Source organism: Hyphomicrobium sp. 01T421, assembly GCF_056398805.1.
Genome location: NZ_JBFTQC010000001.1, coordinates 2,264,778 through 2,322,448, shown reverse-complemented (window position 1 = coordinate 2,322,448; position 57,671 = coordinate 2,264,778). Strand labels below are relative to the sequence as shown.

Below are 57,671 nucleotides of genomic sequence, written 5' to 3'. Positions count from 1 at the left end.
AACGGCTCGTGCGTCCCACCTCGCGTTGAGGTAGAAGCGTAACGAATATCAGCGGCTCCGCTCTGCGGGGCCGCTTTTTTATGACGTCGACGGATAGCTGAAATTCATGCCGATCGATGGCATGATGAAAAGCCAACAAAGGTAGGGAATCATGGACATCAGGTCGGTCATCATCGGAGTGCTCGCCGGAACCGTGATCGTACTCGGCTATCTCCTCTGGGACTCCCAGCAGACCAAAGTGAAGGTCGATCTTCCCGGGATCAAGATCGAAGGAAGGTAGTCGTCCAACTGACGAACGTCATTCCCGCGCAGGCGGGGATCACCCCAAGTCGCCGACGGGGTCGAATTCCAAAACAGGCTCATCCGCCGAGCCGAAAGCAATTTCGCCAGTCGCCGGATCGAATAAATTCCGCCATTCCGGATTCATTTGTTCGATGAGGCGATACTTCCATTCGCGGCGCCATCGCTTTAATCGCTTTTCACGCAAAATCGCACCATCCATAGCGTCGTGCATCTCGTAATAGACGAGCGTTTTGATGCTGTATTTTTTCGTGAAGCCCTCGATCAGACCTTGATCATGCTGCGCTATTCGACGAGCAAGTTCGCTCGTCACGCCGATGTAGAGCGTCCCGTAAGGCTTACTGGCGAGAATGTAGGCGCACGGACGCTTCATGACATGCAAGCTTAGAGGTGTCTTTTCTCGCTGTCATGCCTACCCCAGAGCGTCATCCCCGCGTAGGCGGGGATCTGTCCAACCGTCCGTTCATCGCAAGTATCCAGCCTGGATAGATCCCGGCCTTCGCCGGGATGACGGAGACGGGAGCCAGACGAAGGTCAAAGTCGACCTGCCGGGCATTAGGATGAAGGGGATAGTCGCCCCAACCCTCAAATGTCATCCCCGCGTAGGCGGGGATCTGTCCAACCGTCCGTTCATCGCAAGTATCCTGCCTGGATGGATCCCGGCCTTCGCCGGGATGACGGAGATGGATCAATCGCTGTCATCTCACTTTCCCAACCCCCTCGCCTCTTCCTTCACCCGCACATCGGCGATGATGCGATCGAGCAGCAGGCACGTGCGCTTGAATAAATCCGAGCCCTTGCGGTAATCAGCGCCCGCGTAAAAATCGCAGCGGCCAGCCTTGAAGAGCTCGACGCATTTCGCTTCGCTCTCGCCTGGATCGTGCACGGCAATCGCGTGGCCGCCGTTCTTCTTCAAGAGCGCCATCGACGGCACGTCGGTATCGCCATCGCCGAAATAAATGAAGTTCGAAAACGGGATCGGCCGCTCATCCTCGGGCATGTGCGCGTTGATGTTCTCGCCGAGATCCTCGATGCCCTTGTTGATCCGGAATAGGAACTGCGTCTTGCCCGTATCTGAGATGACCCGCTTCGGAAACGGCAGATCGTAAGCGTCGAACCAATATTCGCTCGCAAACACATTGGCGAAGTGCGGGTAGATCTTCGTTCCCTCGATGATTTCCGTCAGCCCCGACGACACGAGGTAATGCTTCACCGTGATACCAGCATCGCCCGCACGCTTCTTCACGTAGGCGTGCATCTGCTCGAACCAGGCTTCGACGCCGGGATAAAGCTCCACCGTCTTCCCCTGTGCGACGAGATCGGCGCGATCGATGCGGACGCCTTTCTCCTTCGCCTTCTTGTAGAGGAGATGCATGTACGTGATCAGCGCGTCGGCGCGCTCGGCCTTCGACACGCGCGTACACTCGGCCCAGAACTCTTTCGGCTCGATGCCGAGCTTGGGAAGAAACGCGTATTCCTGCATCGGACGCGGCGACAGCGTGCCGTCAAAATCATAGACGAGCGCGATGGTCTTCTTGCTCTGCGCAACCGGGAGGCCTCGTGAAGAGGCGCCGCCATGATCGGACGGCCGCGCAGACCGCCGGCGCGAACTCGCGGCCTCGGCCTCGCCCGCTTGCGCTTTCGTCCCTCGTCCGCCTGCTCGCTCGACCATGAGCTTTCTCCGCTATCGACTTGTAGAGCGGAGAAAAGCGTGATTCGGGTGGCGCCAGAAAGTCGGGCGTCAGCGATCTGGACGTTCTGCGTAAATTTCTTCGCGCACCTGCGCGTAGCTCAGGAGCGAAAAGAGGACCGTGCCGCCGAAAACGTTGCCCGCGAGCGTCGGCAGGAAAAACCCGAAAAATCCCTTCTCCAGCGTGATCAAGCCCGTAAGTACCCCGTAGATCGCTTCAGCGCTCCCGGCGACGATGTGGGTAAATCCAAAAAATGCGATCAGGTAGGTGAGCAGCATTATGACGAGAAACTCGACGCCTTCCGTCGACGCGATGATCCAGACAAGCGCCGCGATCAACCAGCCCGCGCCGATACCCTTGGCGAACATCTCCGTTGGCGTGTTGCTCATCACGCTGGTGACGATATTCGCCAGCGATGGTCCGAGATCGGGCGAAATGATCGGCAGCCGAACGATGGCAAACGCGAAAATAAAACAACCGGCGATGTTCGCCGCGAGGACGATGCCCCAGAGGCGAAGCATCTTGATGAACCAATGGAATTTCTTGCGCGCCATGACCGGCAGCACCGCGGTCAAGACGTTCTCGGTGAAAAGCTGCTGATGACCGAGGATGACGATCAGAAAGCCGACTGCGTAGCCGAGCTTGGCGACAATAGGTGTCCATTCCGACGCGGGAAGATGCGCTGCAAGGGCCGCTTCCGTCAGGAAGGAGAATCCGATTGAAATGCCGGCGGCGATGCCCGACCACCAAAGCGCGGAAACGGGTCGGCGCAACTCCGCCTCGCCTTGCACGCGAATGATCTCATATATGACGGCCGGTCGTGGCTTGACCGACTCGCGAACCTGCGCGCGCTCCTTGCGGCTGAGCCCCGACCCCGGCGGTGGACCCTGCTCATCCTCCGTCTTCGCGTCGGTCTCTGTTCGCTTTTCAGCCATTAGTGTTTGCAGTCAGGCCCGTGAACGTGCCCGGGCTCGCCGTGCGCATGATCGTGTGCGTGATCATGCCCATGATCATGCCCGTGCCCATGATCGTGACTGTGATCGTGGCCGCAGCCGCATTGATCGCCATGATCGTGATGATGCGCCTCGGGATCGACGAGCGCCGCTGCAAGCTTGCGCTCCAGCGCAATCGACATTTCGCGCGGGCTGTCTTTGTCCTCGATCAGCAACGCCATCACTTCCGCGCCGAGCCGGAAATCGTCGACCGCGCCGAGATAGTGCCGCCGCAACCGCCCCTGACGATCGAAGATCAAGAGCGCCGGTGTGCCCTGCAGCTCGTAAGCCTTCATCGTCTCCGGAACACCTTCAGCACTCGGCTTATCGAGCGCGATAGGAATGGTGATGCCATTTTCCTTCAGGAAGGCTTCGACCTTCTCGGGCGTCTGCTCGTCGAACTTCTCGAATGCCATGTGAAGGCCGAGCACCGCCACCTCGTCCTCGTTGAAGCTCCCGCGAAGGCGCATGGCCTGCGGCAGGCCGAACTTCTGCGAACCCGGACATGCGAGCTGCCAGATCGCGATAACGACGACCTTGCCTTTCTCGGCCTTCAGCGTGCGCTTCGTGTCAGAGTTGAGCCAGCGCTGCGCGATGATCTCGGGCGGGCGTTCGGGGTTGAACATCTCAAAACAATCCTTGCGCTATTTTCGTCTCATATAGCATCCCGGCGCCCCAACCGGCAGTGGTCAGAAAGGGACGATTCCAAGGCCAGTCCCACGGTCAGTCGCAGTCGCCTGATTTCTCGGGGCCTGTCTTCGGCGTATTTTCGGGGCACGCGAACTCGCTGGGAATGGTGCACGGCTCTGACGGATTTGGCGAATAGATCCGGAAATGCAATGGGCAGCCGCGCATCACATTATAGGCCGAGACGCAGCCGACAGGCGGCGGGAGGGGCGCGAGCGACTTCGATTGGAGCGTCCAGTTCGTTCGCTTCTTCCACCGGTCCTCGACGATCGTAAGCGTCGGATTTTTGGCCTCCATGCTCTCCGCGAGAGCTTCCGGCAACTGCCGGTCGGGAGGAATGCCAAGCACGAACCGGCCGGATGGTTCGCGGAAGCCGATGAGGGCCGCATCCTTCGTGGGACAGGCCGCAATCGCTTTTGCAAGCTGCTGCGCGGGCCAGATCTTGTCGATACTGGGCAGAACCACGCCGAGCAGCGTGATGGCGAAAAGACCGAGCGCGGCAACACCGACCGCGGCCCAGCGCCGAAGCTGTCCTTCTCGGCCGAGGCGCCCGCTCCAGATGAAGAGCAACGCGATTGCCGCGATGAGCAAAGCGGGAATGACGCCCGGAATTTCGCCCGCGAAAAGATAGACGCCCGCAAAAATCGCAAGCGGCAGCACGGCGAACGTCAAGGGCCAAGTCGAGAAGCCGCTCCATTCCGGACGCTTTCCTGTGCCGCTCTCGCTCGTCACGACAATCGCAACGCCGAGCGCGAGAGCTGGGAACATCGTCTGCACCATGTAGGTGCCGGGCTTCGACGACAGCGCTTCGAGATAGACGAGGTATCCGATCACCCACGCCAGCAGAAACCGCGAAAGCGCCTGGTCCCGGCTTCCCCAGAAACGCTTGAACGCTGAGCCGATCAGCACCGTCCCCGGAAGAAAGCCGAGGACTAGAGCGAGCACGAATGTGCCCGGAAAAGCGCGAAGCTTCATATCTTGCGCACCGCCGAGTGCGGCGAGAAACGCGCGCCAGCCCATCCCGGCAAAAGGCGTTCCGTCCTGGTGTGCACGGATGATCAGCCACGACGCGCCGATAGCGAGCGCGATCGGAACGCCGATGAGCGGCCGCAAACGCTTCAACCACGTCAGATCCCGATCCATCACATAAAGCGCGATCAGCGTCGCGAGGACGAGGATAGGCACGAGCAGAGCATTGATCAGAACGCCGAAACCGAGAGCAACCCAGAAGAGGAGAGCCATCGGATAGCGTTCATCGGGCTTGGTATAGATCCGCGCCAACGCGACCATTGCGACGGTCGCAGGCAAGAGCGATAGCCCCTCCGCGATGGCGAGTTGCGAAACGAGCACCGTCAGCGGCGCGACTGCGAACAGCGCCGACGCGATCAGCGCCGTCTCCGCACCGACCAGCCCGCGCCCCAGCCAGAATAACGCCAGCACCGCAAGCATGACCGCCAGCAATGACGGGATCCGGTAGATGGTGATGTCGCGCGCGAGCGAGTCCCCGGCGAGCCATCCCGCCGCGCCTTGCGCCCAGAACGTGCCTATCGGCCGGTACTGATGGACAACGTTGCCATAACGCGGGTCCGTCCAATCGCCCCGCGCCACCATATCTCGCGTCGTGTCAGCGTAAATGATCTCGGTCCGGTCGACCGCCGGCAGCCGCACGACGCCCGGCAAATAGACGGCGAGGCATAACCCCAGAAGGGCAAGCGATGGTGCCCACGGCCGCGCTGCGATCGTTGCCCACCAGTTCCACATTGCGCGTTGGCGCTCCACCACAATATGCCCTTCGAAACTTGACATGCCTCCGGAACTCGGCTGTTTGCGCATCGAACGCAGAAAACGCAAGGGCTCAACTACCGCATGCCAGTAAAATCGGCTGATCGCACAGCTCGCCGCGCCCGGCTCATCGAGATCATCAAAGAGCGGTCTTTTCAGGAAGGCCCCGCGTTCAAGCTCGCGTCCGGCAAAACGTCGACTTTTTACTTTAACATGAAGCCGACGATGCTCGACAGCGAGGGCGCTTACCTGATCGCGTCACTGATCCTCGATCAGCTCGAAAACGTCGAAGCCGATTTGATCGGCGGCCTCGAAATGGGCGCGGTGCCCATCGCATCGGGCGTAGCCGCCGTTTCTTACACGCAAGGACGAAAGTTGCCCGCGTTCTTCGTTCGCAAACAGGCGAAAGAACACGGCACGCAGGCACTCGTCGAAGGTCTGGCCAAGGGCGAGAGCATGGCTGGCAAGAAGGTCGTTGTCGTCGAAGACGTGACGACGACCGGTGGGTCTGCCTTGAAGGCAGCCGATGCTCTCCGCGCCGCCGGCGCCGAGATCGTCAGCGTCATCACCGTCGTCGACCGCCTCGACGGCGCGGCGGAAACGTTTGCAGCTGCGGGACTGAAGTTCGAACCGCTTCTAACGCTCGCGGATTTCCGGAGCTAAGAATCCCTCCATCGTTCTGCATATCCATCTCCGTCATCCCGGCGAAGGCCGGGATCCATTCAGGCTGGATACTTGCGATGAACGGACCCTTGGACAGATCCCCGCCTACGCGGGGATGACGGTCGGAGGGTGGGTACTGCCTCTGGATTCCCGGCAGGCCGACCGTCAAGTTCGTCTGCTTCCCCTTTCGTCATCTCGGCCAGCACATTCGCGCCTGCGGTCCGCCCGGAGCGAACAGCCTCAGTCGTTTCAGTTGAAGCTTGTCTGTCTGCCGACCTCCGTCGGCAAGACGGCGGTGAGGCGGCTTGCGCGCGCCGGAGCGTAACCAAGCCTACGCTCCGTCATCCCGGCGAAGGCCGGGATCCAGGCAAAGTGCAACGCATTCGCGCTTGCGGTCCGCCCGGACCGAACAGCCTCTGCCGTTTCCTGTTGAAGCTTGTCTGGCTGCCGACCTCCGTCGACATGAAGAGTCGTGCTTTCTGATGGAAAGCGGCTCAGCCTAAATTTTCCATCAGGAATTCACTCGTCCGCTCCCAAGCGAGTTCGGCGCAGTGACGATCGTGCACGGAACGTTGCTCGTTCATGAACGCGTGGTTCGCGTCGTAGCGGTAAAACGCACCCGGCTTGCCCGCCTCTTTCAAGTCCGTCTCGAACGCATCGACCATCGCAGGCGTAATGAAATCGTCGCTGTTGGCGAAATGCCCCTGGAAGGGCACTTTCACGTCAGCTGGCTTCGCGACTGTTGCGGGCGGCAGGCCGTAGAACGAGACGACCGCAGAAAATTCCGGCACGCGGCAAGCGGCGAGCACGGCAACGGCGCCACCCATGCAGAAACCCGATACTGCGACCTTCGGGCTTGCCCGCAATAGAAATTGCCCCGCGCCCCGCACGTTCTGATCCGCTGCATCGAGGAAATTCAGCGAATTCATCTCGGCGTTCGCCGCATCCGCATCGTGATAGGGAATGACGACGCCGTTGTAGAGATCGGGTGCCAGCGCATCATAACCCAAGAGCGCAAACCGGTCGCACAGACCTTTGATCTGATCCTGCAAACCCCACCATTCCTGAATGACGACAACTCCGGGCGCGTTCGCCTTCCCGGCGAGCGACAGATAACCTTCCGCGGTCTTGCCGTCCGGACGGGCGAATGGAATGCGGGTACCCATTTGATGCAGCCTCGTAAGTTCGAGCCGATTGATTGCGCGGCACTTGTTTATGCGCCGCGGCGCAGGTGAGCAATGGCCCCGAGCGACCCAACGCGCACGGCAGACCTTCGCAATTGCCGGCTCAAGGAGATCACAAGCGGAGCGCGCCCTGTCTACGCCGCGCCTCTACTCCGCCGCGACGCTCGGGTGTCCCACGGGGCTCGCTTTCAACACATCGGAATCGACGTATGGCGCGAACTTCGCGAAATTGTCGTGGAACATCTGCGCGAGCTTCGCTGTCATCGCGTCGTAAGCTTGCGGATCGGCCCACGTTTCACGCGGGGTCAACAATTTCGGATCGACCCCTGCGACCGCGACGGGTACCGCGAAGCCGAAAACGGGATCAATCCGCATCGGCTGATCCTTGAGATCACCGGAAAGAGCCGCCTCGAGAAGCGCGCGTGTAACCTTGATCGGAATGCGCGTCCCCTCGCCATACTTGCCGCCCGTCCAACCCGTGTTGACGAGCCAGCAATCGACGCCATGCTGCGCAATGAGGTTGCGCAAGAGATTGCCGTAAACTCTGGGATGACGCGGCATGAACGGCGCGCCGAAGCAGGTCGAAAATGTCGGCTGCGGTTCAGGCCCCATTCCCTTCTCCGTTCCAGCGACTTTCGCCGTGAAACCCGACAGGAAATGGTACATCGCCTGGCTCGGCGTCAGCTTCGCAATCGGCGGCAGCACTCCGAAAGCGTCCGCCGTCAGCATCACGATGTTTTTGGGATGACCTGCGGTGCCGGTCGGACTCGCATTGGCAATCGCGTCGAGCGGATAGGCGGATCGCGCATTCTCCGCGAGCCGATTGTCGTCGAAGTTTGGAACGCGCGTAGCGGGATCGATGACGACGTTCTCGAGCACCGTCGCGAAACGGTTCGAGGCGGCCCAGATCTGCGGCTCAGCGGATTTCGACAGCCGGATCGTCTTCGCGTAGCACCCGCCCTCGAAATTGAAGATGCCATTGTCGGACCAGCCGTGCTCGTCGTCGCCCAGTAGTTCGCGCGAAGAATCGGCCGAAAGCGTCGTCTTGCCGGTTCCCGAAAGACCGAAAAAGACAGCTGAGCTCCCGTCCTGGCCGACATTCGCCGAGCAGTGCATGGGCATGACGTTCTTGCCCGGCAGAATATAGTTCAGGAACGAGAACACGCTTTTCTTGATCTCGCCCGCATAGCTCGTGCCGCCGATGAGGACGATGCGCTTCGTGAAGTTGCACGCGATAACCGTCTCGGAGCGCGTACCGTGATAGAGCGGCGCAGCGCGGAAGCTCGGCAGATCGACGACGGTGAATTCGGGAAGGAAGCCCTCCAGTTCGCTTGGCTCAGGCCGGCGAAGAAGATTGCGAATGAAGAGCGACTGCCAAGCATACTCGGTCACGATACGCGTGTTGAGCTGGTGGTCCTTTTCCGCGCCCGCAAAAAGGTCCTGAACGAAAAGCTCCTTGTGCCGCGCAAAGCTGATGAAGTCGGCGAGCAGACGGTCGAACTCCTCTTCCGTCATGCCGCGTGCGTTGTCCCACCAGATCGCGCCTTCGGTCTCCGCGTCACGAACGATGTATTTGTCTTGGACCGAACGGCCGGTGTGCTGACCCGTCTCGATGACGACCGCGCCACTCGCGGCAAGCTTTCCTTCGCCCCGGCGGACAACGTACTCGACGAGTTCTGCCTCCGAGAGGTTACGGCGAACGCGCTGCGAAGTTAACGTCGGGAACAATTCAGCCATCGATGTCAGCCCCATAAAACAGACGCTGCGGCGCATCTAAGTCTCTGCACCTGCAAAGCAACGCCCGATCGAGTCATTTTGTGCCGCACGAAAGAGGGTCATTGGGCCCAAATGACGCTGGTGGCGAAGGACCTACCATAAACTGGGGCCAATTGGAGGCAGCACGCTAATGTCACACGAAAAAACCGGTAACATAATGTTACCGTTTGAATATTCTGAGATTCGTCTTCATGCAGAGGATGAGTGCAAGAAACGCGGCAAACAAGCGAAATTTGGAAGTTGTGACCACACAAATCCCCCAGTTCGCTTGCTGTTGAGGGCGCGGTCGCCTATTCAGGGGCCATTCAGCCTCCGGCGTCCATTGGACGGGGCGCCACAATTGGTACACCATGCCGCCATAAGCGCCTAATGCTGGCGCGGTGCACATCCGCTGCGGCCGAGGGGCACAAGAGGAACAGATGAAGGAAAAGAGCACCATAGCGCTCGTCGATGACGAGCGGAACATCCTGACCTCCCTGCGGATGGCCCTGGAGGCCGAGGGCTACAAGGTCCGAACCTACGGGGACGGGGTCTCGGCACTCGAAGCGCTGACTGAAGAGCCGGCGGATCTCGGGATATTCGACATCAAGATGCCGCGCATGGACGGAATGGAGCTTCTCCGCCGCGTCCGTCAGCAGTCCGCGATGCCGGTCATCTTTCTGACCTCGAAGGATGAGGAAATCGACGAGCTTTTCGGCCTCAAAATGGGTGCCGACGATTATATCGCCAAGCCGTTTTCGCAGCGGCTCATCGTCGAACGCGTCAAGGCTGTTTTGCGCCGTGTGGCCCCCAAAGACGGCACGACGACGGAAGACGAAGCCAAGCGCGTGCTCGAAAGAGGCAAGTTGAAACTCGATCCTGAGCGTCACACATGCCACTGGGATAACCGGGGCGTCACGTTGACGGTGACCGAGTTCCTGATCTTGCAGGCGCTGGCAACACGACCGGGCGTCGTCAAGACGCGCGACGCCCTGATGGATGCAGCCTACGACGATCAGGTCTATGTGGATGACCGCACGATCGACAGCCACATCAAGCGTTTGCGCAAGAAGTTTAAGCAGGTCGATGACGATTTCGACGTGATCGAAACACTTTATGGCGTCGGCTATCGCTTCAAAGAGTAGGCGGCCGATCAGCCACCGGGGACGGGATGGCGCTCGACAGCAATGACATTGCGGCGGCCGCGACGCTGAGAAGCGCTGCGGACGTTTCCGCGCCTTCGGTAGGCGTGAAGAAACCGAAAATTGATTTCCGTGCCGCGGCCGCGAGAGCGAGCGCTGCGACCGGCCGCTGGCTGTCGCAAAGTTTCATCGGCCGCGTCATCGGAAAAAACCTCAGGCGGCGCATTCTTCTGGCGAACGTCTTGGGGCTCGCTGGCCTCCTGTTCGCGATGCTCTATCTCAGCCTCCATCACGGCTGGCTGCTAGACGCGAAAGTTGACGTCGTAAAAACGGTGTCGCGCATCACGTCGGAGGCGATCGCGTATCGGGCGGTCAATGAGCGCGCGATTTTCGATCCGAACCGAATTCCTGAGAAAACAATGGCAAGAGCCCAGCGCGACGATGCGTTCGCCGCGCTCGAATTACCTATCGATCCGCATCAGGCAGCGATCATTCTGAAAAAGCTTGTGGGCCCGGCGAACCTCAAAGCGCGTATCTATTCCGCGAAGGGCACGTTGATCCTCAACGGCGAGACGCTCTTTTCGAACGACGACGACCCAAAGGCGGAGGCGGTCGCCGCCGATGAACCCGCCCCTCGCCTCAAGAATTTTTGGACCCGGCTCCACTATTGGGTGATCAACAAGGAACTCAAGGTCTATCGCGAGCTCGGAACCGCCAACGGGTTTCTCTATCCGGAGGTGCAGCGCGCCGCGCAGAATGGCGTCGAAACCCCCATTTTGCTGCTCAACCGGCACGGCCAGCAAATCGTGTCGATGGCCGAGCCCATCAAACGCGGCAATAAAATTCTGGGCGTCCTCCTCCTGTCTACAAATCCCGGCGACATCGACGATGTCCTTTGGGACGAGCGTTGGCTGATCTTGCAGATCGCGGCGATGGCGCTGCTGGTCGCGATCGGCAGCTCGCTTGTTCTCGAGAGAACGGTTGCAGGGCCGATGCGTCGCCTCTCGGAAGCAGCCAACCGCGTGACGCAGAATATTTCCGCCCGCGAACAGCTGCCGGATCTCACCGAACGCCGCGACGAGGTCGGGCAGACGGGCCGTGCATTCGTCGCGATGACGAACGCACTTTACCGGCGCATCGAAGCCAGCGAGAAATTCGCGGCCGACGTCGCCCATGAATTGAAAAATCCTCTTGCGGCTGCACGGTCGACCGCCGAAGCCCTCGCCTACGCGCGATCCGACGCCGACCGCACCGAGCTCGTGCAGGAGATTCAGACCGAGTTGAAGCGGCTCAACCGGCTGATCAACGACATTTCGAGCACATCGCGTCTCGATGCCGAACTCGCCCGGCAGGAAATGCAGGCCGTCGATGTCCGCACGGTGCTGGAGAGCGTCAACAGTCTATTCACGGAGATGCTTGCTGACGACACGCGCAGCATCCGCCTGATCGTCGAGCCTGGAACGGCCGCAGCCTACACGGTGCGCGGCAACGACGGGCGCCTCGGCCAGGTCTTCACAAATCTCATCGACAACGCCTTGTCGTTCTCACCGGAAGGTGGAACCGTCACGGTTCGCGCCAAGCTGAACGACAGAAAGATCGAAATATCGGTCGAGGACGAAGGGCCAGGCATCCCGCCGGATAAGCTCGCCCAGATCTTCGATAGGTTTTACAGCGACCGCCCACAGACCGATGCCAAGCGCGGAAAGAACTCAGGCCTGGGCCTGTCGATTTCCCGCGAAATCGTCGTCAGCCATAACGGCGAGATTTTCGCAGAGAACCGTGGATCAGACAGCGTGCAGGCGCCAAGGGGCGCTCGCTTTACCGTCCGTCTGCCGCTGGCGACAGTAGGACCGGGACTTGTCTGGAGAAGTTGAGCGCGTCCACGCGACCGCCATCGCCATTGGCGGCCGTGTGGCTTTGATCCGCGGAGCATCAGGCTCCGGCAAGTCCGATCTTGCATTCCGGTGCCTGGGTCTACCCCCCTCAACGATCGTTCGAGACAAGGTCCTGCTGGTCTCGGACGACCAAGTTGTATTGAAGAAGGAAGGCTCCTTCCTGCACGCAAGCGCCCCAGCTCAGTTGCGCGGCAAGCTTGAAGTGCGGGGCATTGGCATCCTTGAGGTTGACGCCGTCGGCGAAGGGAACGTCGTTCTCGTTGTCGATCTCGTCCGCGACGGCGCAATCGAAAGGTTTCCAGACCCCTGGCAGTTTGCCCATATCCTAGGATTGGACGTACCTGTTATCCGGTTATCGCCCTTTGAGAGCTCAAGCCCGTTGAAACTTGTAGCAGCCATCGACATGGCCCCCCAGCCACGTGTGCAACCAAAGGCCTGAATGAGGACCAGAAACTTCTTGCGCCCGCTCCAAACACTTGCCAATTTCCGCGCCATACGGCGGCGAAACACGAATTTGCCGCACGAGAATGAAATGGCCCGTCGCTCATGATCGGACTTGTCATCGTCACGCATGGCGGGCTTGCGCAAGAATTTCGCAACGCGCTCGAGCACGTCGTCGGCAAACAGCAGTCGCTGGAAACGATCGCCATCGGCCCGGACGACGATATGGAAGCGAGGCGCATGGAAATTTTAAGCGCGGTCCAGCGAGTGGATAACGGCAAAGGCGTGATCGTTTTGACGGACATGTTCGGCGGAACACCTTCCAACCTTGCCATCTCGGTTATGGACGAGACGAAAGCGGAAGTGATTGCCGGCATCAGTCTTCCCATTCTGGTGAAGCTTGCCAGCATTCGCGGCGACACGCCGCTCGACCAAGCTGTCATCATGGCGCGCGACGCCGGCAAGAAATATATCAAGGTCGCGAGCCAAGAGCTTTCCGGCRGCTGAGAACAAACAATGCCTGAACTGGTCAACAGTCTGAAACCGGAAGCCGTCGTCATCATCCGCAACGTCAAAGGCCTGCACGCACGGGCCTCGGCGAAGTTCGTCAAATGCGCGGAAAGCTACGAGGCGCACGTCACGGTCACGCACCACGGCAATTCCGTCGGCGGAACATCGATCATGGGGCTGATGATGCTCGCCGCAGGTCCTGGATCCGAACTCCACATCGTAGCCGAAGGTCCGCAGGGCCCCGAAGCACTCCAAGCGCTCGTCCGATTGGTCGAAGCGGGCTTCGACGAAGAGTGCGTCGGCGACGCCTGATCCGCACTCGGCGGCCGGCTCCCCGTAAGGGGAGTCGCCGAGTGCAGAAAAAACCCCTCACTGAGCAAGATAAAGCGTCGAGATTTTCAGCGCGATATCGCGGAACGCTGCCTTAAGCGCATCACCGGTCGTCGAGTTGTAGAAGTGATTGATATCGGTCGCGCAGCTCTTCAGCGTGTCGATCGCTGTCTGGTTGTCGAGTTGGAAGCCAACCGTATAAACCTCGATACCCTTCGCCTTCATCGCAGTGCACTGGGACACCGCCTGCGCGCTTGAGCACACGGCGTTCGCCGCATTCGGGCATTTCGTTAGCGAGCTCGAATCATCCGGAACACCATTCGTCGTGTACTGAGTGTTGTATTCGCCGTCCGTCATGAGGACCGCAATCTTCTTCAGCTTATCCGTGCCGTAAGCAGCCGGCGTACTTGAAGAAGCCCACAACGAAGTCCAGTTGGGAGCCAGCATATACCAAGCCCAGGCAGTACCGATATGCCCGGCCGTGCTGCCGGCGGTTGCAAGACCGGTTATTTTTGCGAGCAGCGAAGTCTTATCACTTGTAAGCGGAAGAACCTCTGCAGTCGCAGCAACGTCGCAAGTCGGACTGTACGTCGTCTTGTTATTCTTTGTCGAAGAAGTGTTATGCACCATCACGTACTGGCCCGACTGAGGTGCAGCGTCGGTATATTTCTGCGTACCGGTGCGTTCCACGACGCACGGATAGGTTGTCGTCGTCGTACCCGTCGCCTTCTTGAAAGCGGCGGCCGGAAGACGAACATCGTACGCGAACGGAACGATCGCGATCTTCGACGTGAACTTGCTCTGGTCTTTCCAAACGACGATGTTGACGAGATCGCTGGCCGCGGCCTTCATATCCGTCAGCTTCTGGCCCTTCATCGACCCAGTGATGTCGAGCATCATGCTGACTTCGAGGTTCAGCTCCGCATTACCCCCGACCGCAAGAACGGCCTTGGCATAATCGGACCCATCGGCATGCAGAAGCGGCAAGGTCTTCACGCCGGCCACGCTCATGAACGGTGTCGAGATCTGGGCGTTGCCGTTCGAGATTACTGCCGTTCCGCTGTCGGTGACGGCAAAGTTGATGGTATCGGACTGGGGAACGACCGAGATGCGGCTTTGAACGGCCTGATTGTAGAACGCCTGCGCCACCTTGATCGCGGCAGCCTGGTTGCCACCGTTGGTCTGAAGTGCACGAGCGCCGGCCAGCACCGCTGCGTCTGTCGCTTCGAGCGTTTGACTGCGCGCGTTGACGAGCCGGCCGTAATCCACCGCCAACCCGATCAACATGACGAGAACGACCGTCATAAGACCGAACAGGATCGCGACGTCGCCTCGCGAATCGGCGGCGAACCGGCAAAAAGCCGTCCCCCTGCGGGAACGCTCCGCAGGGACATCCCCCGACTTCCAATAACCGCACAGCGCACGCCGCAGCGAAAAAGACGCGAACTTCATAGGCCGACTCCGGTGAATACTTTGAAGTCAACCTGCGGCCTTGTTGATTTAAGTCGAATTAATGCGACATGCCGAGTTGTTATCGAGATTAACTGTAGATTTACTTCATGAACTCAATTTGAGATAAACTGTATGCTTTAAATTTACTTTTCGTTTACGCGCGAGACCTCCTTGCCGCTGCGTCTCAATCGACGCTCGGCAGGACATAAAGACTTGCTTATATGTTATTGCGTGAGGGGCCCGAGTTCGATATAGCAACGCGCAACGACAGTTTGCGCGGCCCGACAGGCCAAAGCGTGCATGTTCACGCACCACGCAGCCCTCCGCATTGCAGGCGCATCCATGAGGAAAAGAGCCCTATGAGCACGAAATTCACGGATTACATCGTCAAGGACCTCAGCCTCGCCGACTGGGGCCGCAAGGAAATTGCCATCGCCGAGACCGAGATGCCCGGCCTCATGGCGACGCGCGAGGAATACGGCTCTTCCAAACCTCTGAAGGGCGCGCGCATCGCCGGCTCGTTGCACATGACGATCCAAACCGCCGTCCTGATCGAGACGCTGGCAGCCCTCGGCGCCGACATTCGTTGGGTCTCGTGCAACATCTACTCGACCCAAGACCACGCCGCGGCAGCCATCGCAGCTGCCGGCATTCCCGTATTCGCGTGGAAGGGCGAAACCCTCACGGACTACTGGGACTACACGCGCAAGCTCTTCGAGTGGAACGACGGCGGCATGCCGAACCTGATCCTCGATGACGGCGGCGACGCAACGATGTTCGTGCACCTCGGACTGCGCGCAGAGAACGGCGACACAGCCTTCCTCGACAAGCCCGGCTCGGAAGAAGAAGAGGTGTTCTTCGCCCTTCTGAAGAAGACGTTAGCTGAGAAGCCCAAAGGCTGGTTCGCGTCGCTCGCGAAATCCATCAAGGGCGTGTCGGAAGAGACGACGACCGGCGTTCACCGCCTTTATGAAATGCAGAAGAGCGGCAAGCTCCTCTTCCCGGCAATCAACGTCAACGACTCCGTCACGAAGTCGAAGTTCGACAACCTCTACGGCTGCCGCGAAAGCCTCGTCGACGGTATCCGCCGCGGCACCGACGTGATGATGGCTGGTAAGGTCGCGATGGTCGCGGGCTTCGGCGACGTCGGCAAGGGATCGGCTGCCTCGCTCAGGAACGCGGGTTGCCGTGTGATCGTGTCCGAGATCGATCCGATCTGCGCACTGCAGGCCGCGATGGAAGGCTACGAAGTCGTGACGATGGAAGACGCCGTTCCGCGCGCCGACATCTTCGTAACGGCAACGGGCAACAAGGACATCATCACGATCGAACACATGCGGGGCATGAAGGACCGCGCGATCGTCTGCAACATCGGCCACTTCGACAACGAGATCCAGGTTGCCGGCCTCAAGAACTTGAAGTGGAACAACATCAAGCCTCAGGTTGACGAGATCGAATTCGCGGACGGCAAGCGCATCATCCTTCTCTCGGAAGGCCGCTTGGTGAACCTTGGCAACGCGATGGGCCATCCTTCGTTCGTCATGTCCGCGTCGTTCACGAACCAGACGCTGGCGCAGATCGAGCTGCACATCAACCAAGGCAAGTACAAGAACGAGGTCTATACGTTGCCGAAGCACCTCGATGAGAAGGTCGCAAGGCTCCACCTCGCCAAGATCGGCGCCAAGCTGACGAAGCTCAGCCCCGATCAGGCCTCCTACATCGGCGTCAAGCCCGAAGGCCCCTTCAAATCGGACCATTATCGCTATTAATGGCCGAGTTCCGCTTAGACGGGATCGAATTGCGCGGCGCCAGGGGAACACTCTGGCGCCGTTTCATTTTGTGGCACCCGCCGCGGTAGCGGCGAGGGCTCCAGCACCCCATACTCGGAGTGATTCGTGCCGCAAGGCCCGGACTCCCATTGGTGTGCCCGCGCATGGTGTGCGGGCCGCTTCAATGAGCTACAACGGAATTAAATGCGCACGACGCCCGGCCAGAACCGACGGTTGACGACCCGGCTCCAGCTGGCGCTTCTGCTGCTCGCGGCAATGGCCTGCGTCGCCACTATGCTCGCTGTCTTCGTGGGCGGCCATCAAATCGAGGCGAACCAGCTCAGCGAACGTCAGTTGGCCGTCGTCGGCATCGTCGCCGCGACCGTGTTCATGGCGGGCCTCATCATCTGGCACATGGGCAGCGTCGCCCGCAAAGAAGCCGGCAAGGCCAAAGCCGAGAGCCAACATCTTCGCCGCAACCTCGCGGCAGCGGACGCGATCATCCGCGCAGAGCCCCAGGTCCTCATATTTTGGGAGCAGGGACAGGCTGTCCGCATCGCCTCTCATACGCTGACTGGAATTCCCGGCCTTCCAGAGCAACACGCAGAGATCCTGCGCTTCGGACAATGGCTGCAACTGGCATCCGCCGACACGCTGAAGACGTCGCTCGACATGCTCTTCACCAATGGCCGTGCCTTCAGCATCATCGTGAAGACCATCGCCGCCGCCGCCATCGAAGCGGAGGGCCGCGCCGCCGGCGGACGCGCCGTGCTGCGCTTCAAGGATGTGTCGACTTACAAAGCTGAGATCGCGAGGATCGACGAGCGCCACGCCTCACTCACGCGGGATATTCACTCGAGCCGCGCCCTTCTCGACACTCTTCCCATGCCCGTCTGGCTGCGCGATCCGGGCAACCGCCTCATCTGGGTCAACAAGGCGTACGTCAAAGCGGTCGAGGCCGACAGCGAACTCGAGGTCTTGGACCGCCAGATCGAATTGCTGGAAACGCGCCAGCGTAAGCATGTGCTGAAAGCCGTCGGCGCTGGTCAAAGCTATCGTGCGCGTGTTCACCTCATCGCGGGTGGCGAGCGCAAACCGCACGACATCGTCGTCATACCCGTCGACGGCATGATGGCCGGAGCGGCGATCGACGTCACGGACATCGAAACCGCGCAAGGCGAACTCGATCGCCAGGTTGAGGCTTACGACCGGACGCTCGACCGCGTGGAAACTGCAGTCGCGCTGTTCAATCGCGAGCAGAAGCTGGTTTTCTACAACGCCGCTTTCACAAAGCTTTGGTCGCTCGATCCGGAATGGCTGACGACGCGCCCGACCGACTCCGACTTCCTCGACCGCCTGCGCGAGATCGGCGTCCTGCCGCCGGTCGTCAGTCATAGGGATTGGAAAGCTCAGATCCTCGCTGGCTACCGCTCCGGCGCGCCGATCGAAGACATCTGGCATCTGACGGACGGACGCATCGTCAACGTCATTGCCGAGCAGCGTCCCGATGGTGGCGTCACCTATCTCTTCGGCGATGAGACCGACCGCCTCGCACTCGAAGCCCGCTATAACGCCCTGATCGACGTGCAGCGCGAAACGCTCGAGAGCCTCAAGGAAGGCGTCGCAGTATTCGGCACGGACGGCCGCCTCAAGCTGTTCAACCGGGCCTTCTGCGGGATTTGGCAAATCCCCTCCGGCAAGCTTAAAGAGCGCCCGCATATCGGCGAATTTGTTGCCGCGGTTCAAGACCTCTGTCCCGACGCTGGAACGTGGATGCGCATCGGCCGCGCCGTCACTGCATTCCAGGACGAGCGCGAGACATTCGCAGGCCAGATGATCCGCGCGGACCATGTCGTCGTCGACTACGCGCTGATGCCGCTACCCGATGGCGGAACACTGCTGACGTTCGCCGATGTGACGGATGCCAAGCGTGCCGAGCGCGCCCTCGTCGAACGCAACGAAGCACTCATCGCCGCCGACCGCCTGAAGACGAACTTCATCGGCCACATTTCTCACCAGTTGCGAACGCCGCTCCAAAGTATCAACGGCTTCTCCGAATTGCTTGCCGACCCCATGTTCGGCCAATTGAACGACAAGCAGAGAGAATATCTTTCCGATATCAGAGCGTCGTCGAACACGCTGCTCGCAATCATCGACGACATCCTCGATCTGACGACGATCGAAGCCGGCGGACTCGAACTCAAAGTCGCGCCGGTCGGTGTGCGCGCGATCATCGACGCCGCCATTCTCGGCATTCGCGAGAGCGCGGTCCGTTCGCGCCTCACGATCGATATCGCGGTCGCCGACGACGTGACGGAAATCATGGTCGACGAAGCGCGCATGCGTCAGGTGCTGTACAATCTCCTGTCCAATGCGGTCGGCTTCTCGAAGATCAACGGCACCGTGTATCTCGCCTGCTGGCGGCAAGCCGGAAACATCTTTTTCAGGGTCGATGACGCCGGCATCGGCATCCCGAAAGATCAGATCGGCAGTGTCTTCCAGCGCTTCGAAAGCCGCAGCCACGGCTCCGAGCACCGTGGCGCAGGTCTCGGCCTTTCAATTGCCAAAAGCCTCGTAGAGCTTCACGGCGGCAATATCGAAATCACCTCGGAAGAAGGTCGGGGAACACGCGTGGTCGTTCGAATTCCAGAGCGGGCAGTCTCTGCCACCCCGCCCCCACCAGCCAATGGCAACAGAGACAGGCTGGCGGGCGGCGAGCGCGCAGCATAAAACCGAGCGCGATGATAAATCCGGCATTCTCATTCAACGACCTGACGGAAGGCGACGTCTCGCGAGTGGCGCAAGAAGTCGCGTTCCTCGTGCAGCCCGGAGATACGTTGGCGCTGGAGGGTGATCTCGGCGCCGGCAAATCGACCTTTGCGCGCGCCCTCATACGAGCCATCTCGGGCAATCCGTCGCTCGAAATTCCAAGCCCCACCTTCACCCTGGTGCAGGCCTACGAAACGCCGCGTTTCGACATCGCACACTTCGACCTCTACCGTCTTTCCGACGCGAGCGAGATCGATGAACTCGGTCTCGACGCCGCCCTTACGCGCGGCATTGCCGTCATCGAATGGCCGTCGAAGGGTAACGACCGCATTCCACACGAGCGGTTCACCATTCGCTTCGACGAAACAGGCGCGCCGGACCGCAGAAACGTCAGCATCGGCACGCCAGCCGATTTCGTAGGCCGCCTGGAGCGCTTCACCACGATCCGGGATTTTCTGGCGCGCGCAGGCTGGGGCGAAGCGTCGACGGCCTTCAGCTATCTGCAGGGCGACGCCTCACCGCGCCGCTACGCTCGCCTTCAGAAAGCCGACGGCACGCGCGCAATCCTCATGGATTCACCGCAGCGGCCTGACGGTCCACCGATACGCGACGGCAAGTCCTACAGCGCCATCGCGCATCTCGCGGAAAGCGTCAGAGCCTTCGTCGCAATCGACGGTGCGCTCGCAGCCAGCGGACTTTCGGTCCCGCGCATCCTTGCCGAGGATCTCGCGCAAGGTCTTCTGATCATCGAGGATTTCGGCGACGAAGTTTTCGGCGCTGAAGTTTCACGAGGTCGCGATCAAGCCGGGCTCTGGAAGCGCGGCGTCGACACGGTGATAGCCGTGCAGAGCACTCCACCACCGTCACGCATCGCGCTTTCCGATGGCTCGACGTTCGCTCTCCCCGAAGCCGACGAGGGCGTGCTGGAAATCGAAACCCAGCTGCTTCTCGATTGGTACTGGCCGGCGCTCCACGGCGCGCCTGCACCCCAATCGGCTCGCGACGCGTTCACGGCGTTATGGAAGAGCACCTTCGAGCGTGTGTTGAGCCAGCCGAAAACATGGCTGCTCCGCGACTTTCATTCGCCAAATCTGATCGCACTCGACGACCGGCCGAGCCCCCGCGACGTCGGCATCATCGATTTCCAGGATGCCATGATCGGGCCCGCTGCCTACGATCTCGTATCGCTGCTTGAGGACGCACGGGTCGACGTTCCGGAAAACCTGGAAAAACAACTGCTCGACCATTACATCGCGGCCAATTCCTCCCGGAACCCGGAATTTAACGAGCCCGAATTCCGCTTCAGCTACGCCGCACTAGGGGCACAACGAAATACCAAAATCCTCGGCATCTTCGCGCGTTTAGCTATGCGTGACGGGAAAAGGGCGTACTTGGCCCATATGCCACGGATCTGGGGGTATCTCGAACGAGACCTGCAGCATGAGGCTCTCGCCGGACTGAGAGCATGGTATGACGCAAACCTGCCTCGGAGCCTGCGCGCAGAAGCCCTGAAGATCTAACCCGATTTCGGAGACGCTTCACATGACGTCCGCCAAGCGCCCCACCAGCGCTTTCGTACTGGCAGCCGGCAAAGGCGAGCGCATGCGGCCGCTGACCAATACCCTGCCGAAGCCGCTCGTGCCGCTCGACGGCAAGCCTCTGATCGATCACGTGCTCGATCGTCTAGCCGCCGCGGGCATCAAGCGCGCCGTGGTCAACGTTCATTACCTCGCCGACAAAATCGAAAAACATCTGGCGCACCGCTCCGCTCCGAAAATCACCATTTCCGACGAGCGCGACAAACTCCTCGATACGGGCGGGGGCGCGTTGCATGCGCTGCCGAAGCTCGGCGACGGACCGTTCGTCATCCATAATTCCGATTCAGTGTGGATCGAAGGGCTGGGCTCCAACCTCGACCGCCTGCTGAGCGGTTTCGATGAAAACCTAATGGACAGCCTCATGCTCGTTGCGCCTCTCGCCTCGAGCATCGGCTACGACGGTCCCGGCGATTTCCAGATGGACGCGACGGGCCACCTGACGCGCCAAACCGGCCCGCGCCTTGCGCCGTTCGTCTTCGCCGGAGTTTCGATCACCCACCCGCGTCTGTTCGAAAACGCGCCGAGCGGTCCGTTCTCATTGAACAAACTGTGGGATCGCGCCATCGACAAGGGCCGGCTTTATGGTCTCCGCCTCGAAGGCATTTGGATGCACGTCGGCACCCCCGATGCTCTCAAGGAAGCGGAAGCCGCGCTCAGAGCACCGCTGACGACGAGTTCCGATTGATGTCCGGCAACGTTTTTACATTGCCGCTCGGAGTGCCGTTCCTTGAAGCGCTCGCACGCGCGATCTTGAACGGCGATCTCCCGGCCGCCGGTGGCACGCCGCCCGGCATTCTGACGCTTCCGAAAATCACGCTCCTGCTTCCGACACGCCGCGCGGCACGCGTCGCGCGCGAAGCTTTCCTGGCCGTCGCGAACACGCGTGCGCTGATCATGCCGCGCATCCAGCCGATCTCCGAAGGCGAAGGCGACCTCTCGCTGATCACAAGCATTGCGGAACTAGGTCCATCCGGCGCGGAAGCGCTGGAGCAACCGCCCGCGATCAATGCACTCGACCGTATGCTGACCTTGATGCAGCTCGTCGCGCGGTGGCGCCAGTCGATGGCGGAAACCGCCTCGCAATCGGGGAACACCACACTCGGATCGACGCCGGCACAAGCAGCCCAGCTCGCCGCCGAACTCGGCAAGCTGATGGACGACATCGAACGCGAGAACGTCTCGCTGTCTGGCATCCAAACGCTCGTTCCCGAAGCCTACTCCGAGCACTGGAACAAGACGGTCGACTTCCTGAAGATCGTCACCGAGTACTGGCCGCTCCATCTCGAGGCGCACGGCTTGACGTCGCCCGAAGCCCGCCGCAACGCGCTGATCCTCGCCGAAGCCGATCGCATCGCGCGGCTGAAACCCGACGAGGTCGTGATCGTCGCGGGCGTCACGGGCTCCATCCCTTCAACGGTTACGTTGATGCGGGCCGTCGCCGCCCACCCCTCAGGCGCCATCGTCCTTCCCGCTCTCGACCACACGCTGGACGAGGAGAGCTGGAACCAGATCGTGCCGCTCCACCCGGAGCACCCGCAGTTCGGCTTGCGGAAGCTACTCGACGGCCTCGGCATTTCGAGAAGTGACGTGAAGACATTGCCCGGCGTCAACGTCGACGCGGCCCGCACCGCGCGCTCAGCGTTTTTCAGCGAGGCGATGCGGCCTTCCGCAACGACCGCGCGCTGGCACGAATTTGCAGCCAATGCCGACCGCGAAAAACTTAGAGAAGCGCTTTCCGGCGTATCCTTGATCGAAGCGCCATCGGCGCAGGACGAAGCCGAAACCGTTGCGCTGATACTGCGCGAAGCCATCGAAATGCCGGGTCGGACCGCCGCGCTCGTTTCGCCGGACCGATTGCTCGCGCGCCGCGTCGCGATCCGTCTCGAAGCCTGGGGCATCCGTGTTGACGACAGCGCCGGACGGCCGTTCGCGAAAACCGTTCCGGGCGCTTTTCTGGCTCTCGTCATCAACGCGGTCGTCAGCGATTTCGCACCCGCCGAGACGATGGCGCTGCTGCGCCACCCGCTGTGCCGCGCCGGCATGAAAACCTTCGATATTCGCCGCTTCGCGCGCGCGCTCGAAATCAGTGCCTTCCGCACGGCCTACCTCGGCCGCGGCGTGGAAGGGATTATCGCGGCACTCGATACGGCCGAGCGCGACGACGGCGAAAAGAAATTCATACACGTCGCCGCGCGCCGCCTGTGGGCCGAAGACCGCGAAGGCGCGCGCCTCCTCGTCACGAAGGTTGCGGAAGCTTTCAAGCCGCTGACCGATCTCTACGCCGATCAAAGCCCGCACACGCTCGCCGATTTCGCCCGTGCCCATGCCGAGAGCGCCGAAGCTCTAGCCGCACTGCCCGAGGATGAAGCGTCCACATCCAACGGCCAGAACCCGCTTTGGCAGGGTGAAGCCGGCGATGCCGCCAGCCGCTTCTTCATGGAGCTTCTGAAACCCGAAACACCCGACGTCGAAATACGCGCCACCGATTACGCCGATCTCTATGCGACGCTGCTCGCCAAGGAAAACGTCCGCGAGCGCACTGCGGTGCATCCGCGCATTGCGATCTGGGGCCCCTTCGAAGCGCGCCTGCAGCAACCCGATGTGCTGATCGTCGGCTCGCTGAATGAAGGCACCTGGCCCGAAGCGGCCGAGCCCGGCGCTTGGCTCAACCGGCCGATGCGGACGGAGCTGGGGCTTCCCTCACCCGAGGAGGAAACCGGCCGCGCCGCCCACGACTTCGTCTCGCTTCTCGGCGCCGAGACCGTCTACCTGACGCGCGCCGAAAAGGTCGGCGGCGTGCCGACGGTGCCGTCGCGCTGGCTGATGCGCACGACGGCGCTCCTAAAAGGCATGGAGCTTTTGCCGGCTCTCGAGGCGGACAAACCTTGGCTGGCTTGGGCGCGATCCAGAGACTTTATTGATAAGAAAAATGAGATTCGCGTCGATGCGCCGGAGCCCAGACCTCCCGTCGATGCACGTCCGCGAAAATTGAGCGTGACCGAGATTGAGCGTTGGACGAGCAATCCCTACGCGATCTTCGCACGCCACGTCCTGAAGCTCGATCCGTTGCCGGAGCTCGGTGCAGCGCCGGACGCTAGTCTCCGCGGCGGACTGGTGCACAGTGTCATGTCGCAATTTGCGACCGAGTATCCAAGCGCGCTGCCCACGGACCCGCGTGCGGAGTTGGAACGCATCGCCACCACCGTACTCGAAACCTACACGGGGCATCCCCGCGTCGCCGCCTTCTGGCTGCCGCGCCTCAAACGCTTCCTCGCATGGTTTGCGATGACGGAGGCATCGCGGCGCGACGGCGTCCAGGCAATCATCGCCGAGACGTCCGGAAGGCTTGTCCTCGACACGGGCATCAAACCATTCACGCTGACCGCACGGGCCGATCGCATCGACGATAAGGGCGCGGCCATTATCATTACCGACTACAAGACGGGAGCCGCGCCGAGCGACACAGCCGTCAAGGCGGGACGCTCGCCGCAGTTGCCGCTCGAAGCCGCAATCGCGCTCGGCGAAGTCGGATTTCCGCACCTCAGCGGACACACCGTCGAAGCGTTGCGCTACATCCGCGCTTCAGGCGCCGAGCCGCCCGGCGAAGAGCGGACGATCAAATGCGACGACGTCGCAGCACTCGCTGCCGAAGCGCGCGCGGGACTTGAACAACTGATTACCGCGTTCGATCGCGTGGAAACGCCCTACCGCGCCATCCGGCGGCCCGGCTATCGTTACGATTTCGATGCGTACGCGCATCTCGCGCGCGTTGCCGAATGGTCGGCACACGTCGACGAGGAGGCAGCGTCTTGAACCTCGAAATCAAGAAGACCTCGCCCGAAGACATCCGCCGCTTCACCGATCAAGCACAGAGCGACGCTTCCGCCCCGCAAAATTCAGCCTGGGTCAACGCCAACGCCGGAACCGGCAAGACACACGTTTTGACGCTGCGCGTATTGCGCCTGTTGCTCGCCGGAACGCGTCCCGAGCGCCTCCTCTGCCTCACCTTTACGAAGGCGGCCGCGGCCGAAATGTCGAAACGCGTTTTCGACCGTCTCGCCGGCTGGGTAACGGCCGATGACAATACGCTGCACAAAGACCTTTCCAAGATCGTCGGCCTGCCCGCCTCCGTCGACTTGATGCAACGCGCCCGAACGCTCTTCGCGCTTGCCATCGAAACGCCCGGCGGCCTCAAGGTGCAAACCATCCACGCCTTTGCCGAGCGGCTCTTGCAACGCTTCCCGCTGGAAGCCGGCGTGCCACCGGATTTCAAGATCCTCGACGACCAGGCCGCCCGCGAACTCAAGGCCGACGCGATCGAGGCGACGTTGACCGAGGCGACCGGCGCACCGAATGCGTCGCTTGGAAAGGCGCTCGATTTCGTCATTCGCTACGCCGCCGACGCGCATTTCGATCAGCTTATTTCCAAGGCGGTCGAGGAGCGTAAGTGGCTCGAAGCCACCGCCCACGTCGAACCCGGCAGGATCGAAGACGGGCTCGCGGCGATGGATGCTCACCTTCGCAAAGAACTCAACGTGCGCGCGGCCGTCGCGGTCGCCGATCTTCATACCGAATGCGCGAACGTTCTCTCGAAGGAAGACGTCCGTGAACTGTCCGAACTGCTCGCGTCCGGCGGCAAAACGGATGCCGGCCATAGCGCAAAATTGATCGCCATGATGGCGCACGCCGAGCCCCAGCGCCGCGCGCACGTTCTCGGCGATTACTTTCTCGTCGATAACGGAGAAGCGCTCCGAAAGAGCCTCATGTCGAAGGCCCTTTCCCAGGCGAAACCGGGCCTGCATGATCGCTGCCAGCAAGCGCAGCAGAATTTCTTCAAGCTGTCTCAGGAATTGAAAGCGCTGACGCTCATCGACGCGTCGCTCGCCCTTTATCAGCTCGCGGGCTCGGTGCTGAGGCGCTACGCGGCTGCACGCAATTCCGCCGGCGCGCTCGATTTCGACGATCTCATTCTGAAAACCCGCGAACTTCTGACGAGCAAAAAAGGCCAGGCGCAGTGGGTGCTTTTCAAGCTGGACGGCGGTCTCGATCATATTCTCGTCGACGAAGCGCAGGACACGAGCCCCGAGCAGTGGGAGATCATTTCCGCACTCGCGCACGAGTTCTTCGCCGATATGGGCGCGGGCGCGGTGACTCGCACCGTTTTTGCCGTCGGTGACGAAAAGCAGTCGATCTATTCGTTCCAGGGCGCCGCGCCGAAGATGTTCGCCGAAATGGGCCAGCGCTTCGCAACACTCGCGACCGGCGCCAATCTCGCATGGAGACGCGTTCCCCTCACGCTCTCATTCCGTACCGTCGCGCCCGTACTGGCGGCCGTCGATCGCGTGTTTGCCGATCCGGTGCGTACGCCCGGATTGACCGCCGACAACGGCAGCATCGACCACGTCGCCAACCGTATCGGGCATGCGGGCTTGGTCGAGATATGGCCGACCGAGATGCCCGACGAAACGGTCGTCGCCGATCCGTGGAACCCGCTTTCCGATACGAACGAGCGTTCGCCCGCTAACCGGCTCGCGGATCGCATCGCAGATACGATCAAGGGCTGGATCGACGCCGGAGAACGATTGCCTTCCGAGAACCGTCCCATTCGCGCCGGCGATATCTTGATCCTCGTGCGCAAGCGAAACCCGTTTGCGGTGCCCATGGTCGCGGCACTCAAGCGGCGTCACATCCCCGTCGCAGGCTCGGACCGGGTCAGGCTGACGGATCAGATCGCAGTTCAGGACCTGATCGTCCTCGGCGACTTCTTGACCTTGCCTGAAGACGATCTGGCGTTGGCAACCGTTCTGAAGGGCCCGCTCTTCAATCTCAACGACGACCATCTCCTCGAAATCGCGCATGGCCGCAAACGGACGCTGTGGTCCGCACTGCTCGAAAGCGCCGATACGAATTCCGCATTCACGGACGCAGCCGAAACGCTGAAGCGCTGGCGCGCCAAATCCGACTTCACGCCGCCCTTCGAATTTTTCTCAGGCATTCTCGATCGCGACGGCGGCCGCGAGAAAATGCTGAACCGGCTCGGGCCCGAAGCCGCCGACGTCATCGACGAATTCCTCGATCTCGCGCTCTCCTTCGACGAAAGCAATCCACCGTCGCTTACGCAATTTCTAGCGAAGCTTCGCGACGCGAACCCAGAAGTGAAGCGCGACATGGAGCACGGCCGCGATGAAGTTCGCGTCATGACCGTGCACGGTGCAAAAGGCCTCGAGGCGCCGATCGTCCTCCTTCCCGACACTTGCACCACGTCGTCCGGTGACGACGCATCTTCGCGTCTCGTGAAACTTGCCGCACGTTCGCTTGCGGAGGAATCCGCCGAAGCGATCGTCTGGTGCGTCAAGGGCACCAATCGCGTTCCGGCCGTCGAAGGGGCGCGAAGAGAAAAGGAACAGGCCGACACGGAAGAGCGCAATCGCCTCCTCTACGTCGCCATGACGCGAGCCAGGGACAGGCTCTACATCGCGGGCTTCGAAACCAAGCGCGGTCGCGCCGATGGCTGCTGGTATGACGTGGCGTCTGCTGCGTTGATCCCTGCCATGGAGGAAATCGATCTCGGCGACGGCAAGAAAATTTGGCGCATGGAACGGCCGCAAATAGCGGATCCCGAAAAGCCGAAGCACGAAAAGCGAGCCGAACAGAGCGCGTTTGCCCGGCCCGGCTTCGCAACGCGCCGTGCGCCAGCCGAACCGAAACTTTCCGTGCCGCTCGCGCCCTCTCGTCTGGAACCCTATGCACCCGATGCCGAGGGCGAGCCGCGCGTTCCCGTCAAACAGGACGCTGCAGCGACGAACGACACGCCCTCGCCGCTCGGTGTCGGCGGCGCCAATCGGTTCTTACGCGGAACGATCACGCACGCGCTCCTTCAGCATCTGCCCTCGATTGCTATTGACCAGCGCGAGATGATCGCGACCGCCTTCGTCGACAAACGCGGCGCAGCTCTTCCCGCGAGAGTGCGCGCGAGCATCGTGAAGGAAACGCTGGCCGTTTTAGAGCACCCGAGTTTCGCCGCGATCTTCGGAGCCGACAGCGTTGCGGAGGCGCCGATCGCCGCCGTCATACCGCGGCCGAACGGTAAGGGACCTGCCCTCGATTTATCGGGCCAGATTGATCGCTTGGCGCTGACCGAAGGCGAAGTGCTCGTCGTCGATTACAAGACCAATCGCCCGCCGCCAGCCGACGTCCGCCAAGTTGCAGACGCCTATCTTTATCAGCTTGCGGCATATCGGCTGGCTCTTCGAGAAATCTATCCCGGCCGGATGGTGCGGGCCGCGCTGCTCTGGACGGACGGCCCCCGACTCATGGAAATTCCGGGCGACGTCCTCGATCTTTATACGGTCCGTCTTTGGGACCTCGATTGGGGGAGCCTTGACGCTTCCTGACCTAATCCCTACTTCATGGATCAGTTTTTCTTTTGCCCGCCGACGGGCGGCAAGTCGGGATCGGCCGATAGAACGGGCCCGAAAATGGAGCATAATCAATGTCTAACGCAGTGACAGACGCCAGCTTCGAAGAGGAAGTTCTGAAGTCTAGCGAACCGGTTCTCGTCGATTTCCACGCGACGTGGTGCGGACCGTGCAAAGCCATGGCGCCGGCACTCGATCAGGTCGCTAAGGAGATGACCGGCAAAGTGAAAGTCGTGAAAATCGACGTTGACGAGAACCCGCAGGTCACCGGTCATTACGGTATACGCGCTATGCCGACGCTGCTGATCTTCAAGGGTGGCAAGGTCGCCGCCCAGCACACCGGCGCGATCGTGCAGAAGAAAAAACTCGAAGACTGGATCACGTCGAGCGTCGCCGCTGCCGTTTAAGGCGCGCGCCAGTCACGACACATCTGAAATTGAAAAACCCCGCTGAACGCGGGGTTTTTTTTTTTTGGAATTTGCATTCGGACCGGCGATCAGTCCGTGATCTTGTCTGCCGTCGGCACGACGACGGCAAACATATCGTTGAGCCCCACGAGGCTGGCTTCGTGAAGCTCCTTCGCCGAAATAGAGCCGCCGGAAGGATTGGGAAGCGAGCGGGTCGCCGTCGCATTGCCGACCACAGTCGCGCGATAGCCGTGATTGAAAGCGGCGCGCGCCGTTGAATTCACGCACACATGCGTCATGAACCCGGCGATGGTCAATTCCTCGACGCCATAGCCTTTCAGAAGCTCATCGAGGTTCGTCTTTTCGAACGAACTTGGGAAGTTCTTCACGACAACGGGCTCTCCCGCTTTGGGGCTCACCACGTCAGCGATGGCGCCGATACGGTCGTTGACGTCGTAAGGCGTTCCGGCACCCGCATCGTGCTGGATGTGAATGACCGGACGCCCGGCATCGCGGTACCGCTTCAAGAGACCCTGGCATTCGACGAGCGCTGGCTCGACGCCCTCGAGCTGCATAACGCCCTCGCGATACGTATTCTGGCAATCGATGAGGATCAGCGCAGAGTTGGCGATGCGCGCAGGCGTATAGCCAAGGCCCGTGATGTCGCGCAGCGTCCTTGAAACCGTCATCGGCTCTTCTCCCGAAATTTGAATTTTTTTGATTGCCTAAAGAGGCGGATGTTCGACGCCGCTCGGCGGCGGACCCAGAGCATCGAGTTCGATGTTTTCGGCATCCGAAAAGATGCGCGAGCGCGTCAGGAAGCGAACGCCCTCCGGACCTTCGACCGAGAAGCCGGATCCGCGTCCCGGCACGACATCGATGATGAGATGCGTGTGCTGCCAGTATTCGAACTGCGACTTGCCCATGTAGAACGGCTGGCCGCCAATCTCGCCCATGTAAACGTCTTGCGCACCAACCTTGAACTCGGCCCGGGGGTAGCACATGGGCGCGCTGCCATCGCAGCAACCGCCCGATTGATGAAAGAGCAGTGGCCCATGGATACCTTCGAGCTTCTTGAGAAGCGTCAGAGTATCGGGCGTAGCCGTCACGCGATTGACCATCTGGCTCTCCCTCCGTGTTGAGAAAAAGGGCATGCGCCGGGATCGGCACATGCCCTTCGATCTTACGCGAGGCCCGGCATCAGAAGAAGCCGAGAGCCTTCGGGCTGTAGCTGACGAGCATGTTCTTCGTCTGCTGGTAATGGTCGAGCATCATCTTGTGCGTCTCGCGGCCGATACCCGACTGCTTGTAGCCACCGAACGCAGCGTGCGCCGGGTATGCGTGGTAGCAGTTGGTCCAAACGCGGCCAGCCTTGATCGCGCGGCCCATCCGATAGGCCCGCGTTCCGTTACGCGTCCACACGCCCGAGCCAAGGCCATAAAGCGTGTCGTTGGCGATCGAGAGCGCTTCCTCGTCGTCTTCGAAGGTCGTAACCGACACGACCGGCCCGAAGATCTCTTCCTGGAATACGCGCATCTTGTTGTGGCCTTCGAGCACGGTCGGCTCGACGTAATAGCCGCTCGCAAGCTCGCCACTGAGATTGGCGCGACGGCCGCCCGTCAGAACGCGCGCGCCTTCGCCCTTGCCGATCTCGATGTAGCTCAGGATCTTCTCGAGCTGATCGTTGGAAGCCTGGGCGCCGATCATCGTCGAGGCATCCATCGGATGACCCTGCTTGATCTTCACCACGCGCTCCAAAGCCCGCTCCATGAACTTCTCATAGATCGAACGCTGGATGAGCGCACGGCTGGGGCACGTGCAAACTTCGCCCTGGTTCAACGCGAACATCGTGAACCCTTCGAGGCACTTGTCGAAGTACTCGTCGTCGGCTTCCATGACGTCGGCGAAGAAGATGTTGGGCGACTTGCCGCCGAGTTCCAGCGTGCACGGAATGATGTTTTCCGACGCATACTGCATGATCAGACGGCCCGTCGTGGTCTCGCCGGTGAATGCGATCTTGGCGATGCGCTTGTTCTGAGCAAGCGGCTTTCCGGCCTCGATGCCGAAACCGTTGACGACGTTCAGGACGCCTTCAGGAAGGATGTCGGCGATCAGATCCATGAGGACCATGATCGACATCGGCGTCTGCTCGGCGGGCTTCAGCACGACGCAGTTACCGGCAGCAAGCGCCGGCGCGAGCTTCCAGACCGCCATCAGCAGCGGGAAGTTCCACGGAATGATCTGACCGACCACGCCGAGCGGCTCGTGGAAATGATAGGCGACCGTGTCGTGATCGATCTCAGCGATCGAGCCTTCCTGCGCGCGAACGCAGCCGGCGAAATAGCGGAAATGATCGATGGCTAAGGGAAGATCGGCGTGCGTCGTCTCGCGGATCGGCTTGCCGTTATCGATCGTCTCGACGAGAGCGAGGATGTCGAGATTTTCTTCCATCCGGTCGGCGATTTTCGTCAGCACGCGAGCGCGCGTCGCGGGAGAGGCATTGCCCCAAGCGTCTTTTGCTTTATGTGCCGCGTCGAGCGCGAGTTCGATGTCTTCTGCTGTCGAACGGGCGACCTCGCACACCTGCTGTCCGGTGATCGGCGTTACGTTGGAGAAGTACTGGCCGCGGACAGGAGCGACCCACTTGCCGCCGATGAAATTGTCATAGCGCGGCTTGATGATCTGCCGCCCTTTCAGCTTGTCCATTGCTACATGCTGCATCGTGCATCTCCTCCGAATGACGCCTAAACGGCGGTCTTGTTGGTGTTGGAGTTCTCTAGAGTTGCTCTGTTATGCTTTGGTCCCGGAAGCCTCGACTTCTCAGTTGGCAGATCAGCTATGCTTCGCCATTGGCCGTGGCCGACATTGTCCGACCAACCTAGCGATTTTTGTGACCTTTTCGTACTGTAAATATCGAAATGCGGGCGAAGCACTTTGACCTTGCGCAACGAACCCCGCTGCCTTGCCGACTTTATTCATGCCCTTTGTGCAATAAAAGTACATATCCTGCAAGATAGAGCGATCCGCATATCAGAACGCGCTTCGGCCCCTTCGAAAGCCCGGCAATCGTTTGGAGCGCATCAATCACGTTTTTGCGATCAGCCGCCTGCATGCCGGCCCCGCGCGCGACCTCGGCAAGGTTCTCTTCGCTATGCGGCGCCTCGTTGGCTCCGGGGATCGGAACTGTATAGATGGCCCGCACAAGCCCCCGGAACGGCGCAAGAAAACCCAGCGCATCCTTCTGGCCCATCATTCCGACAATCAAATAGACGGGCTTCGGCGACTTCTCATCGAGCATTGCCAGCGTATCGGCGAGCATATCCCCGGCCGCGGGATTATGACCGCCGTCGAGCCATAGCTCCGTCTCGTCGCCAAGAATATCGGCCAGCGGCCCTGACGTCAGGCGCTGCATCCGCGCCGGCCATTCGACGGCACGAAGTCCCGCTTCGAGAGCGCTTTCGTCGATCGCGAGAGAGGGTATTCTTTCGCCGAGCGTCAGCGCCGCCGCCACGGCGGTTCCGGCGTTGATGATCTGATGCCGCCCGATGAGCGCCGGCAACGGCAAGTCGAGCAGACGGTCGTTCTGCTGCACGATAAGACGGCCTGTCTGCTCGTAAGCATCGTAATCGCGACCCCAGACGGTCAGCGACGTTTTTACTGCCCGCGCGCGCGATTCAAGGACCGCGAGAACATCATCGGTTTGCTGCGAGATGATCCCAGGAACGCCACGCTTCAGAATGCCGGACTTTTCGAAAGCGATCTTGGCGAGCGTCGGTCCGAGCTTCTCGGCGTGGTCCATTGAGATCGGCGTGATGACCGTGAGCGCGGGCTCGGCAATGACGTTCGTCGCGTCGAGCCGGCCGCCGAGGCCGACTTCAAGTAGGAGAACGTCGGCCGGCCGTTCCGAGAACGCGAGAAACGCGGCCGCTGTGGTGATCTCGAATTGCGTGATGTCGTCGCCGTCGTTCACCGCTTGGACGCGCGTCAGCACATCGACGAGCAGGTCTTCGTCGATCGGACGCGATTTGCCATCATCTCCGGCAAGCGAAATTCGCTCGTGAAACCGCACGAGATGAGGCGATGTGTAGACGTGCACGCGCTTTCCGGCAGCTTCGGCAAAAGCGCGAAGATACGCCGTAACCGACCCCTTGCCGTTGGTGCCCGCAATGTGGACCACCGGCGGAAGTTTCGTTTCGGGATGGCCGAGCTTTGCAAGCAGCCGCTCTACGCGGCCGAGCGAAAGATCGATCAGCTTCGGATGCAAGAGCATCATGTCGGCCAGTAAAGCGTCGCTTGTGGGCCGTGTCGTCGACGAGGTCATGCCCCGTAATACCTTCGAGAAGTGCTAGGCGCCGCGAGGCGCATCTTTGGGATTTGCCGATGTTGACGATCCCGCCTCATCGCGCTTCGGCTTGTCGCCCTTGCCCGGCTCGAAGCGTTGGCTGTTTGGCACAGCCTCCGGTTCGACGACGCCGCTCTCCCGTGCGGCCGTCTCGATGACTTTGCTATCGACTGGAGCGCCGTTGACGTACGGCTTTCCATTCATCTTGCGTGTGTCTTTCGCCTTCGTCGCCTGCACCCCACTCATCAGGAGCTTGCAGACGCGCGCAAGCGTCTCCCGCATCTGATGACGATGCACGACCATATCGATCATGCCGTGCGAAAGCAGATATTCCGCACGCTGGAAGCCGTCCGGCAACTGCTCGCGGATCGTCTGCTGAATGACGCGCGGACCCGCGAAGCAAATAAGCGCGCCGGGCTCCGCGATATGGATATCTCCGAGCATCGCGTAGGAAGCGGTCACGCCGCCCGTCGTCGGATCCGTCAGAACGACGATGTAGGGAAGCCGCGCATCCCTTAGACGCTGCACGGCAATCGTCGTACGCGGCATTTGCATGAGGGAAAGGATGCCCTCCTGCATGCGCGCGCCACCTGAAGCCGCGAATAGAATAAACGGCGTTCGGAGATCGAGCGCGCGCTGCATGCCGGCGATGATCGCCTCTCCGGCGGCCATGCCGAGCGAACCGGCCATGAAGCGGAAGTCCTGAGCCGCAGCGACAACCGGCAAACCTTCGAGTTCGCCTTCGCCGACGAGAACGGCATCATCGAGCTTCGTCGCAGCCTTCGCGTCTTTCAGACGATCGGAATATTTGCGCCCATCACGAAACTTCAACGGATCTTGCTGCACGGTCGGCACTGGGACGGTGCGATACTCGCCGGCATCGAACGTATGCTGCAGGCGCTGCTGCGAACCCATGCGCATGTGATAGTTCGAGCCGGGCACTACGAACTCGTTGGCCTCGAGGTCTTTGTAGAAGACCATCTGACCTGAATCCGGGCACTTCACCCAGAGGTTATCCGGAACGTCGCGCTTCGCCGTCGATAAGAGCCCACTGATCTTTGGGCGGACGACGTTGTTAATCCAATTCACGTGTTCTTGGCTCCTTGTAAGCCGCAGCAGGTGCCTATCGCTTCAACGTGCGGGCACAATGGCAAGCTCCTCGCAGTCCACCATTTTTAGCGCCTCTCGAGGGACCGGCGCTAGGACAATGCCCAAAATGGGGGTGCAGAAGGCCCTCTCCAATAGAACTTATCCAAGGAAAGCGCTAGTCGGCCGATAGCGCCAAGCTCAATTCCTTGACGAGGTCCGTCACGCCTTTCCGGGTCGCATCCGTGCCCTCGCCCTTTGCTCCGAGGGACTTTTCTATAATAGAAACAATGGCTGAGCCGACGACCACGCCATCAGCCCCCTTCGAGATCGCCTTGGCCTGCGCGCCGGATCGAACGCCGAAGCCCACGACAACCGGTAAGGGCGTCTCGGCCTTGATCGCCTTCACTTGGCTGTGAACATCGTTAACGACGGGCGCCGCGGCCCCCGTGATGCCCGTAATGGAAACATAGTAAACAAAACCCGACGTATTTTGCAAAACGGTGGGCAAACGCGCCTTGTCCGTCGTCGGCGTCGCGAGCCGGATGAAATTGAGCCCTGCGTTGAGCGCCGGCAGGCATAGCTCGTCGTCCGCCTCGGGCGGCACATCGACGACAATGAGGCCGTCGACGCCCGCGGCCTTCGCATCCTGGATGAAGCGCTCGTTGCCGTAGACGTAGATCGGATTGTAGTAGCCCATCAGCACGATCGGCGTCGTGTTGTCGTGGACGCGAAAATCGCGAACCATATGCAGCGTCTTGATCATGTTCTGACCGGCCTTCAGCGCCCGCTGCGACGAGGCCTGAATTGCCGGACCGTCCGCCATCGGATCGGAGAACGGCATGCCGAGCTCAATGATATCGGCGCCGGCTTTGACGAGATCGCCGAGAATCTGCGCGCTCGTTTCCGGATCGGGGTCGCCGGCGGTGACGAACGTGATGAGCGCCGGCCGGTTTTCTTTCTTAAGCGCCGCGAAGCGGGCATCGATGCGCGTGACGTGCTTGGTCATCCTAGATCTTCATGCCCAGATGCTTCGCGACCGTGGCGAGATCCTTGTCGCCTCGGCCGGAAATATTGACGACGAGAAGGTTATCCTTCGACAAAGTTGGCGCAAGCTTCTTCACCAGTGCCAGTGCGTGGCTCGACTCGAGCGCCGGAATGATGCCTTCAAGCCGCGTGCAGTACTGCAGGGCTTCGAGCGCTTCTTTGTCCGTCGCTGGGACGTAGGTCACACGCCCGATAGTCTTGAGCCATGAATGCTCTGGCCCGACGCCCGGATAATCGAGGCCCGCGGAAATCGAGTGGCCTTCGAGGATTTGTCCGTCGCGATCCTGCAAGAGATACGTGCGGTTTCCGTGCAGAACGCCGGGCGACCCACCCGTCATCGACGCGGCGTGGCCGTTCTCGACATCGATCCCATGGCCGCCGGCCTCGACGCCATAGATCGCGACACCCGGGTCGTCGAGGAACGGATGGAAAATGCCGATGGCATTCGACCCGCCGCCGATGCAGGCAACGATGGTGTCGGGCAACCGGCCTTCGGCTTCCATCATCTGCGAACGCGTCTCACGGCCGATGATCGACTGGAAGTCGCGCACCATGGCCGGATAAGGATGCGGACCCGCCGCCGTGCCGATAAGGTAGTAGGTGTCGCGCACGTTGGTGACCCAATCGCGCAGCGCTTCGTTCATCGCGTCTTTCAGCGTGCCCGCACCCGACGTCACGGGATTGAGCTTGGCGCCGAGCAACGTCATGCGCGCAACGTTGGGCGCCTGACGTTCAACGTCGGTCGCGCCCATGTAGATCTCGCATTCCATGCCGTACTTCGCGCAGACCGTCGCGACGGCGACGCCGTGCTGTCCGGCGCCCGTCTCGGCAATGATCCGCTTCTTGCCCATACGGCGCGCGAGCAGGATCTGCCCGAGGCAGTTATTGATCTTGTGCGAGCCCGTGTGGTTCAGCTCTTCGCGTTTGAAGTAGATCTTCGCGCCGCCGAGTTCAGCGGTCATGCGCTCCGCGTGATAGAGCGGGCTCGGCCGGCCCGCGTAATGCAGGCTGAGGTAATCGAGTTCGCGCTGAAATTCCGGATCGGCTTTCGCGGTGTCGTAAGCGCGCTCGAGCTCCAGGATCAGCGGCATCAACGTTTCGGCAACGAAACGGCCGCCGAATATGCCGAAAAATCCCCTGTCGTCGGGACCGGTGGCGTAGCTGTTGAGCGCGGCCTCCGCTGTCTTGTTCGATTTCGTCGCCATGAAAGCCTCGCTTCTCTTCCTGGCCCATCAGGAAGATGAAATTATCACGTCTGCTTAGCTGTCTTTACGGCCAGAAGAAAGCGACGGATCTTATCAAGGTCCTTGATGCCCGGCGCACTCTCGACCCCCGACGACACATCGACCGCGATCGGGCGCGTCAACGCGATCGCATCCGCCACGTTGTCTGGTTGAAGCCCGCCCGAAAGCATGAACGCAAGGCCATCGGCGACACCGTCGAGCGCATTCCAGTCGAACGTCAATCCGTTGCCGCCAGGAAGCAACGAGCCCGGAGGCGCCTTCGCGTCGAAGAGGATGAGATCTGCAGCGCCCGCGTAGCTGCGCGCGCGCTCCGCGTCTCCGGCCGTCGCGACGGCAATCGCTTTGATAACCTCGCGGCCGAATTGCTTCTTGATGGCGGCGACGCGTTCCGGCATTTCCTTGCCGTGCAGTTGCAGGATGTCGGGACCAACGTCATCGACAATCTCTTGCAGCGTGTCGTCATCCGCGTCGACCGTCAGCGCGACGATCTTGGCCCTACCGCGTGCCAGCTCGGCCAGTCGCTTGGCTCGAGGGATATCGAGATGGCGCGGGCTCTTCGCATAAAACACAAGCCCGATGTAGTCGGCGCCGCCGGAGATGGCCGCTTCCAACGCTTCAGGCGTCGTGATCCCGCAAATTTTGGCTGTGGTGACCATCAAACTTCGTGCGTTACAGCGCGGGCCCGCCCGCGAGCCGGCGCTTTTGCCAGCGCTTCAAAGCAATAAAAGTCCAAATGCCTTCGACCAGACCGAAGGGCCAGGCGCCTTGCAGAAATCCATAGACCGAACCCATCGCGCAAGCGACGGAAAATCCGAGGATGCACCAAGGGCTGCTATCCTCGAATGCGTAGAACAACAGCATCAGGCTGACGGACACGAGTCCGAAAAGCGTCAGCGCATCGAATGACATTTAGGATCTCGCTTCGGTCAACGGCCGGAGATGGCCAGTCGCTGATCAGCCGGGTCGGCAGCTGCTTCGCGTTCGCGCGCGAGGCGATCGGCTTCCGCTTGCCAGCGCGCTGCGCGCCGGCCTTGCGACCGCGCCGTCTGGCGCCATCGGCTCTGACCCATCCACGTCGCAATGCCGCCAAGGATGACGCCGACGACGAGAGCAACCATGAGATAAATGTAGAACGGCAGCTCAATGGAAAGCGCTGGCGTTTCCGGACGGAAGGGATCGAGGATCAGATCCACTGGCTGCCGGTTGGAAACCGCAATCGCGACAAGGATGATGCCGATCGGAAAGCCGATTAGCAGCGCCAGAATACGCCTGAACATGATCTTTCCTCACTTGGCGTGCGCGCAACGAACAGCAAGCGCCGTATCGTCAGTGTTTGCTGCCGTTAAGCTTATTCAACCGGTCGCGAAGTTCCTTGCCGGTTTTAAAGAACGGCACGAATTTCTCGGCAACGGCGACCGTGGTTCCCGTGCGCGGATTTCTTCCCTGTCGTGATGCACGATGCTTGACCGTGAACGCACCGAAACCGCGAAGCTCCACGCGATCACCTCGCGATAAAGCATCGACAATTTCATCGAAAATTACGTTGACGATGCGTTCGACATCCCGATGGTAAAGATGCGGATTGGCAGTGGCAATCCGTTGCACCAGCTCCGATTTGATCACGTTTCGCTCCCAGCTTCGGCGACCATTTCTTCTTATTTTTCAGAAGGGTGCCAAACTGAGAGAAGACCGTCAAGTCCGAGCGTGGAAATCATCCGATCACGAAGCAAAAAATTTACGGCGTCCCCCGCTGCCGGTCCGAGCAACCAGCCCGCAATGCCCGCCGACATGCCGGCAAAGCCGTAACCGCTGCTGTTTCCGGCCTTCCAGTCGGTGACTTTCGCCGTTTGGGGAACGCTTTTAACGTCCTTGAGCCATTTGACCGCTTCGTCCTCGCCGCCAAGTTGATCGATCAACTTTGCATCGAGCGCCTCACGGCCCGAGTAGATTCGGCCCTCCAGAAGACCCGGAATATTGGCTGCTTTGACGCCCCGGCGGGTCTCGACCAGGCCGATGAACCATTTGAAGCCATCGGCCACCATGCCCTCGGCGACCTTCCTGCTGGCGTCGTCGAGCGGCTCGAATGGCGAGGGTGAAGCCTTCAGCGGGCCACTCTTAACCTCGTTCATTTTGACGCCGATCTTGTCCAACAATTGGACGACCTCAGGCCACTGCACGATGACACCCACCGAGCCGGTAATCGTATTGCCGCGAGCCACGATGTGATCTGTGGCAAGCCCGGCAATGTAGGCGGCCGACGCCGCCACGGTGCCGAATTGAGCAACGACGGGCTTCTTTTTGGCAAGCGTACGGATGCCTTCGAAGAGCGCCTCGCCCCCCGTTGTCGTGCCGCCGGGACTGTTGATGAACAGCAGAACGCCGGAGACGCTGTTGTCGTCGCCGATGTCCTTCAGCATTTTGAGCTGATCGCGATCTTCCGTAATGGTGCCTTCGATTGTCACGCGGGCGATCTGCTTTTCGCCGGTGAGCGACGCAAGCTTGTCGCCGCCAAATGCCAGCGCGCCGATCGCGAGAAGGAGGCCGGCGAGCCCGGCTGCGCGCCAAATCGATACCGACCGGCGAAGTCGCCTGCGATCGAGAACCGTTTCCGTTTCAAGCATTGGGGGTGGTGCCCTTTCCGTCATCTCGCGGCAAGTCGAGCGGGAGGCCCGTCAGCGCGGATCGTTCTGGCGGCGAACGTAGGCAAGGTTGCGGCCGCGAGCAACGGGGAAGCCCGCGACGTCTCGCCCAAAAGTTAAGGCGCGCAGCAGAGTTTGCCGCGCGCCTCCAATTTCTTAAGTCTGACCGAGGCCGGACCAAAGCCCGGCCCGAGCCGGGCCGAGCCGATTACTCGGAGTCTTCGGCGCCTTCGCGCTTCTTGATGGCAGCCTTGAAGATGTCGCCCAGCGAAGCGCCCGAGTCGGTCGAACCGTACTGAGCAACCGCCTGCTTTTCTTCCGCCAGCTCGAGCGCCTTGATCGAAACCGCGATACGGCGCGCTGCCTTGTCGACCGAGAGGACGGCCGCGTCGACCTTGTCGCCGACGTTGAAGCGTTCCGGACGCTGCTCCGAGCGGTCACGCGAGAGATCGGCGCGCTTGATGAACGACGTCAACTCGCTGTCTGCGATCCTGAGCTCGATACCAGCTTCGCTGACCGACGTGACCGTACCGGTGACGGCATCGCCCTTCTTGTACTTCGCCATGGCGTCTGCCGGATCGCCCGACAGCTGCTTGACGCCGAGCGAAATGCGCTCCTTCGAGCCATCGACGTCAAGAACCATCGCTTTGACGTTGTCGCCCTTCTTGTAGTCCTTGATGACTTCGTCGCCGGCCTTCTGCCAGTCGAGATCCGAGAGGTGGACCATGCCGTCGATGCCGTTGTCGAGACCGATGAACAGACCGAACTCGGTGATGTTGCGGATCGGACCTTCGACGACCGAGCCCTTCGGGTGCTGCGTCAGGAACGAATCCCACGGGTTCTCCTGCGTCTGCTTCAGGCCGAGCGAGATACGGCGCTTCTGCGGATCGACTTCGAGAACCTGAACCTCGACCTGCTGGCTCGTCGAGACGATCTTGCCAGGGTGCGTGTTCTTCTTCGTCCAGCTCATTTCCGAAACGTGGATCAGGCCTTCGACGCCCGGCTCCAGTTCAACGAACGCACCGTAATCGGCAATGTTCGTCACGGTGCCCTTGACGCGAGCGCCGACCGGATACTTGGCTTCGATTGCCGACCACGGGTCAGACTGAAGCTGCTTCATACCGAGCGAAATACGCTGCGTTTCCGGATTGATGCGGATGATCTGCACCTTCACCGTATCGCCGACGTTGAGGATTTCGGACGGATGGTTGACGCGGCGCCATGCCATGTCGGTAACGTGGAGAAGACCGTCGATGCCGCCGAGATCGATGAACGCACCGTAATCGGTGATGTTCTTGACGAGGCCGTCGATGATCTGGCCTTCGGCGAGACGAGCGACGATTTCCGTCCTCTGCTCGGCGCGGCTCTCTTCGAGAACCGAGCGGCGCGAGACAACGATGTTGCCGCGACGGCGATCCATCTTCAGGATCTGGAAGGGCTGCTGCTGATGCATCAGCGGTCCGATATCGCGAACGGGGCGAATGTCGACCTGGCTGCCCGGAAGGAACGCGACGGCGCCGTCGAGATCGACCGTGAAGCCGCCCTTGACCTTGTTGAAGATGACGCCCGTAACCTTCTCGCCCTTTTCGTAGAGGCGCTCGAGGCGGGTCCAGCTTTCTTCGCGGCGAGCCTTGTCGCGCGAGAGAACCGCTTCACCGAGCGCGTTCTCGACGCGCTCCAGGTAGACTTCAACAGTATCGCCGACCTTGAGATCGCTCGGCTTGCCGTTAAGGCCGAACTCCTTCATCGCGACGCGGCCTTCCATTTTCAGGCCGACGTCGATGATTGCCATGTCTTTTTCGATGCCGACGATCTTGCCCTTTACGACGGAACCTTCGAACAGGTCGTCCTTGGCAAGGCTCTCGGCGAGAAGCGCGGCAAAATCTTCGCGCGAGGGATTAAAATCTTTATTGGCAACTTCAGCGGACATTCGTTCTCCTTGATAACGACGTGGTGCCCGGCTCGGCGGCCGGGCGAGTTTGGGTTGATGTATGAAGCGCCAATAGGCAGACCCGCGCGAACGCGATGCCTGGCTTGATGGCGCGGATGTCTGGATGTGATGTCGCCGTGATGGGCCGCAGCCCTGCCGGTCAGAATTCGGGGACCCCTATGGGGCGCCCAACCGGCTGATCTTCCTCATGACCATCCGACGGCGACGTCGAATGGCGCTGATATAGCCAACCGCCCCCCCGAAAGCAAGGGCTGCCGGCCCCAAGCCCAAGCCTTGGCCACCATCCAGGTTGTAAGGCCTGCGAAGCCTCAGGTCCGGCCCCGCGGCGGTTTGGGCGGCATCAGGTCCGTACAGACGCCTTCCGCCACCTCAGCGGCCATGCCGACGGATTCCGACAGCGTCGGATGAGGATGGATCGTCTTGCCTATATCGACTGCGTCCGCGCCCATTTCGATGGCGAGACAAATCTCGGAAATCAGATTTCCGGCTTCCGTGCCGACGATGGCGCCGCCGATGATCTGCTCCGTGCCCTCGTCAAAAAGGAGCTTTGTAAAGCCCTCGTCCCGGCCGTTCGCGATGGCACGCCCCGACGCCGCCCAAGGAAACACTGCTTTCTTATACGCAATGCCCCGCGCCTTAGCCTCAGTCTCGGTCAAACCCGCCCACGCAATCTCGGGATCGGTGTAGGCGACAGACGGAATCTGGCGAGCATCGAAGAAACTCTTCTTCCCCGCCGCGTTCTCCGCCGCGACGTGACCCTGGTGGACGGCCTTATGCGCGAGCATCGGCTCATCCGCGATGTCGCCGATGGCGAATATGTTCGCAACATTCGTCCGCATCTGCTTGTCGACCGGAATGAAGCCACGGTCCGTAACGCCGACACCCGCGTTGCCTGCGCCAATCTCCTTGCCGTTCGGCTTGCGCCCGACAGCGACGAGCACCATTCCGTAGCGCTGCGGCTCGGCCGGTGCGTCGGCACCTTCAAATCTTACATAAATGCCGTTTTGCTTCGCTTCGACCGCGACGACTTTGGTCTTGAGCATCACACGGTCGAAGCGGCGCGCATTGACCTTCTGCCAGACGTTGACGAGATCGCGATCGGCGCCGAGCATCAGGCCATCGAGCAGCTCGACGACATCGAGCCGCGCGCCAAGCGTCGAATAAACCGTCGCCATCTCGAGCCCGATGATGCCGCCGCCGATGACGAGCATCTTATCGGGAATTTGCGGAAGCTCGAGCGCCCCCGTCGAATCGACGATACGCGGATCAGACGGCATGAACGGCAACGCCGCCGCTTCCGATCCGGCAGCGATGATGGCCTTTTCGAAACGCACCACCTCTTCGTGCCCATCGTCGAACACGACAGCCATATGATGATCATCGACGAATGTGCCGGTCCCGCGCAGCGTCGTGACCTTACGCGCCTTCGCAATCGACGCGAGCCCGCCGGTCAGCTTGCCGACCACAGCGTCTTTGAATGCCGCAAGCTTTTTCAGATCGATTTTCGGCGCGGCAAACGTAATGCCGTGCTTCCCCAACGCCGCCGCCTCGTCGATGACGAACGCCGTATGCAGCAGCGCCTTCGATGGAATACAGCCGACATTCAGGCAAACACCGCCGAGCGCCGGCCACCGATCGACGAGGATGGTCTTCGCGCCGAGATCGGCCGCGCGAAAGGCTGCGGAATAACCTCCAGGCCCCGCACCCAGCACCAGCACGTCGCAAGAATGATCCGCAGAACCTGAAAATTTTTCCACTGATGCGGGAGCAGTCGGAGGCGCTTCCTTCTTCGGCGGCGCCTTTTCGGGCTCGGCTGCGCTCGCCGTCTCGCCGTCCGTTTCGAGCGTGAGGATCGGACTTCCTTCGCTGACCTTGTCGCCGACCTTGATCAGCACCTCGACGACTTTGCCGCCCTCCGGCGCCGGAACATCGAACGAAGCCTTATCGCTCTCGAGCGTAATGAGTGCGTCTTCGGCGGCGATGGTCGCCCCCGCCTTCACGTGCACTTCGATGACGGGAACATCTTCAAAGTCGCCGAGAACCGGAACGCGAATTTCTTTTCTGGTCATGCCCGCGCCCTACAAGACGAGCTGGCGAACGTCGGCCAGCGCATCGCAGATCTTTCTCAAGAACCGTGCCGCAAGCGCGCCATCGACCACGCGATGATCGTAAGAAAGACAGAGCGGCAGCATTAGCCTGGGTTGAAACGCCGAACCGTCCCATTGCGGCTTCATCTGTGCGCGCACCGCTCCCAAAATGGCGACTTCCGGCGCGTTGACGATGGGCGTGAAACCCGTGCCCCCGATCCCGCCGAGACTCGATATCGAGAACGTCGCGCCTTGAATGTCCGTCGGCGTGATCTTGGCATCGCGCATGCGGGCCGAAACGGCCGTCAGCTCCTGGCTCAATTCGAGAACGCCCTTGCGATCGACGTCGCGAATGACAGGAACGACGAGCCCGTCCGGCGTGTCGACCGCGACACCGATGTTGTAATAGCGCTTGAGGATAAGCGCATCTTTGCCCGGCGCCAGAGACGAATTGACGTCCGGATATTCCTTCAGCGCCGAGACCGAGGCTTTCAGCAGAAACGCGACAAGCGTCACGCGATAGCCCTTCCCTTTCGCCGTCGCGTCGAGATCCCGTCGATAGGCTTCGAGATCGGTGATGTCGGCTTCGTCGGAATTGGTGACATGCGGAACGTTCAACCACGCGCGATGCAGGTTCGGCCCGGTCAGTCTTTTCAGCCGCGACATCGGCTTGGTTTCGACCGGCCCGTATTTCGAGAAATCCTGAGCCGGAATTTCCGGAATGCCCGTCATCTGCCCTGTACCGGCGCCCGGCGCCGCCGCGGGCTGACTGCTCCGCGCGATATAGGCTTTGACATCATCCTTCGTGATGCGGCCCTTGTCGCCCGTTCCTTTGACCTTCGTCAGATCGACGTCGAGGTCGCGCGCGATGCGCCGGACTGATGGGCTCGCATAAACCGACCCGAAATCGCCGGGCGGAGGTAACGATCCCGCGTCTTTTGCGTCGAGGGTTGCTTCGACGGACTTCGACTTTTCGGATGCACTCGCAGCCTTCGCCGAAACGTCGGGCTTAGCAGCACCCTTCCCGCTGCCAGCCGGCGCTTCGGACTGCGCATCGCCCGAAGTATCGAGCTTCACGATGGCGATGCCTTCGCTCACCTTGTCGCCGATCGCGACGAGAATTTCCGCGACCCGGCCTTGAAAGGGCGCAGGCACGTCCATCGCAGCCTTGTCGCTCTCGAGCGTGATCAGCGGATCGTCGAGCTTCACCTCATCGCCTGGCTTCACCTGAATTTCGACGACGGGCACATTCTCGAAATCACCGATGTTCGGCACCTTGACGTCGACGAGCGGCATGTATCGAAACCTGTTCTGATCAGCTGTGCGCGGGATTGGCCTTATCGGGATCGATTCCGTATTTCGCGATCGCTTCGGCAACCTTGATGGACGGAATCTTGTTCTCGTCAGCAAGAGCCTTGAGGGCGGCAACCGTCACGAAATGCCGGTCCACCTCAAAGAAATAGCGGAGCGTCCGGCGATAATCGGAACGCCCGAAACCATCCGTGCCGAGAACCGAATACCGGTTCGGAACCGAAGGCCGAACCTGATCGGCGTAGAGCTTCATATAATCGGTCGAGGCGATCACTGGCCCCTCGCCGCGCTCGGAAATCATTTGCTTCACATACGGGACACGCGGCGTCTCGGTCGGATGCAGCAGGTTCCAGCGCTCGACGTCATGCGCTTCGCGGGCAAGCTCCGTAAAGCTCGTCACGCTCCAGATATCGGCAGGGACACCCCAATCGTCACGGAGCAGATCGGCGGCCGCGATGACTTCGCGCAAGATCGCGCCGGAGCCCATGAGCTGAACTTTGTGGCCCGGCGCACCGTCGGGCGCACCGCGGAACAAATACATCCCCTTGATGATGCCGTCCTCGACGCCCTCCGGCATCGGCGGATGCTCATAGTTCTCGTTCAGAAGCGTCAGATAGAAGAAGACGTCTTCCTGATCCGTCAGCATGCGTTTCATGCCGTTCTGGATGATGACCGCGACCTCGTAGTTGAAAGTCGCATCGTACGAGATGCAGTTCGGCACCGTCGCCGAAATGAGATGGCTGTGGCCATCCTCATGCTGCAAACCCTCGCCGTTGAGCGTCGTACGCCCCGAGGTGCCCCCGAGCAGAAAACCGCGGCAGCGTTCGTCACCAGCAGCCCACGCAAGATCGCCGATGCGCTGAAAACCGAACATCGAATAGAAGATGTAGAACGGCACCATCGGCACGTCCGACGTCGAATAGCTCGTCGCGGCGGCAATCCACGATGCCATCGCACCGGCCTCGTTGATGCCTTCCTGCAGCATCTGGCCGGACTTGTCTTCCTTGTAGAACATCAGCTGATCGGCATCCTCCGGCCGGTACAGCTGACCGACCTGACTGAAGATGCCGAACTGCCGGAACATGCCTTCCATGCCGAAGGTGCGGCTCTCGTCGGGCACGATCGGAACGATGCGCCGGCCAAGCTCCTTGTCGCGCATCAGCGCCGTCAGGATTCGCACGAACGCCATCGTCGTCGAGATCTCACGCCCTTCGGAGCCCTTGAGCTGTGACTCAAACAGCGAGAGCGGCGGCGCCTGAAGCGTTACCGACGACTTGCGCCGGCGCGACGGCAGATAACCACCGAGATTCCGCCGCGTCTTATGCAGATATTCATCCTCGGGCGAACCCTTCGGAAATCGAATGAAAGGCAACTCGGCCAACTGCTCGTCGGTCACCGGAACCTTGAAGCGATCGCGGAACTGCCGAAGCGCGTCGACATCCATCTTCTTTGATTGATGGGCGAGCATCGTGCCTTCGCCCGCCTGTCCCATGCCGTAACCCTTGACGGTCTTCGCCAGGATGCACGTCGGCAGGCCCTTTTGCTGCGTCGCCGCCGCATACGCCGCGTAAACTTTCGACGGATCGTGCCCGCCGCGCGTCAAGCGCCAGATCTTCTCATCCGACCAATCCTCGACGAGCGCCGCCGTTTCCGGATAGCGCCCGAAGAAGTGCTTGCGGATGAAGGCGCCGTCGCGCGACTTGAAGACCTGATATTCGCCGTCGACGCACTCTTCCATCAACTGGCGGAGTTTGCCGGTCGTATCGCGCGCCAGAAGCTCGTCCCATTGCGAGCCCCAGATGACCTTGAGCACGTTCCAGCCCGCGCCGCGGAAATTGCGTTCGAGTTCTTGAATGATCTTTCCGTTGCCGCGCACCGGCCCATCCAGCCGCTGCAAATTGCAATTCACGACGAAGATCAGGTTGTCGAGCTTCTCGCGGCCCGCGAGCGATATCGCGCCGAGACTTTCCGGCTCGTCCATCTCGCCGTCGCCGCAGAAAACCCAAACCTTGCGGTCTTCCGTATCGGCCAATCCGCGCGCGTGGAGATACTTGAGAAAACGCGCCTGATAGATCGCCATCAACGGCCCGAGACCCATCGAGACCGTGGGGAACTGCCAGAAATCCGGCATCAACCAAGGATGCGGATAGGACGAAAGCCCACGTCCACCGACTTCGCGCCGGAAATGCAGGAGCCGGTCTTCGTCGAGCCGGCCTTCTAGGAATGCGCGCGCATAAATTCCCGGCGACGAATGTCCCTGGATGAGAATGAGATCGCCGCCGTGGCTCTCGGACGGCGCGTGCCAAAAGTGATTGAACCCGGTTTCGTAGAGCATCGCCGCGGACTGGTAGCTCGCGATATGGCCGCCGAGCTCCGTCGACTCTTTGTTCGCACGCAGCACCAACGCGGCCGCGTTCCAGCGAATAGCGGCCGAGATCCGATGTTCGAGTTCGCGATTCCCAGGGAGCTTCGCTTCGTCGTCGACGCTGATAGTGTTGATGTAGGCGGTGCTCGACGCAAAAGGAATTGCCGCACCGCTGGCCCGTGCCCGTTCGACGACTTCTTCCAGAATATTGTCGGCGCGTTCCGTTCCGCCATACGCGATAACGGACGATATCGAGTCCGTCCAATCGCGGATTTCCGGATCTTCCGGCTTCACGACCTTCTGCTCGTTCTTGCCCATGGCATCCCTTGTTCCCCGGCATCGGGGAGACTCGTGAAACCCCGAGACGGCCATCTCGGTTCGACCTGCGGCCTACTCGAAATAGTTTACCACAAAGCTATGGGCGGCGCCGAAGCGTCTCGCAATCAAAAATGGTTTATGACGCCTGCGTTGAGCGGCCGGGACCTATTGACTGCTTCGGAGTTCGCCTGGGCGCACATCGCGTCAAAATGGACATAGTAATGCCGGTAGATCAGCACTTGTTGCTGGCGAGCGCGATCAATTGCAATGCCGCGGCGAATGCCTGATCTGCGTCCAACGCCGTCGTATCGAGATGAACCGCGTCGTCGGCAGCGTACATCGGGGCAGCGGAACGGCCGCTATCGCGCGCATCTCTTCGCCGGATATCGGCAAGAAGCTCGTCGTAGGTGATGCTGTCGCCGCGTGACTGATGCTCCAGAAAGCGCCGCATCGCCCGGGCTTCATCGGAAGCAGTCACGAAGATCTTCACCGGCGCATCCGGACACACGACCGTGCCGATATCGCGGCCATCGAGAACGGCGCCGCCTGCCTGCCGGGCGAATGCCCGTTGATAGTCGAGCAATGCCGCGCGCACCTCGGGAATTTTTGCCACGATCGACGCCGCATCACCGGCACGCGGTCCCCGCAATGCGGTGTCGTCCAGGCTGTCGGCCTTCACCGATTTCGCGGCGGCCGTCGCCGCCTGAACATCTTCCAAATCACCGCCGGTTGCGAGGATGTCCCTGGCAACAGCGCGATAGAGAAGGCCAGTGTCCAGCCACGCCAATCCGAAATGAGCCGCAATACGCTTTGCGAGAGTGCCTTTGCCCGATGCGGCCGGACCATCGATCGCAATGATCAATTGCGTTCTCCCCGTTCCCGAATGATCCGGGTCGCACCCGTGAGATTGAAGGCGAGACGGCAGACAAGCATCGCGGTCACCGGCCGACTGACTCAGTATATCTCGCCCCGAGCGTCTCCATGAGCTGGCGAAACTCGGGGAAACTCGTCGCAATCATCGTCGAGTCGTCCACGACGATCGGCTCATCGCTCACGAGACCGGCCGTCAGGAACGCCATAGCGATCCGATGGTCGAGATGAGTTGCAACAACGCCGCCGCCCTTGAGCGTGCCGTTGCCGGTAACCGTCAAGCTGTCGCCATCTACCCGCACGATCGCCCCATTGGCCTCCAGGCCCGCTGCAGTCGCCTGAAGTCGATCGCTCTCCTTGACCTTGAGCTCGGCCAGGCCGTCCATCTGCGTCTGACCTTCGGCAAAGGCCGAAATTGCAGCTAGCACCGGATATTCATCGATCATCGATGGCGCGCGTTCGGGCGGCACACGGACGCCCTTGAGGCGCGAAGCGCGAATGCGAATGTCTGCAACCGGCTCGCCACCTTCCTCGCGCTCGTTGAGGAACGTGATATCGCCGCCCATTTCCTGCAGCGTTGTATAGAGGCCAATACGTGTCGGATTGGTCAGCACGCCTTCGATCGTGACATCGGAGCCCGGCACGAGCAGCGCCGCAGCGGCGAGGAATGCCGCAGACGAAGGATCGCCGGGAACGTGGACATCGCGGCCCACGAGTTCGGCATGCCCCGTCACGGTGATGTGCGTGTCGAGACCTTTCGCTTCGGTTCGGACAGTTGCACCGAAATGGCGCAGCATACGCTCCGTATGGTCGCGCGTCGGCTCGCGCTCGACGACTGTCGTTTCGCCTGCTGCGTGAAGACCCGCGATCAGGACCGCGCTTTTCACCTGCGCCGAAGGCACCGGAAGCACATAGACGATTGGCGTCAGTTCGCTCGTACCCTTGAGGGTCAGCGGCAACTTCTCGCGGCCGGGCTCCAGAACCTCGAGACCCATTTCTATGAGAGGAGCCAAAACCCGCCGCATCGGGCGGCGCGACAAAGAGGCGTCGCCCGTCATGGTCACCGTCATCGGATGCCCCGCGACGACGCCCATCATCAGCCGCGTACCAGTGCCGGAATTGCCGAATTCGAGCGGCTCGTCAGGCGCCCGGAGGCCGCCGACGCCGCGTCCTTTGACCTCCCAAACGTCGCCACGCTTTTCCGCCAGCGCGCCGAGGGCGATCACCGCTTTAGCGGTGTTTATGACGTCCTCGGCTTCGAGAAGCCCCGTAACGCGCGTTGTGCCGGTCGCCAGCGCCCCGAAAATCAGCGCCCGGTGCGAAATCGATTTATCGCCGGGAACCCGCACATGGCCCTTGAGCGGCGCCGCCCGGAGCGATGACAGCGGTTTCGGCATGGCTGTAGTGTTCAATTCAACCTTCCAAACCGTTAGAAAATTGGGGGCATCGGGCACTTTGGCCTCAGTCGAAGCCCGGATAGACACTGGACCGCGACGCCCTGTCAACGGCACGCTCGAACGGAGGGCAAGACGTCGTCGGCGAGAGCCCTTGACGCAGTCCGGCCAGCTCCCACTTTTTCGTTTTGACAGGCAGCACCACCTATGGCAGACGGGCTGCCTCAAATTCCGAGAACTTGAGGCACGATCATGGCGACCAAGCAAGCGCGAGGGACGAAGCGCACCTGTCAGAACTGCGGCGAGCGCTTTTACGACCTCGAGCACGACCCGATCATCTGCCCCTTCTGCAATGCCAAATATGTGATCGCATCATCACCCGCGGCATTGGCAGCCCTTCAGGCCGAGCAGCGCGACTTGGCGGCCAAGAAGGCGAAGAAGGTTGCGACGGCTGACGATGCCGACGGTGAATTGCCCGTCGTTGAGGGCGAAGAAGCTCTTGCCGACGTTGAAGCCGACGACTCGGCCGGCGGCGAGGACGACGAAACCTTCCTCGAGGAAGAGGAAGAAGAAGGCGGCGACGTTTCCAACATTATTGGTGGCCCGGCGGTCGAGGGCGACGAAGAGCCTTGATAAGGTTCTGAAACGTCCTTGCAGTTTCCTTCAAGACGACTTATCAGGCACGACTTCGGTGGGATCCAGCCCCGCCGATTGGAATGGTTCGGGGCTATAGCTCAGCTGGGAGAGCGCTTGCATGGCATGCAAGAGGTCACCGGTTCGATCCCGGTTAGCTCCACCAATCCACTCTCAAGTCAATTTGGCTTGGGCCAATTGGGCGCATCACCCCGCGACCGCCGACATGGCTGACCTCTCACCGCTTTTTATGTAGTGTCCGTCCCCGAACCGATTTGCGAGCCATAATCGCGAACGATAGGGACGGAACGATGCTTAACTGGCGCTTAAATCTCACTTGGGTGGCTGTCGCTGTACTCGGCGCGATCTCGCTTGCCATCGTCGCGCTATCGCGAGGCGAAACGATCAACGCCATCTGGCTCGTATCCGCAGCGATTTGCTCCTACCTCCTCGCATACCGGTTCTACAGCCGCTTCATCGCCGACCGCGTATTGCAACTCGATCCGAAGCGACTGACCCCAGCCCAGCGCTTCAATGACGGGCTCGACTATTGCCCGACCGATAAAACTGTCCTCTTCGGTCACCACTTCGCGGCCATCGCCGGTGCAGGTCCGCTCGTCGGCCCCGTGCTCGCGGCGCAGATGGGATACCTGCCCGGAACGCTCTGGCTGATCTTCGGCGTGATCTTCGCAGGCGCCGTGCAGGATTTCATCATGCTTTGGGCCTCGACGCGCCGCGACGGGCGCTCCCTCGGCGAGATGATCCGCGCCGAACTCGGCGACATCGCCGGCGCCATCGCGATGATCGGCGTCCTTCTCATCATGGTCATCTTGCTGGCGGTCCTGGCGCTTGTCGTCGTCAAAGCCTTGAAGCAAAGCCCGTGGGCGACCTTCACGGTGATGATGACGATCCCGATCGCCGTCTTCATGGGTTTTTACGGCCGCTACATTCGGCCCGGCCGGATCGCCGAGATGTCCCTGATCGGCTTTAGTTTGTTGATGCTGTCTTTGATCTTCGGCCGCCACGTTGCCGAAGATCCGACGCTCGGACCGATGTTCAACTATTCGGGCGAGCAGCTTTCGATGATGCTGATCGCCTATGGTTTCGTCGCCGCCGTGTTGCCGGTGTGGACGCTGCTGGCGCCCCGCGACTACCTGTCGACATTCCTGAAAATCGGCACCATCGCGGGCCTGGCGATCGGCATCTTCGTCGTTCTGCCCGAACTGAAGATGCCGGCAGTCACGAAATTCATCGACGGCAGCGGGCCCGTTTTCGCCGGCAGCCTCTTCCCGTTCCTGTTCATCACCATTGCCTGCGGCGCGATCTCGGGCTTCCACTCGCTCGTTGCCTCCGGCACGACGCCGAAGATGCTCGACAACGAGGTCAATGCCCGCTTCATCGGCTACGGCGCGATGCTGATGGAAAGCTTCGTCGCCATCATGGCGCTCGTCGCAGCCTCGACACTCGACCCGGGGCTTTACTTCGCGCTGAACAGCCCGGCAGCCCTGATCGGGACGACCCCGGAAACGGCCGCCGCGGCGATCTCCGGCTGGGGCTTCGCCATCACGCCCGACGCGCTGAGGGAAACCGCAGCCCACGTCGGCGAGTCGACGATCCTCTCACGCACCGGCGGCGCCCCAACGCTCGCCGTCGGCATGGCCGAAATTCTTTCCAGCGCCATTGGCGGCAAAGCCATGATGGCGTTCTGGTATCACTTCGCCATTCTCTTCGAGGCGCTCTTCATTCTGACGACCATCGATGCCGGAACGCGCGTCGCCCGCTTCATGATCCAGGATCTGATGGGAACGATAAGCCCGGCGTTGCGGGATACGCGCTCATGGACGGCAAACATCGGGGCAACAGCTATCGCCGTCGGCGGATGGGGCTATTTCCTCTACCAGGGCGTCGTCGATCCCTTGGGCGGCATCAATACGCTTTGGCCGCTATTCGGCATTGCGAACCAGATGCTCGCCTGCATCGCGCTGACGCTCTGCACGGTCATCCTCTTCAAGATGAAACGGCAGCGCTACGCTTGGGTGACGCTCGCGCCCGCGATCTGGGTCGCGATCTGCACGCTGACCGCCGGCTGGCAGAAAATCTTTAGCGAAAATCCGGCTATCGGCTTCGTGTCTCACGCGGCAAAATTCTCAAACTCGCTCGCCTCCGGCCAGGTCATCGCACCCGCAAAGTCGATCGAGGACATGCAGCGCATCGTCTTCAACGACTATCTGAACGCCACGCTCACGGGGCTCTTGATCGCGCTTGTTGTCGCCATGGCGGGATTCGGCATAGCGGCAGTGATGAAGGCGCTCGCCGACCCGAATGTTTCGGCTCGGGAGAGCGCTATGGTTGCGGCGGAGTGATGCATGCGGAAAACCAGCACCGGCCTGCTGTTTAAGTTTGCAACCGGCATCGCGAAGACCGCGCGGCTGATGGTCGGCGTGCCCGACTACGATGCCTACGTCGCCCATCGCCGCCGCGCTCACCCGGATGAACCCGTTATGAGCTACGAGGATTTCTTCCGCGAACGTCAGGCGAGCCGATACGGCGAAGGCGGTGGCAAAATCAGCCGCTGCTGCTGACGGAATATCCGCGCCGGAAATGAGTGCGGCAAAACGCACTGTCCCGCATTTGTGGCTAACGCTCGCCGCGTTCTTCGGCAAATGACCGCGAGGCCACCGCAAGGATTGATCCGGCGCGCGTCCACCGCTACGAGGGGCCCTATGGCTCCTCCTCTCATTACGCTCAAAGACATCAACCTGACCTTCGGCGGTACTCCGCTGCTCGAAGGCGCCGAGCTGACCGTCGCCCCTGGCGATCGCGTCTGCCTCGTCGGCCGCAACGGTTCCGGAAAATCGACGCTGCTGAAAATCGCCGCCGGATTGGTCGAACCGGATCGCGGCGAACGCTTCGCCCATCCGAACGCGAGCATTCGCTATCTTCGGCAAGAAGCCGATTTTACCGGCTTCAAGACCGTCCGCGCCTACATCGAGTCAGGCCTCGCCCCGACCGACGATCCCTATCAGGCCGACTATCTTCTGAGCGAACTCGGGCTCTCTGGAGAAAGCGATCCTCAAACTCTCTCCGGCGGCGAAGCGCGCCGCGCCGGCCTCGCGCAGGCAATCGTCTCGAAGCCCGACGTCCTCCTGCTCGACGAGCCGACCAACCACCTCGATCTCACCGCGATCGAATGGCTGGAATCGACGCTCCAGGCATCGCGCTCGGCGCTGCTGCTGATCAGCCACGACAGGCGCTTCCTCGAAACGCTATCGCGCGCAACCGTCTGGCTCGACCGGGGCAAGACGCGGCGCCTCGAACAGGGCTTTGCCGCATTCGAGGACTGGCGCGACAAGGTGCTCGAAGAGGAAGAATTCGAGCGCCACAAACTCGATCGCAAGATCGTCCGCGAAAACCAGTGGATGCATGGCGGCGTCACCGGCAGACGTAAGCGAAACGTGCGCCGCGTACGCGAATTGCGCGCCATGCGCCAAGAGGTGCGCGAGCAGCGCCATGCCGTCGGGACTGTCCGCTTGGACGCCGCGGAAGGTAGTCTCTCTGGCAAGCTCGTCGTCGAGGCGACCGGCATCTCCAAAGCCTATGGCGACACCCACATCGTCTCGAACCTCGATCTTCGCGTCATGCGGGGCGACCGGCTCGGGATCGTCGGCCCGAACGGCGCCGGCAAGACGACGCTGATCAAACTGATGACGGGAGAAATAGCCCCCGACAGCGGCAACATCCGGCGCGGCGCCAATCTTGAGATCGTTGCCCTCGACCAGAAGCGCGACGAACTCAATCCCAATTGGACGGTTTCCGACGCCCTGACAGGCGGACGCGGCGATCAGGTCATCATCAATGGCAAGGCGCGGCATGTCGCGAGTTACATGCAGGACTTCCTTTTTCTTCCCGAACAGCGGCTCTCACCGATCCGCGTTCTGTCGGGTGGAGAGCGGGCGCGCTTGATGCTGGCGCGAGCACTGGCCAAGCCATCGAACGTGCTCATCCTCGACGAGCCGACGAACGATCTCGATCTCGAAACGCTCGATCTCTTGCAGGAGCTTCTTTCGGATTACGCAGGCACGCTTCTGCTCGTCAGCCACGACCGGGATTTCCTCGATCGCATCGTAACGAGCGTATTGGCGCCCGACGGCGACGGTCATTGGACCGAATATGCCGGTGGATATTCCGATATGCTCGCCCAGCGCAAAGGCGAGGGTCTGAAAAAGAAATCGCAATTGAATTCGGCCGGACCGTCCCGCAAGGCCACGGCGGAATCGGATGGGGCGGCTGCTCCCGCGAAGCAGAAACTAACCTTCAAGGATAAGCACGCGCTGACCTCGCTTCCCCTCGAAATGGCGAAGCTCGAAGAAGAGATCCAGCTGATCGCCGCAAAGCTCGCCGACGCCGATCTCTTCACGCGTGATCGCCCGGCGTTCGACAAAGCGAGCGAAAGGTTGGCACAAGCACAGTTGCAGCTCGAAACAGCTGAAACGCGTTGGCTGGAACTTGAGGAAAAGCGCGAGGCGCTCGAAAGCCTCGCATGAGGCAATGAAAAAGCGACGACCGAGAGACTCGGCCGCCGCTTAAAAGTTCGACCCTAAGGCCGACCCCATCCGAATTAGATGAGATCGATCTCAGCTGGGAGATAGCTGGTCACTTCGAGACCAACTTCCTGCTCGCGAACTTCAGGCTTCGACCACGTCTTCATGGTTTCCTCCAAGAGTGGTTTGTCCACGCTTAACGGGCATCTACCTATGCTCGCCAGGAAATAAGTGCCAATCGTATTTACAATGACCACTCATAAGCCCGCCTAATAACAATATAACACTTCGCAAATGCGAAAGGTTATATGCCGGCTATTGCTTGGCAGCCCATTGGTCTTTGACTTCGTCACAACGCTTCCCAATGAACTCATTGACTTCCTCGACGATGGAACTCGATAGGATGTTCACGGTGTTGTCCGCCGCGGTCGCGGTCCAAAGCGCACTTTTGATCAGCGTCGGCGCTTCGATCTTTCCCCACTGAGCTTGCGCCTTGATCGCCTTCCCATTCTCGAACGTCACTTTCGGAGTCAAATCGAACGAGAAATCGGTCGCGCCATTCTTCTCGCTTGCAATCGAGCATGTGACCGTATGCTTGACGAAAACCACCTCGGCTTTTGGCTCGGTCATCGCCTTCACCAGATCGCCCCGCTTGACGCTCAAGTCCGTCGAACAGTGGGCGCCATCGTAAGGCCAGGTCACCTTGAGTTTGCTGACGAGCTTCACAAGCTGTTCCTTGCGCCAGCTCTTGATCACGTGGCAGGCGATGTCGCTTCCCGAGACGTCCTTCGAATGGAAGGCTTTGCAGAGATCGACCTTGCAGGCCTGACGTGCCGCCTTCTCCGCCTTTTCTTCAGGGGTAAGCGGCCCGTCGGGATCGCCCAACACCTTCCCGGAGTCTGAGGCCTTTCCGGAATCCGAGGCCTTGGCGGCGTCGGCTGGCGCCTTCGCCGATTCCTCTGCGGCCGCAATTGAGCAAGCGAAGGGAACGATCGAAAAAGCCGAAAAAGCAAAGGCCAACGCGAACAGCACGGACGCAAACTTCATGAATCCCCCTACCCGGAATAAGACCATAATGGCCTCGGCTCCTTGGCCATGGCCCCAAGGCGGCACGAAGGCAAAAAGCCGGCTCCACAGCGTTTTGGACGCACATGAGGCGTCCGCGACACTCCCCACCCCCGATCACGCTTGAAGACCGGTCCGACACCCCCATATCTTCAATAAATCACCGGGCAGCGATGCCGGTGGACCGGGTGGCCCGAGAGGGTGTCTGGCAAACTTGGAATAGATGGTCGCTTGGATGAGGACCTTCAAATGACGCGCCTAACCGCACTTTCGAACCCCTTGCTTCTGGGTTTCGAGGAAATCGAACGGCTGGTCGACCGAGCCACCAAGGGTGGCGACGGTTATCCACCTTACAATATCGAGAGGGTCGCCCGGGATGGTGACGACGGCGAGCTTCTCCGCATTACACTGGCGGTTGCCGGATTTACGCGCGACGAGCTGGAAATAACGCTCGAAGACAAACAATTGACGGTTCGAGGCAAGCAGCAGGACGACAAGGCGCGCGATTATCTTTACCGGGGCATCGCTTCCCGCCAGTTTTCGAGAACGTTCGTCCTGGCTGATGGCATCGAAGTAAAAAGCGCCGAGCTTTCCAACGGGCTGTTGGCCGTCGATTTACAGCGCCTAGAACCAGAGCGTCTTGTCCGGCGTATTGAGATAGGGACGGCGAAGCAGATCAAAAGCCGGACCTGAGCTGAGTCTTTCGCGTCACAGCGCCGGCGGCCGAATCGTCGGAGGATCGGAGCACACTCGCAGAAGGGAAGATCGCCAGAGGGTCACACTTTCCGAGCTGCGATGAGAGCCCGGCCTCGACACAAGGAGGAAGAGCGTCATGAATACTAAGACCACCGCAAAAGCTACCGAAGTCCGCGATCTTGTAGGACCCGTCATGAGCGAGCTGGAGCTTGCACGGCTTGGCGGCGGCGAGGTCGCATACATCAAGACGCTGACCTCGGACGAAGCGATCGAGATGTTTCCGCAGATCGATGGCCTCCCGAAGGGCATTCCGCTTTTTTCGCTTCACGCGGCCGACGGGAYGCCAATCGCCCTGACCGACACGCTGCAGGCGGCCATCGGACATGCTCAGGAAGACGAGTTGTCGATCGCACCGTTGCATTAGAAAAACGACGCGAAGATCCCCGAAATGCGAAGAGCCGCCCAATCCCTTGGGTGGCTCTACTTTTTTCTCACGACACCGCGGCGAGCGGGCCAAGAGCGCTTCAGTCAGAAATGCTTCAGTTGCGATAATGGGCGTATTGGCCCTTCGGCTTGAAGCGCTCCAGATAGTCGGGAACGATCCCATCGATTGATGCCGGCCGTTCGACGCCGAGTGCCTCAATCGTCCGCCCTTCTTTTTTCGCAGCTTCCGACACAACGTTATCCGACTGCAGCAACCGGACCTGATCGAGCGTTATGGGACGCAGCGAATTTGGAAGCGGCGAACTCAAGATGGCCATGAGCTTCGCAATCCCAAACGGAATGGGCAACAGGAGCCGCCGGCGATCCGCGTAGCGTAGTGTCGCCTCGAGCAGATCCCTGAAACTGAAAATCTCCGGGCCGCCGAGTTCATAGATCGTGCCCGTCTTTCCGGCGCCCGTGGCCGCATTGGCAGCCGCCTGCCCCACGTCTCCAACGAAAACCGGCTGGAATTTCGTGTCCCCGCCCCCGATCAGCGGAAGAAACGGACTCATACGCGCCATCGATGCAAATCGGTTGAAGAACTCGTCCTCCGGACCGAACACGATGGACGGCCTCAATATCTGTGCGGCGGAGAATTCGGCGAAGGTCGCCCGTTCTCCCTCTGCCTTCGTTCGCGCATATCGAGAGGCGGACGCTGCGTCCGCACCAATCGCCGAAATATGGACGAGGCGGGTCGCTCCCGCTTCCTTGGCGGCTTTCGCAACGCGCGCCGCGCCCTCGGCGTGCAAGGCTTCAAAGGTCTGCGCGGCGCTCGGCGCCAAGATCCCGACGGCGTTGATGACGATCTCGGCGC

The 57,671-nt window shown here is 60.9% G+C and carries 50 protein-coding genes and 1 tRNA gene (2 of these 51 cut by a window edge); 22 read left to right on the top strand and 29 right to left on the bottom strand.

Going from position 1 to position 57,671, the window contains the following annotated elements; all coding sequences use genetic code 11:
• Position 1: a 1-nt sliver of a hypothetical protein gene (locus AC1DK3_RS10685; protein ID WP_477192179.1), read on the top strand. It extends 359 nt beyond the left edge of the window; only 1 of the gene's 360 nt is visible here; its start codon lies off the left edge, out of view; the stop codon is cut by the window's left edge — 1 of its three bases falls inside, at position 1.
• Positions 2 to 151: 150 nt separating this feature from the next.
• Positions 152 to 280, top strand: coding sequence for a hypothetical protein (locus AC1DK3_RS10680; protein ID WP_477192178.1), 129 nt, complete (start codon positions 152 to 154; stop codon positions 278 to 280).
• Between the two features lie 39 nt (positions 281 to 319).
• Here AC1DK3_RS10680 and AC1DK3_RS10675 read toward each other — a convergent pair whose 3' ends face one another.
• The 5 genes from AC1DK3_RS10675 to AC1DK3_RS10655 all read right to left on the bottom strand — a co-directional run bounded on the left by AC1DK3_RS10675 (position 320) and on the right by AC1DK3_RS10655 (position 5,476).
• Positions 320 to 673 (bottom strand): GIY-YIG nuclease family protein, encoded by a 354-nt coding sequence (locus AC1DK3_RS10675; protein WP_477192177.1) that lies wholly within the window; start codon positions 671 to 673, stop codon positions 320 to 322.
• A 330-nt stretch (positions 674 to 1,003) separates the two neighbouring features.
• A complete protein-coding gene (locus AC1DK3_RS10670; RefSeq protein WP_477192176.1) occupies positions 1,004 to 1,972 on the bottom strand; it encodes an HAD family hydrolase in 969 nt (322 codons plus the stop codon).
• Positions 1,973 to 2,041: 69 nt separating this feature from the next.
• Complete coding sequence (locus tag AC1DK3_RS10665; RefSeq protein ID WP_477192175.1) at positions 2,042 to 2,926, bottom strand: formate/nitrite transporter family protein; 885 nt, start codon at positions 2,924 to 2,926, stop codon at positions 2,042 to 2,044.
• A complete protein-coding gene (locus tag AC1DK3_RS10660; protein WP_477192174.1) occupies positions 2,926 to 3,609 on the bottom strand; it encodes a TlpA disulfide reductase family protein in 684 nt (227 codons plus the stop codon). Before AC1DK3_RS10660 ends, AC1DK3_RS10665 begins: the two co-directional genes overlap by 1 nt.
• Positions 3,610 to 3,706: 97 nt before the next feature.
• Positions 3,707 to 5,476 carry a glycosyltransferase family 39 protein gene (locus AC1DK3_RS10655; RefSeq protein ID WP_477192173.1) on the bottom strand — a complete coding sequence of 590 codons (1,770 nt, stop codon included), beginning with the start codon at positions 5,474 to 5,476 and terminating at the stop codon, positions 3,707 to 3,709.
• Positions 5,477 to 5,536: 60 nt separating this feature from the next.
• Between AC1DK3_RS10655 and pyrE the strand changes: the two genes are divergently transcribed.
• On the top strand, positions 5,537 to 6,115 hold the full coding sequence (gene pyrE, locus AC1DK3_RS10650; protein ID WP_477192172.1) for an orotate phosphoribosyltransferase: 579 nt from the start codon (positions 5,537 to 5,539) through the stop codon (positions 6,113 to 6,115).
• Positions 6,116 to 6,609: 494 nt separating this feature from the next.
• On the opposite strand, the gene AC1DK3_RS10645 is transcribed toward pyrE, so the two are convergent.
• Together AC1DK3_RS10645 and AC1DK3_RS10640 are read right to left on the bottom strand one after the other, a co-directional pair.
• Entirely contained in the window at positions 6,610 to 7,281 is a 672-nt protein-coding gene (locus tag AC1DK3_RS10645; protein ID WP_477192171.1) for a dienelactone hydrolase family protein, read from the bottom strand.
• A 165-nt stretch (positions 7,282 to 7,446) separates the two neighbouring features.
• The gene (locus AC1DK3_RS10640; protein WP_477192908.1) at positions 7,447 to 9,051 is read right to left on the bottom strand and encodes a phosphoenolpyruvate carboxykinase; all 1,605 of its coding nucleotides are present in this window, start codon (positions 9,049 to 9,051) and stop codon (positions 7,447 to 7,449) included.
• A gap of 443 nt (positions 9,052 to 9,494) precedes the next feature.
• On the opposite strand from AC1DK3_RS10640, the gene AC1DK3_RS10635 reads away from it, so the two are divergent.
• The 5 genes from AC1DK3_RS10635 (at position 9,495) to AC1DK3_RS10615 (ending at position 13,354) form a co-directional block, all read left to right on the top strand.
• Positions 9,495 to 10,199, top strand: coding sequence for a response regulator transcription factor (locus AC1DK3_RS10635; protein WP_092863498.1), 705 nt, complete (start codon positions 9,495 to 9,497; stop codon positions 10,197 to 10,199).
• 26 nt (positions 10,200 to 10,225) lie between these two features.
• Positions 10,226 to 12,070 carry a stimulus-sensing domain-containing protein gene (locus AC1DK3_RS10630; protein WP_477192170.1) on the top strand — a complete coding sequence of 615 codons (1,845 nt, stop codon included), beginning with the start codon at positions 10,226 to 10,228 and terminating at the stop codon, positions 12,068 to 12,070.
• Positions 12,071 to 12,107: 37 nt separating this feature from the next.
• Positions 12,108 to 12,530 carry an HPr kinase/phosphorylase gene (locus AC1DK3_RS10625; protein WP_477192907.1) on the top strand — a complete coding sequence of 141 codons (423 nt, stop codon included), beginning with the start codon at positions 12,108 to 12,110 and terminating at the stop codon, positions 12,528 to 12,530.
• Positions 12,531 to 12,637: 107 nt separating this feature from the next.
• Positions 12,638 to 13,039: a PTS sugar transporter subunit IIA gene (locus tag AC1DK3_RS10620; RefSeq protein ID WP_477192169.1), complete on the top strand. Its 402-nt coding sequence runs from the start codon at positions 12,638 to 12,640 to the stop codon at positions 13,037 to 13,039.
• A gap of 9 nt (positions 13,040 to 13,048) precedes the next feature.
• On the top strand, positions 13,049 to 13,354 hold the full coding sequence (locus AC1DK3_RS10615) for an HPr family phosphocarrier protein (protein WP_092863486.1): 306 nt from the start codon (positions 13,049 to 13,051) through the stop codon (positions 13,352 to 13,354).
• Between the two features lie 57 nt (positions 13,355 to 13,411).
• Here AC1DK3_RS10615 and AC1DK3_RS10610 read toward each other — a convergent pair whose 3' ends face one another.
• Positions 13,412 to 14,824 (bottom strand): TadE/TadG family type IV pilus assembly protein, encoded by a 1,413-nt coding sequence (locus AC1DK3_RS10610; RefSeq protein ID WP_477192168.1) that lies wholly within the window; start codon positions 14,822 to 14,824, stop codon positions 13,412 to 13,414.
• Positions 14,825 to 15,183: 359 nt separating this feature from the next.
• Here AC1DK3_RS10610 and ahcY point away from each other — a divergent pair, with 359 nt between their 5' ends.
• From ahcY to trxA, 7 genes are all read left to right on the top strand, one after another.
• A complete protein-coding gene (ahcY, locus tag AC1DK3_RS10605) occupies positions 15,184 to 16,593 on the top strand; it encodes an adenosylhomocysteinase (protein ID WP_477192167.1) in 1,410 nt (469 codons plus the stop codon).
• 204 nt (positions 16,594 to 16,797) lie between these two features.
• Positions 16,798 to 19,323 (top strand): sensor histidine kinase, encoded by a 2,526-nt coding sequence (locus AC1DK3_RS10600; RefSeq protein WP_477192166.1) that lies wholly within the window; start codon positions 16,798 to 16,800, stop codon positions 19,321 to 19,323.
• A gap of 11 nt (positions 19,324 to 19,334) precedes the next feature.
• The gene (gene tsaE, locus AC1DK3_RS10595; RefSeq protein ID WP_477192165.1) at positions 19,335 to 20,882 is read left to right on the top strand and encodes a tRNA (adenosine(37)-N6)-threonylcarbamoyltransferase complex ATPase subunit type 1 TsaE; all 1,548 of its coding nucleotides are present in this window, start codon (positions 19,335 to 19,337) and stop codon (positions 20,880 to 20,882) included.
• 22 nt (positions 20,883 to 20,904) lie between these two features.
• Entirely contained in the window at positions 20,905 to 21,645 is a 741-nt protein-coding gene (locus AC1DK3_RS10590; RefSeq protein ID WP_477192164.1) for a nucleotidyltransferase family protein, read from the top strand.
• Positions 21,645 to 24,773, top strand: coding sequence for a double-strand break repair protein AddB (gene addB / locus AC1DK3_RS10585; RefSeq protein WP_477192163.1), 3,129 nt, complete (start codon positions 21,645 to 21,647; stop codon positions 24,771 to 24,773). Before AC1DK3_RS10590 ends, addB begins: the two co-directional genes overlap by 1 nt.
• Positions 24,770 to 28,354: a double-strand break repair helicase AddA gene (addA, locus tag AC1DK3_RS10580; protein ID WP_477192162.1), complete on the top strand. Its 3,585-nt coding sequence runs from the start codon at positions 24,770 to 24,772 to the stop codon at positions 28,352 to 28,354. Before addB ends, addA begins: the two co-directional genes overlap by 4 nt.
• A 98-nt stretch (positions 28,355 to 28,452) precedes the next feature.
• On the top strand, positions 28,453 to 28,785 hold the full coding sequence (trxA, locus tag AC1DK3_RS10575) for a thioredoxin (RefSeq protein ID WP_092863464.1): 333 nt from the start codon (positions 28,453 to 28,455) through the stop codon (positions 28,783 to 28,785).
• An 89-nt stretch (positions 28,786 to 28,874) separates the two neighbouring features.
• Here the strand turns inward: trxA and AC1DK3_RS10570 are convergent, their stop codons facing one another.
• From AC1DK3_RS10570 to aroA, 18 genes are all read right to left on the bottom strand, one after another.
• Complete coding sequence (locus AC1DK3_RS10570) at positions 28,875 to 29,474, bottom strand: cysteine hydrolase family protein (RefSeq protein WP_477192161.1); 600 nt, start codon at positions 29,472 to 29,474, stop codon at positions 28,875 to 28,877.
• A gap of 36 nt (positions 29,475 to 29,510) precedes the next feature.
• Positions 29,511 to 29,906 (bottom strand): DUF779 domain-containing protein, encoded by a 396-nt coding sequence (locus AC1DK3_RS10565; protein ID WP_477192160.1) that lies wholly within the window; start codon positions 29,904 to 29,906, stop codon positions 29,511 to 29,513.
• Positions 29,907 to 29,985: 79 nt separating this feature from the next.
• Entirely contained in the window at positions 29,986 to 31,506 is a 1,521-nt protein-coding gene (gene adh, locus AC1DK3_RS10560) for an aldehyde dehydrogenase (RefSeq protein ID WP_477192159.1), read from the bottom strand.
• A 250-nt stretch (positions 31,507 to 31,756) separates the two neighbouring features.
• Complete coding sequence (locus AC1DK3_RS10555; protein WP_477192158.1) at positions 31,757 to 33,106, bottom strand: bifunctional folylpolyglutamate synthase/dihydrofolate synthase; 1,350 nt, start codon at positions 33,104 to 33,106, stop codon at positions 31,757 to 31,759.
• 24 nt (positions 33,107 to 33,130) lie between these two features.
• Positions 33,131 to 34,216: an acetyl-CoA carboxylase, carboxyltransferase subunit beta gene (accD, locus tag AC1DK3_RS10550; protein ID WP_477192157.1), complete on the bottom strand. Its 1,086-nt coding sequence runs from the start codon at positions 34,214 to 34,216 to the stop codon at positions 33,131 to 33,133.
• 175 nt (positions 34,217 to 34,391) lie between these two features.
• The gene (trpA, locus tag AC1DK3_RS10545; RefSeq protein ID WP_477192156.1) at positions 34,392 to 35,222 is read right to left on the bottom strand and encodes a tryptophan synthase subunit alpha; all 831 of its coding nucleotides are present in this window, start codon (positions 35,220 to 35,222) and stop codon (positions 34,392 to 34,394) included.
• Position 35,223: 1 nt separating this feature from the next.
• Entirely contained in the window at positions 35,224 to 36,465 is a 1,242-nt protein-coding gene (trpB, locus tag AC1DK3_RS10540; RefSeq protein WP_477192155.1) for a tryptophan synthase subunit beta, read from the bottom strand.
• A gap of 44 nt (positions 36,466 to 36,509) precedes the next feature.
• A complete protein-coding gene (locus AC1DK3_RS10535) occupies positions 36,510 to 37,160 on the bottom strand; it encodes a phosphoribosylanthranilate isomerase (protein WP_477192154.1) in 651 nt (216 codons plus the stop codon).
• A gap of 13 nt (positions 37,161 to 37,173) precedes the next feature.
• Positions 37,174 to 37,413: a hypothetical protein gene (locus tag AC1DK3_RS10530; protein ID WP_477192153.1), complete on the bottom strand. Its 240-nt coding sequence runs from the start codon at positions 37,411 to 37,413 to the stop codon at positions 37,174 to 37,176.
• 17 nt (positions 37,414 to 37,430) lie between these two features.
• Complete coding sequence (locus tag AC1DK3_RS10525) at positions 37,431 to 37,781, bottom strand: LapA family protein (RefSeq protein ID WP_339081829.1); 351 nt, start codon at positions 37,779 to 37,781, stop codon at positions 37,431 to 37,433.
• A gap of 49 nt (positions 37,782 to 37,830) precedes the next feature.
• Positions 37,831 to 38,127 (bottom strand): integration host factor subunit beta, encoded by a 297-nt coding sequence (ihfB, locus tag AC1DK3_RS10520; RefSeq protein WP_092863431.1) that lies wholly within the window; start codon positions 38,125 to 38,127, stop codon positions 37,831 to 37,833.
• 32 nt (positions 38,128 to 38,159) lie between these two features.
• On the bottom strand, positions 38,160 to 39,125 hold the full coding sequence (sppA, locus tag AC1DK3_RS10515; protein ID WP_477192152.1) for a signal peptide peptidase SppA: 966 nt from the start codon (positions 39,123 to 39,125) through the stop codon (positions 38,160 to 38,162).
• A gap of 226 nt (positions 39,126 to 39,351) precedes the next feature.
• The gene (gene rpsA / locus AC1DK3_RS10510; protein ID WP_477192151.1) at positions 39,352 to 41,073 is read right to left on the bottom strand and encodes a 30S ribosomal protein S1; all 1,722 of its coding nucleotides are present in this window, start codon (positions 41,071 to 41,073) and stop codon (positions 39,352 to 39,354) included.
• A gap of 329 nt (positions 41,074 to 41,402) precedes the next feature.
• Positions 41,403 to 43,163 carry a dihydrolipoyl dehydrogenase gene (gene lpdA, locus AC1DK3_RS10505; RefSeq protein WP_477192150.1) on the bottom strand — a complete coding sequence of 587 codons (1,761 nt, stop codon included), beginning with the start codon at positions 43,161 to 43,163 and terminating at the stop codon, positions 41,403 to 41,405.
• Positions 43,164 to 43,172: 9 nt separating this feature from the next.
• Positions 43,173 to 44,477, bottom strand: a complete 1,305-nt coding sequence (locus AC1DK3_RS10500) for a 2-oxo acid dehydrogenase subunit E2 (protein WP_477192149.1) — start codon at positions 44,475 to 44,477, stop codon at positions 43,173 to 43,175.
• Between the two features lie 19 nt (positions 44,478 to 44,496).
• On the bottom strand, positions 44,497 to 47,175 hold the full coding sequence (gene aceE / locus AC1DK3_RS10495; RefSeq protein ID WP_477192148.1) for a pyruvate dehydrogenase (acetyl-transferring), homodimeric type: 2,679 nt from the start codon (positions 47,173 to 47,175) through the stop codon (positions 44,497 to 44,499).
• A gap of 232 nt (positions 47,176 to 47,407) precedes the next feature.
• Positions 47,408 to 48,037 (bottom strand): (d)CMP kinase, encoded by a 630-nt coding sequence (cmk, locus tag AC1DK3_RS10490; RefSeq protein ID WP_477192147.1) that lies wholly within the window; start codon positions 48,035 to 48,037, stop codon positions 47,408 to 47,410.
• A 76-nt stretch (positions 48,038 to 48,113) separates the two neighbouring features.
• Positions 48,114 to 49,442 carry a 3-phosphoshikimate 1-carboxyvinyltransferase gene (gene aroA, locus AC1DK3_RS10485; RefSeq protein ID WP_477192906.1) on the bottom strand — a complete coding sequence of 443 codons (1,329 nt, stop codon included), beginning with the start codon at positions 49,440 to 49,442 and terminating at the stop codon, positions 48,114 to 48,116.
• 249 nt (positions 49,443 to 49,691) lie between these two features.
• Here aroA and AC1DK3_RS10480 point away from each other — a divergent pair, with 249 nt between their 5' ends.
• The 5 genes from AC1DK3_RS10480 (at position 49,692) to AC1DK3_RS10460 (ending at position 54,616) form a co-directional block, all read left to right on the top strand.
• A complete protein-coding gene (locus AC1DK3_RS10480; RefSeq protein ID WP_477192146.1) occupies positions 49,692 to 50,072 on the top strand; it encodes a TIGR02300 family protein in 381 nt (126 codons plus the stop codon).
• A gap of 90 nt (positions 50,073 to 50,162) precedes the next feature.
• Positions 50,163 to 50,238 (top strand) — tRNA-Ala (locus tag AC1DK3_RS10475).
• 145 nt (positions 50,239 to 50,383) lie between these two features.
• Positions 50,384 to 52,435: a carbon starvation CstA family protein gene (locus AC1DK3_RS10470; protein WP_477192145.1), complete on the top strand. Its 2,052-nt coding sequence runs from the start codon at positions 50,384 to 50,386 to the stop codon at positions 52,433 to 52,435.
• Between the two features lie 3 nt (positions 52,436 to 52,438).
• Complete coding sequence (locus AC1DK3_RS10465) at positions 52,439 to 52,654, top strand: YbdD/YjiX family protein (RefSeq protein ID WP_477192144.1); 216 nt, start codon at positions 52,439 to 52,441, stop codon at positions 52,652 to 52,654.
• A 141-nt stretch (positions 52,655 to 52,795) separates the two neighbouring features.
• Positions 52,796 to 54,616: an ABC-F family ATP-binding cassette domain-containing protein gene (locus AC1DK3_RS10460; RefSeq protein ID WP_477192143.1), complete on the top strand. Its 1,821-nt coding sequence runs from the start codon at positions 52,796 to 52,798 to the stop codon at positions 54,614 to 54,616.
• Between the two features lie 74 nt (positions 54,617 to 54,690).
• On the opposite strand, the gene pqqA is transcribed toward AC1DK3_RS10460, so the two are convergent.
• Both pqqA and AC1DK3_RS10450 read right to left on the bottom strand, forming a co-directional pair.
• Positions 54,691 to 54,780 (bottom strand): pyrroloquinoline quinone precursor peptide PqqA, encoded by a 90-nt coding sequence (gene pqqA, locus AC1DK3_RS10455; protein ID WP_045838205.1) that lies wholly within the window; start codon positions 54,778 to 54,780, stop codon positions 54,691 to 54,693.
• A gap of 148 nt (positions 54,781 to 54,928) precedes the next feature.
• On the bottom strand, positions 54,929 to 55,660 hold the full coding sequence (locus AC1DK3_RS10450; protein WP_477192142.1) for a hypothetical protein: 732 nt from the start codon (positions 55,658 to 55,660) through the stop codon (positions 54,929 to 54,931).
• A gap of 267 nt (positions 55,661 to 55,927) precedes the next feature.
• On the opposite strand from AC1DK3_RS10450, the gene AC1DK3_RS10445 reads away from it, so the two are divergent.
• On the top strand, positions 55,928 to 56,371 hold the full coding sequence (locus AC1DK3_RS10445) for an Hsp20 family protein (RefSeq protein WP_477192141.1): 444 nt from the start codon (positions 55,928 to 55,930) through the stop codon (positions 56,369 to 56,371).
• Between the two features lie 139 nt (positions 56,372 to 56,510).
• Positions 56,511 to 56,798, top strand: coding sequence for a BQ00720 family protein (locus tag AC1DK3_RS10440; RefSeq protein WP_477192140.1), 288 nt, complete (start codon positions 56,511 to 56,513; stop codon positions 56,796 to 56,798).
• A gap of 115 nt (positions 56,799 to 56,913) precedes the next feature.
• Here AC1DK3_RS10440 and AC1DK3_RS10435 read toward each other — a convergent pair whose 3' ends face one another.
• Positions 56,914 to 57,671 carry the 3' portion of a complex I NDUFA9 subunit family protein gene (locus AC1DK3_RS10435; RefSeq protein ID WP_477192139.1) on the bottom strand. 217 nt of this gene lie beyond the right edge of the window, so the window shows 758 of its 975 coding nt (coding positions 218-975); its start codon lies beyond the right edge, outside the window; its stop codon occupies positions 56,914 to 56,916.

Bases quoted from the DNA above. Each gene is read 5' to 3' on its own strand.
- tsaE (WP_477192165.1), top strand. From the start codon at position 19,335: ATGATAAATCCGGCATTCTCATTCAACGACCTGACGGAAGGCGACGTC.
- AC1DK3_RS10640 (WP_477192908.1), bottom strand. From the start codon at position 9,051: ATGGGGCTGACATCGATGGCTGAATTGTTCCCGACGTTAACTTCGCAG.
- addB (WP_477192163.1), top strand. From the start codon at position 21,645: ATGTCCGGCAACGTTTTTACATTGCCGCTCGGAGTGCCGTTCCTTGAA.
- AC1DK3_RS10450 (WP_477192142.1), bottom strand. From the start codon at position 55,660: ATGAAGTTTGCGTCCGTGCTGTTCGCGTTGGCCTTTGCTTTTTCGGCT.
- AC1DK3_RS10525 (WP_339081829.1), bottom strand. From the start codon at position 37,781: ATGTTCAGGCGTATTCTGGCGCTGCTAATCGGCTTTCCGATCGGCATC.
- AC1DK3_RS10660 (WP_477192174.1), bottom strand. From the start codon at position 3,609: ATGTTCAACCCCGAACGCCCGCCCGAGATCATCGCGCAGCGCTGGCTC.
- AC1DK3_RS10610 (WP_477192168.1), bottom strand. From the start codon at position 14,824: ATGAAGTTCGCGTCTTTTTCGCTGCGGCGTGCGCTGTGCGGTTATTGG.
- pqqA (WP_045838205.1), bottom strand. From the start codon at position 54,780: ATGAAGACGTGGTCGAAGCCTGAAGTTCGCGAGCAGGAAGTTGGTCTC.
- trpB (WP_477192155.1), bottom strand. From the start codon at position 36,465: ATGGCGACGAAATCGAACAAGACAGCGGAGGCCGCGCTCAACAGCTAC.
- AC1DK3_RS10665 (WP_477192175.1), bottom strand. From the start codon at position 2,926: ATGGCTGAAAAGCGAACAGAGACCGACGCGAAGACGGAGGATGAGCAG.
- trpA (WP_477192156.1), bottom strand. From the start codon at position 35,222: ATGACCAAGCACGTCACGCGCATCGATGCCCGCTTCGCGGCGCTTAAG.
- AC1DK3_RS10655 (WP_477192173.1), bottom strand. From the start codon at position 5,476: ATGTCAAGTTTCGAAGGGCATATTGTGGTGGAGCGCCAACGCGCAATG.
- adh (WP_477192159.1), bottom strand. From the start codon at position 31,506: ATGCAGCATGTAGCAATGGACAAGCTGAAAGGGCGGCAGATCATCAAG.
- sppA (WP_477192152.1), bottom strand. From the start codon at position 39,125: ATGCTTGAAACGGAAACGGTTCTCGATCGCAGGCGACTTCGCCGGTCG.
- aroA (WP_477192906.1), bottom strand. From the start codon at position 49,442: ATGCCGAAACCGCTGTCATCGCTCCGGGCGGCGCCGCTCAAGGGCCAT.
- AC1DK3_RS10565 (WP_477192160.1), bottom strand. From the start codon at position 29,906: ATGGTCAATCGCGTGACGGCTACGCCCGATACTCTGACGCTTCTCAAG.
- AC1DK3_RS10635 (WP_092863498.1), top strand. From the start codon at position 9,495: ATGAAGGAAAAGAGCACCATAGCGCTCGTCGATGACGAGCGGAACATC.
- AC1DK3_RS10680 (WP_477192178.1), top strand. From the start codon at position 152: ATGGACATCAGGTCGGTCATCATCGGAGTGCTCGCCGGAACCGTGATC.
- AC1DK3_RS10670 (WP_477192176.1), bottom strand. From the start codon at position 1,972: ATGGTCGAGCGAGCAGGCGGACGAGGGACGAAAGCGCAAGCGGGCGAG.
- AC1DK3_RS10590 (WP_477192164.1), top strand. From the start codon at position 20,905: ATGACGTCCGCCAAGCGCCCCACCAGCGCTTTCGTACTGGCAGCCGGC.
- AC1DK3_RS10615 (WP_092863486.1), top strand. From the start codon at position 13,049: ATGCCTGAACTGGTCAACAGTCTGAAACCGGAAGCCGTCGTCATCATC.
- AC1DK3_RS10465 (WP_477192144.1), top strand. From the start codon at position 52,439: ATGCGGAAAACCAGCACCGGCCTGCTGTTTAAGTTTGCAACCGGCATC.
- AC1DK3_RS10500 (WP_477192149.1), bottom strand. From the start codon at position 44,477: ATGCCGCTCGTCGACGTCAAGGTGCCGAACATCGGTGATTTCGAGAAT.
- AC1DK3_RS10460 (WP_477192143.1), top strand. From the start codon at position 52,796: ATGGCTCCTCCTCTCATTACGCTCAAAGACATCAACCTGACCTTCGGC.
- pyrE (WP_477192172.1), top strand. From the start codon at position 5,537: ATGCCAGTAAAATCGGCTGATCGCACAGCTCGCCGCGCCCGGCTCATC.
- AC1DK3_RS10480 (WP_477192146.1), top strand. From the start codon at position 49,692: ATGGCGACCAAGCAAGCGCGAGGGACGAAGCGCACCTGTCAGAACTGC.
- rpsA (WP_477192151.1), bottom strand. From the start codon at position 41,073: ATGTCCGCTGAAGTTGCCAATAAAGATTTTAATCCCTCGCGCGAAGAT.
- AC1DK3_RS10630 (WP_477192170.1), top strand. From the start codon at position 10,226: ATGGCGCTCGACAGCAATGACATTGCGGCGGCCGCGACGCTGAGAAGC.
- AC1DK3_RS10600 (WP_477192166.1), top strand. From the start codon at position 16,798: ATGCGCACGACGCCCGGCCAGAACCGACGGTTGACGACCCGGCTCCAG.
- AC1DK3_RS10645 (WP_477192171.1), bottom strand. From the start codon at position 7,281: ATGGGTACCCGCATTCCATTCGCCCGTCCGGACGGCAAGACCGCGGAA.
- aceE (WP_477192148.1), bottom strand. From the start codon at position 47,175: ATGGGCAAGAACGAGCAGAAGGTCGTGAAGCCGGAAGATCCGGAAATC.
- AC1DK3_RS10445 (WP_477192141.1), top strand. From the start codon at position 55,928: ATGACGCGCCTAACCGCACTTTCGAACCCCTTGCTTCTGGGTTTCGAG.
- trxA (WP_092863464.1), top strand. From the start codon at position 28,453: ATGTCTAACGCAGTGACAGACGCCAGCTTCGAAGAGGAAGTTCTGAAG.
- lpdA (WP_477192150.1), bottom strand. From the start codon at position 43,163: ATGACCAGAAAAGAAATTCGCGTTCCGGTTCTCGGCGACTTTGAAGAT.
- AC1DK3_RS10570 (WP_477192161.1), bottom strand. From the start codon at position 29,474: ATGACGGTTTCAAGGACGCTGCGCGACATCACGGGCCTTGGCTATACG.
- ahcY (WP_477192167.1), top strand. From the start codon at position 15,184: ATGAGCACGAAATTCACGGATTACATCGTCAAGGACCTCAGCCTCGCC.
- AC1DK3_RS10530 (WP_477192153.1), bottom strand. From the start codon at position 37,413: ATGTCATTCGATGCGCTGACGCTTTTCGGACTCGTGTCCGTCAGCCTG.
- AC1DK3_RS10555 (WP_477192158.1), bottom strand. From the start codon at position 33,106: ATGACCTCGTCGACGACACGGCCCACAAGCGACGCTTTACTGGCCGAC.
- AC1DK3_RS10535 (WP_477192154.1), bottom strand. From the start codon at position 37,160: ATGGTCACCACAGCCAAAATTTGCGGGATCACGACGCCTGAAGCGTTG.
- AC1DK3_RS10675 (WP_477192177.1), bottom strand. From the start codon at position 673: ATGAAGCGTCCGTGCGCCTACATTCTCGCCAGTAAGCCTTACGGGACG.
- AC1DK3_RS10470 (WP_477192145.1), top strand. From the start codon at position 50,384: ATGCTTAACTGGCGCTTAAATCTCACTTGGGTGGCTGTCGCTGTACTC.